Annotated in this window: 56 protein-coding genes, 2 tRNA genes and 1 pseudogene (2 of these 59 running past the window's edge); 27 read left to right on the top strand and 32 right to left on the bottom strand. The window is 71.7% G+C overall.

All coding sequences use genetic code 11. The features are described from left to right. Nucleotides 1–596: the end of a DNA repair helicase XPB gene (locus EV187_RS12175; protein ID WP_130353361.1), read on the top strand. The gene continues 1048 nt to the left of window position 1, outside the view; only the last 596 of its 1644 coding nucleotides appear in the window; its start codon lies off the left edge, out of view; its stop codon occupies nucleotides 594–596. A gap of 15 nt (nucleotides 597–611) precedes the next feature. Then, entirely contained in the window at nucleotides 612–1205 is a 594-nt protein-coding gene (locus tag EV187_RS12180; protein ID WP_130353362.1) for a dihydrofolate reductase family protein, read from the top strand. 9 nt (nucleotides 1206–1214) lie between these two features. Here EV187_RS12180 and EV187_RS12185 read toward each other — a convergent pair whose 3' ends face one another. From EV187_RS12185 to EV187_RS12195, 3 genes are read right to left on the bottom strand one after another with little or no spacing between them, the layout of a single operon-like run. Then, nucleotides 1215–1943, bottom strand: a complete 729-nt coding sequence (locus EV187_RS12185) for a pyrimidine reductase family protein (RefSeq protein ID WP_130353363.1) — start codon at nucleotides 1941–1943, stop codon at nucleotides 1215–1217. Next, nucleotides 1940–2815: a dihydropteroate synthase gene (gene folP / locus EV187_RS12190; protein ID WP_423190889.1), complete on the bottom strand. Its 876-nt coding sequence runs from the start codon at nucleotides 2813–2815 to the stop codon at nucleotides 1940–1942. Before folP ends, EV187_RS12185 begins: the two co-directional genes overlap by 4 nt. Then, on the bottom strand, nucleotides 2812–4080 hold the full coding sequence (locus EV187_RS12195; RefSeq protein WP_130353364.1) for an NAD(P)/FAD-dependent oxidoreductase: 1269 nt from the start codon (nucleotides 4078–4080) through the stop codon (nucleotides 2812–2814). Before EV187_RS12195 ends, folP begins: the two co-directional genes overlap by 4 nt. 87 nt (nucleotides 4081–4167) lie before the next feature. On the opposite strand from EV187_RS12195, the gene EV187_RS12200 reads away from it, so the two are divergent. The 3 genes from EV187_RS12200 (at nucleotide 4168) to EV187_RS12210 (ending at nucleotide 7170) form a co-directional block, all read left to right on the top strand. Beyond that, entirely contained in the window at nucleotides 4168–4860 is a 693-nt protein-coding gene (locus EV187_RS12200; protein ID WP_130353365.1) for a response regulator transcription factor, read from the top strand. 31 nt (nucleotides 4861–4891) lie between these two features. Next, nucleotides 4892–6751 carry a sensor histidine kinase gene (locus tag EV187_RS12205; RefSeq protein WP_130353366.1) on the top strand — a complete coding sequence of 620 codons (1860 nt, stop codon included), beginning with the start codon at nucleotides 4892–4894 and terminating at the stop codon, nucleotides 6749–6751. 128 nt (nucleotides 6752–6879) lie between these two features. Continuing rightward, nucleotides 6880–7170 carry a WXG100 family type VII secretion target gene (locus tag EV187_RS12210; RefSeq protein ID WP_130353367.1) on the top strand — a complete coding sequence of 97 codons (291 nt, stop codon included), beginning with the start codon at nucleotides 6880–6882 and terminating at the stop codon, nucleotides 7168–7170. 278 nt (nucleotides 7171–7448) lie between these two features. On the opposite strand, the gene EV187_RS12215 is transcribed toward EV187_RS12210, so the two are convergent. The 6 genes from EV187_RS12215 to EV187_RS12240 all read right to left on the bottom strand — a co-directional run bounded on the left by EV187_RS12215 (nucleotide 7449) and on the right by EV187_RS12240 (nucleotide 13224). Continuing rightward, nucleotides 7449–8642 (bottom strand): hypothetical protein, encoded by a 1194-nt coding sequence (locus EV187_RS12215; RefSeq protein ID WP_130353368.1) that lies wholly within the window; start codon nucleotides 8640–8642, stop codon nucleotides 7449–7451. 155 nt (nucleotides 8643–8797) lie between these two features. Beyond that, nucleotides 8798–10417 (bottom strand): chaperonin GroEL, encoded by a 1620-nt coding sequence (gene groL / locus EV187_RS12220; RefSeq protein ID WP_130353369.1) that lies wholly within the window; start codon nucleotides 10415–10417, stop codon nucleotides 8798–8800. 206 nt (nucleotides 10418–10623) lie between these two features. Then, nucleotides 10624–11682: a DUF3048 domain-containing protein gene (locus EV187_RS12225; RefSeq protein ID WP_130353370.1), complete on the bottom strand. Its 1059-nt coding sequence runs from the start codon at nucleotides 11680–11682 to the stop codon at nucleotides 10624–10626. A 258-nt stretch (nucleotides 11683–11940) separates the two neighbouring features. Beyond that, nucleotides 11941–12141: a cold-shock protein gene (locus tag EV187_RS12230; protein WP_130353371.1), complete on the bottom strand. Its 201-nt coding sequence runs from the start codon at nucleotides 12139–12141 to the stop codon at nucleotides 11941–11943. 209 nt (nucleotides 12142–12350) lie between these two features. Beyond that, nucleotides 12351–12896, bottom strand: coding sequence for a LytR C-terminal domain-containing protein (locus EV187_RS12235; protein WP_130353372.1), 546 nt, complete (start codon nucleotides 12894–12896; stop codon nucleotides 12351–12353). A 28-nt stretch (nucleotides 12897–12924) separates the two neighbouring features. Further along, nucleotides 12925–13224, bottom strand: coding sequence for a DUF3263 domain-containing protein (locus tag EV187_RS12240; RefSeq protein WP_130353373.1), 300 nt, complete (start codon nucleotides 13222–13224; stop codon nucleotides 12925–12927). A gap of 200 nt (nucleotides 13225–13424) precedes the next feature. Here EV187_RS12240 and msrB point away from each other — a divergent pair, with 200 nt between their 5' ends. Both msrB and EV187_RS12250 read left to right on the top strand, forming a co-directional pair. After that, nucleotides 13425–13826: a peptide-methionine (R)-S-oxide reductase MsrB gene (msrB, locus tag EV187_RS12245; protein ID WP_130353374.1), complete on the top strand. Its 402-nt coding sequence runs from the start codon at nucleotides 13425–13427 to the stop codon at nucleotides 13824–13826. Between the two features lie 3 nt (nucleotides 13827–13829). After that, on the top strand, nucleotides 13830–14384 hold the full coding sequence (locus EV187_RS12250) for a nitroreductase family protein (protein ID WP_130353375.1): 555 nt from the start codon (nucleotides 13830–13832) through the stop codon (nucleotides 14382–14384). Nucleotides 14385–14435: 51 nt separating this feature from the next. On the opposite strand, the gene EV187_RS12255 is transcribed toward EV187_RS12250, so the two are convergent. The 3 genes from EV187_RS12255 to EV187_RS12265 form a co-directional block, all read right to left on the bottom strand. Further along, nucleotides 14436–15521, bottom strand: a complete 1086-nt coding sequence (locus EV187_RS12255) for a DMT family transporter (protein ID WP_242609589.1) — start codon at nucleotides 15519–15521, stop codon at nucleotides 14436–14438. 1 nt (nucleotide 15522) lies between these two features. Then, nucleotides 15523–15595, bottom strand: a tRNA-Thr gene (locus EV187_RS12260). Nucleotides 15596–15681: 86 nt separating this feature from the next. After that, on the bottom strand, nucleotides 15682–16611 hold the full coding sequence (locus tag EV187_RS12265; RefSeq protein WP_130353376.1) for a DsbA family protein: 930 nt from the start codon (nucleotides 16609–16611) through the stop codon (nucleotides 15682–15684). Between the two features lie 272 nt (nucleotides 16612–16883). Between EV187_RS12265 and EV187_RS12270 the strand changes: the two genes are divergently transcribed. Beyond that, nucleotides 16884–17984: an ABC transporter ATP-binding protein gene (locus tag EV187_RS12270; protein ID WP_130353377.1), complete on the top strand. Its 1101-nt coding sequence runs from the start codon at nucleotides 16884–16886 to the stop codon at nucleotides 17982–17984. A gap of 94 nt (nucleotides 17985–18078) precedes the next feature. Next, entirely contained in the window at nucleotides 18079–19395 is a 1317-nt protein-coding gene (locus EV187_RS12275; protein WP_130353378.1) for a DUF4032 domain-containing protein, read from the top strand. A 12-nt stretch (nucleotides 19396–19407) separates the two neighbouring features. Here the strand turns inward: EV187_RS12275 and rlmB are convergent, their stop codons facing one another. The 4 genes from rlmB to EV187_RS12295 all read right to left on the bottom strand — a co-directional run bounded on the left by rlmB (nucleotide 19408) and on the right by EV187_RS12295 (nucleotide 23759). After that, on the bottom strand, nucleotides 19408–20442 hold the full coding sequence (rlmB, locus tag EV187_RS12280; RefSeq protein WP_130353379.1) for a 23S rRNA (guanosine(2251)-2'-O)-methyltransferase RlmB: 1035 nt from the start codon (nucleotides 20440–20442) through the stop codon (nucleotides 19408–19410). After that, nucleotides 20439–21866 (bottom strand): cysteine--tRNA ligase, encoded by a 1428-nt coding sequence (cysS, locus tag EV187_RS12285; RefSeq protein WP_130353380.1) that lies wholly within the window; start codon nucleotides 21864–21866, stop codon nucleotides 20439–20441. The genes rlmB and cysS overlap by 4 nt, the downstream gene beginning before the upstream one ends. Before the next feature lie 65 nt (nucleotides 21867–21931). Next, nucleotides 21932–23185: a 2-C-methyl-D-erythritol 4-phosphate cytidylyltransferase gene (ispD, locus tag EV187_RS12290; protein ID WP_130353381.1), complete on the bottom strand. Its 1254-nt coding sequence runs from the start codon at nucleotides 23183–23185 to the stop codon at nucleotides 21932–21934. 91 nt (nucleotides 23186–23276) lie between these two features. Next, nucleotides 23277–23759 (bottom strand): CarD family transcriptional regulator, encoded by a 483-nt coding sequence (locus EV187_RS12295; protein ID WP_056734541.1) that lies wholly within the window; start codon nucleotides 23757–23759, stop codon nucleotides 23277–23279. Between the two features lie 160 nt (nucleotides 23760–23919). Here EV187_RS12295 and EV187_RS12300 point away from each other — a divergent pair, with 160 nt between their 5' ends. Further along, nucleotides 23920–24402, top strand: coding sequence for a hypothetical protein (locus EV187_RS12300; RefSeq protein WP_130353382.1), 483 nt, complete (start codon nucleotides 23920–23922; stop codon nucleotides 24400–24402). Nucleotides 24403–24434: 32 nt separating this feature from the next. Here the strand turns inward: EV187_RS12300 and EV187_RS12305 are convergent, their stop codons facing one another. Next, complete coding sequence (locus EV187_RS12305; protein WP_130353383.1) at nucleotides 24435–25115, bottom strand: response regulator transcription factor; 681 nt, start codon at nucleotides 25113–25115, stop codon at nucleotides 24435–24437. After that, complete coding sequence (locus tag EV187_RS12310; protein ID WP_130353384.1) at nucleotides 25112–26419, bottom strand: sensor histidine kinase; 1308 nt, start codon at nucleotides 26417–26419, stop codon at nucleotides 25112–25114. The genes EV187_RS12305 and EV187_RS12310 overlap by 4 nt, the downstream gene beginning before the upstream one ends. Nucleotides 26420–26603: 184 nt before the next feature. Here EV187_RS12310 and phoU point away from each other — a divergent pair, with 184 nt between their 5' ends. Continuing rightward, on the top strand, nucleotides 26604–27263 hold the full coding sequence (gene phoU / locus EV187_RS12315; RefSeq protein ID WP_130353385.1) for a phosphate signaling complex protein PhoU: 660 nt from the start codon (nucleotides 26604–26606) through the stop codon (nucleotides 27261–27263). A gap of 73 nt (nucleotides 27264–27336) precedes the next feature. Here the strand turns inward: phoU and EV187_RS12320 are convergent, their stop codons facing one another. Then, on the bottom strand, nucleotides 27337–28083 hold the full coding sequence (locus EV187_RS12320) for a phosphoglyceromutase (RefSeq protein WP_130353386.1): 747 nt from the start codon (nucleotides 28081–28083) through the stop codon (nucleotides 27337–27339). Between the two features lie 75 nt (nucleotides 28084–28158). Between EV187_RS12320 and EV187_RS12325 the strand changes: the two are divergent. Beyond that, nucleotides 28159–28966, top strand: a pseudogene (locus EV187_RS12325) (class I SAM-dependent methyltransferase). 65 nt (nucleotides 28967–29031) lie between these two features. On the opposite strand, the gene EV187_RS12330 reads toward EV187_RS12325, so the two are convergent. From EV187_RS12330 to EV187_RS12345, 4 genes are all read right to left on the bottom strand, one after another. After that, nucleotides 29032–30111, bottom strand: coding sequence for an FUSC family protein (locus tag EV187_RS12330; RefSeq protein WP_130353387.1), 1080 nt, complete (start codon nucleotides 30109–30111; stop codon nucleotides 29032–29034). Beyond that, nucleotides 30108–31265 (bottom strand): CAF17-like 4Fe-4S cluster assembly/insertion protein YgfZ, encoded by a 1158-nt coding sequence (gene ygfZ / locus EV187_RS12335; RefSeq protein WP_130353388.1) that lies wholly within the window; start codon nucleotides 31263–31265, stop codon nucleotides 30108–30110. Before ygfZ ends, EV187_RS12330 begins: the two co-directional genes overlap by 4 nt. After that, entirely contained in the window at nucleotides 31265–31873 is a 609-nt protein-coding gene (locus tag EV187_RS12340) for a nitrobindin family protein (RefSeq protein ID WP_130353389.1), read from the bottom strand. Before EV187_RS12340 ends, ygfZ begins: the two co-directional genes overlap by 1 nt. A gap of 137 nt (nucleotides 31874–32010) precedes the next feature. After that, the gene (locus EV187_RS12345) at nucleotides 32011–32325 is read right to left on the bottom strand and encodes a hypothetical protein (protein ID WP_130353390.1); all 315 of its coding nucleotides are present in this window, start codon (nucleotides 32323–32325) and stop codon (nucleotides 32011–32013) included. Between the two features lie 78 nt (nucleotides 32326–32403). Here EV187_RS12345 and EV187_RS12350 point away from each other — a divergent pair, with 78 nt between their 5' ends. From EV187_RS12350 to pstB, 7 genes are all read left to right on the top strand, one after another. Further along, complete coding sequence (locus EV187_RS12350) at nucleotides 32404–33096, top strand: winged helix-turn-helix transcriptional regulator (RefSeq protein ID WP_130353391.1); 693 nt, start codon at nucleotides 32404–32406, stop codon at nucleotides 33094–33096. Nucleotides 33097–33141: 45 nt separating this feature from the next. After that, nucleotides 33142–35316, top strand: coding sequence for an RNA degradosome polyphosphate kinase (locus tag EV187_RS12355; protein ID WP_130353392.1), 2175 nt, complete (start codon nucleotides 33142–33144; stop codon nucleotides 35314–35316). Then, nucleotides 35313–36248, top strand: coding sequence for an NUDIX hydrolase (locus tag EV187_RS12360; protein WP_130353393.1), 936 nt, complete (start codon nucleotides 35313–35315; stop codon nucleotides 36246–36248). The genes EV187_RS12355 and EV187_RS12360 overlap by 4 nt, the downstream gene beginning before the upstream one ends. Before the next feature lie 198 nt (nucleotides 36249–36446). Then, a complete protein-coding gene (locus EV187_RS12365) occupies nucleotides 36447–37538 on the top strand; it encodes a phosphate ABC transporter substrate-binding protein PstS (protein ID WP_130353394.1) in 1092 nt (363 codons plus the stop codon). A 99-nt stretch (nucleotides 37539–37637) separates the two neighbouring features. Further along, nucleotides 37638–38576, top strand: coding sequence for a phosphate ABC transporter permease subunit PstC (gene pstC, locus EV187_RS12370; RefSeq protein WP_130353395.1), 939 nt, complete (start codon nucleotides 37638–37640; stop codon nucleotides 38574–38576). After that, nucleotides 38576–39676, top strand: coding sequence for a phosphate ABC transporter permease PstA (gene pstA / locus EV187_RS12375; protein ID WP_130353396.1), 1101 nt, complete (start codon nucleotides 38576–38578; stop codon nucleotides 39674–39676). Before pstC ends, pstA begins: the two co-directional genes overlap by 1 nt. A 24-nt stretch (nucleotides 39677–39700) precedes the next feature. Continuing rightward, nucleotides 39701–40480 (top strand): phosphate ABC transporter ATP-binding protein PstB, encoded by a 780-nt coding sequence (gene pstB, locus EV187_RS12380; RefSeq protein WP_130353397.1) that lies wholly within the window; start codon nucleotides 39701–39703, stop codon nucleotides 40478–40480. Nucleotides 40481–40483: 3 nt separating this feature from the next. Here pstB and EV187_RS12385 read toward each other — a convergent pair whose 3' ends face one another. Further along, complete coding sequence (locus EV187_RS12385) at nucleotides 40484–41371, bottom strand: aminodeoxychorismate lyase (RefSeq protein ID WP_130353398.1); 888 nt, start codon at nucleotides 41369–41371, stop codon at nucleotides 40484–40486. Between the two features lie 247 nt (nucleotides 41372–41618). Next, nucleotides 41619–42257, bottom strand: coding sequence for a DNA-directed RNA polymerase subunit beta (locus tag EV187_RS12390; RefSeq protein WP_130353399.1), 639 nt, complete (start codon nucleotides 42255–42257; stop codon nucleotides 41619–41621). A gap of 90 nt (nucleotides 42258–42347) precedes the next feature. On the opposite strand from EV187_RS12390, the gene EV187_RS12395 reads away from it, so the two are divergent. Together EV187_RS12395 and EV187_RS12400 are read left to right on the top strand one after the other, a co-directional pair. Beyond that, nucleotides 42348–42420 (top strand) — tRNA-Lys (locus EV187_RS12395). A gap of 280 nt (nucleotides 42421–42700) precedes the next feature. Continuing rightward, nucleotides 42701–42886 carry a hypothetical protein gene (locus EV187_RS12400; RefSeq protein WP_130353400.1) on the top strand — a complete coding sequence of 62 codons (186 nt, stop codon included), beginning with the start codon at nucleotides 42701–42703 and terminating at the stop codon, nucleotides 42884–42886. A gap of 296 nt (nucleotides 42887–43182) precedes the next feature. On the opposite strand, the gene EV187_RS12405 is transcribed toward EV187_RS12400, so the two are convergent. From EV187_RS12405 to sigK, 3 genes are all read right to left on the bottom strand, one after another. Next, entirely contained in the window at nucleotides 43183–44223 is a 1041-nt protein-coding gene (locus EV187_RS12405; RefSeq protein WP_130353401.1) for an LLM class F420-dependent oxidoreductase, read from the bottom strand. Nucleotides 44224–44325: 102 nt separating this feature from the next. Continuing rightward, nucleotides 44326–45216 (bottom strand): anti-sigma factor, encoded by an 891-nt coding sequence (locus EV187_RS12410; protein ID WP_130353402.1) that lies wholly within the window; start codon nucleotides 45214–45216, stop codon nucleotides 44326–44328. Next, nucleotides 45213–45809, bottom strand: coding sequence for an ECF RNA polymerase sigma factor SigK (gene sigK / locus EV187_RS12415; RefSeq protein WP_130353403.1), 597 nt, complete (start codon nucleotides 45807–45809; stop codon nucleotides 45213–45215). The genes EV187_RS12410 and sigK overlap by 4 nt, the downstream gene beginning before the upstream one ends. Before the next feature lie 346 nt (nucleotides 45810–46155). On the opposite strand from sigK, the gene EV187_RS12420 reads away from it, so the two are divergent. Further along, entirely contained in the window at nucleotides 46156–46824 is a 669-nt protein-coding gene (locus tag EV187_RS12420; protein WP_130353404.1) for a fasciclin domain-containing protein, read from the top strand. Nucleotides 46825–46954: 130 nt separating this feature from the next. Continuing rightward, nucleotides 46955–48130 (top strand): MarP family serine protease, encoded by a 1176-nt coding sequence (locus EV187_RS12425; protein WP_130353405.1) that lies wholly within the window; start codon nucleotides 46955–46957, stop codon nucleotides 48128–48130. Nucleotides 48131–48208: 78 nt separating this feature from the next. Here EV187_RS12425 and EV187_RS12430 read toward each other — a convergent pair whose 3' ends face one another. Beyond that, nucleotides 48209–49141: an aldose 1-epimerase family protein gene (locus tag EV187_RS12430; RefSeq protein ID WP_130353406.1), complete on the bottom strand. Its 933-nt coding sequence runs from the start codon at nucleotides 49139–49141 to the stop codon at nucleotides 48209–48211. Beyond that, nucleotides 49138–50001, bottom strand: a complete 864-nt coding sequence (locus EV187_RS12435) for a DeoR/GlpR family DNA-binding transcription regulator (protein ID WP_130353407.1) — start codon at nucleotides 49999–50001, stop codon at nucleotides 49138–49140. The genes EV187_RS12430 and EV187_RS12435 overlap by 4 nt, the downstream gene beginning before the upstream one ends. A 124-nt stretch (nucleotides 50002–50125) precedes the next feature. Between EV187_RS12435 and galT the strand changes: the two genes are divergently transcribed. Together galT and galK are read left to right on the top strand one after the other, a co-directional pair. Further along, nucleotides 50126–51247: a galactose-1-phosphate uridylyltransferase gene (galT, locus tag EV187_RS12440; RefSeq protein ID WP_423190895.1), complete on the top strand. Its 1122-nt coding sequence runs from the start codon at nucleotides 50126–50128 to the stop codon at nucleotides 51245–51247. Next, nucleotides 51244–52401: a galactokinase gene (galK, locus tag EV187_RS12445; RefSeq protein WP_130353408.1), complete on the top strand. Its 1158-nt coding sequence runs from the start codon at nucleotides 51244–51246 to the stop codon at nucleotides 52399–52401. The genes galT and galK overlap by 4 nt, the downstream gene beginning before the upstream one ends. Nucleotides 52402–52482: 81 nt before the next feature. On the opposite strand, the gene EV187_RS12450 is transcribed toward galK, so the two are convergent. Further along, nucleotides 52483–53496: a sigma-70 family RNA polymerase sigma factor gene (locus EV187_RS12450; RefSeq protein WP_242609591.1), complete on the bottom strand. Its 1014-nt coding sequence runs from the start codon at nucleotides 53494–53496 to the stop codon at nucleotides 52483–52485. A 150-nt stretch (nucleotides 53497–53646) separates the two neighbouring features. Between EV187_RS12450 and EV187_RS12455 the strand changes: the two genes are divergently transcribed. Continuing rightward, nucleotides 53647–54438: an SDR family NAD(P)-dependent oxidoreductase gene (locus EV187_RS12455; RefSeq protein ID WP_130353409.1), complete on the top strand. Its 792-nt coding sequence runs from the start codon at nucleotides 53647–53649 to the stop codon at nucleotides 54436–54438. Nucleotides 54439–54453: 15 nt separating this feature from the next. Here the strand turns inward: EV187_RS12455 and EV187_RS12460 are convergent, their stop codons facing one another. After that, nucleotides 54454–54942, bottom strand: coding sequence for a YbaK/EbsC family protein (locus EV187_RS12460; protein WP_130354055.1), 489 nt, complete (start codon nucleotides 54940–54942; stop codon nucleotides 54454–54456). 99 nt (nucleotides 54943–55041) lie between these two features. Between EV187_RS12460 and EV187_RS12465 the strand changes: the two genes are divergently transcribed. Next, nucleotides 55042–55758, top strand: the 5' portion of a protein-coding gene (locus tag EV187_RS12465; RefSeq protein ID WP_242609592.1) for an APC family permease. The gene runs 573 nt beyond the window's last position; 717 of the gene's 1290 nt are visible here — the first part of the coding sequence; its start codon is at nucleotides 55042–55044; its stop codon lies beyond the right edge, outside the window.

Consider the following 55758-nt stretch of genomic DNA (forward strand, 5'->3'; position numbering starts at 1 on the left):
AGGAGATCGAGGCGCAGGGCTTCATCTCCCCCGCGGCCTGCTTCGAGGTGCGCATCGACCTGCCGCAGTCCGAGCGGCTCACGTACGCGGCATCCGCCGACGACGAGCGCTACCGCCTCGCCGCGACCGCGCCTGCCAAGCTCGGCGTCGTGAAGGAGCTCGTGGCCAAGCACGCCGGCGAGCGCATCCTCGTGATCGGCCAGTACCTCGACCAGATCGACGAGCTGGCGGAGGCGCTCGGTGCGCCGCAGCTCACGGGTGCGACGCCCGTCGACGAGCGCGAGCGGCTCTTCCAGGAGTTCCGCGACGGCCGGACACCGGTCCTGGTGGTGTCGAAGGTCGCGAACTTCTCCGTCGACCTGCCCGAGGCGACGGTCGCGATCCAGGTGTCGGGCTCGTTCGGCTCGCGGCAGGAGGAGGCGCAGCGCCTCGGACGACTCCTGCGGCCGAAGGAGTCGGGACTCTCGGCGAACTTCTACACGCTCGTGGCGCGCGACACCGTCGACCAGGACTTCGCGCAGAACCGGCAGCGCTTCCTCGCGGAGCAGGGCTACAGTTACACGATCCTCGACGCGCACGCGCTGGAAGCCGCCTGATCGAAGGAATCCCCGATGTCCCTCGTGGTCTGCGACATCTCCGTCTCGATGGACGGCTACGCCGCCGGGACGGGCCAGACCCGTGAGCTGCCGTTCGGGACCATCGCGCACGATCACCTCCACGACTGGATGTTCGAGCGACGGGACGAGAACGAGGCGGAGGTCGCCGCGATCCTCGACTCCGGCGCGTTCATCATGGGCCGCAACATGTTCGGCCCCGACCGCGGCGAATGGGACCTCGGGTGGACGGGCTGGTGGGGCGACGATCCGCACCACGCGCCCGTGTTCGTGCTCGCGCACCGCGAGCGCGACGACGTGCCGATGGAGGGCGGCACCACGTTCCACTTCGTCACCGACGGCATCCACGCGGCGCTCGAGCGGGCCCGGGCCGCGGCCGGCGGCCGCGCCGTCTCCGTCATGGGCGGCACCGCGACGATCAACCAGTTCTTCACCGCCGGGCTCATCGACGAGCTGCGCGTGCACGTCACCCCGACGATCATCGGCGCGCGCGAGCGGCTCTTCGACAGCGTCCCTCCGCAGGCGTTCACGCAGGTCTCGTCGCGCGGCACCTCGCTCGTGACCCACATCGCCTACCGCCCCGAGCGGTAGGGGCGGCGCCTACGAGCGGCGTGCCGACGCCCGCGCGTAGCGCAGCAGGAGCAGGTCGCCCGCGGGGATCGCGTGCACGAGGCGCATCCGCCGTTCGACCTCGGGTGCGCCGCGCACGATGCGGCCGGCCTCGCCGGCGACGAGCAGGGGGCTCAGGCTCAGGCAGAGCTCGTCGACCAGATCGGCATCGATGAGCGAGCCGAACAGGTGCGGACCGCCCTCGCAGAGCACCTGCGGCAGCCCGAGGCCGGCGAACGCACCGACCATCGCACGCAGGTCGACCACGTCGTCGCCGCAGACGAGCACGTCGGCGACCTCGGCGAGCGCCGCGCGTCGATCCGACGGCGCCGACGCGCGCGTCACCACGAGCGGCCGCTCCGTGGCGGGCGCGAAGAACGGATGCTCCGGGCTCAGGTCGAGCCGCGACGAGACCACCGCGACCCGGGGCTGCCCGGGCCGGCCCTGCTCGCGCCGCCACGCGGCATCCGCATCGTCGACCCGCAACCCCCCGTAGCCCTCGATGCGCACCGTGCCCGCGCCGACGAGCACCACGTCGGCGAGGGACCGCAGCACCTGCATCGCCAGCCGGTCGCTCTCGTCGCCGAGCCCGCCGCTCCGCCCCTCCAGCGTGACCGCGCCGTCGAGGCTCATCACGAAGTTCATCCGCACGCGAGGCGTCGTGCGGTCCACGATGGCATACGCCTCGAGCAGCTCCTCGCGGTCGACGGGCGCGGTCATCGGTTGTGCTCCAGGTACGCGGGCTCGCGCCAGCCCTCGATCGCCTCGACCATGCGCATCGCATCCACGGTCTCGCGCACGTTGTGGACGCGCACGATGCGCGCGCCCTGCAGCACGCAGTACACGGCGGCCGCGATCGACCCCTCCACGCGCTGCTCTCGCGGGCGGCCGAGGCTCTCGCCCACGAAGTCCTTGTTCGAGAGCGCGACGAGCGTGGGGTAGCCGAGCGCCGTCACCTCGCGCAGGCGCCGGGTGAGCTCGAGCGAGTGCAGGGTGTGCTTGTTGAGGTCGTGGCCGGGGTCGACCACGATGCGGTCGGATGCCACTCCCCGCGACTCGGCCAGGGCGACGCGCTCCCGCAGGAACGCGACGACCTCGTCGACGACGTCGGCGTACCGCGGCGACGGGTAGGGCGTGCGCGGCGCGGCGAGGCTGTGCGTGACGATCACCGTCGCCCCCGTCTCGGCGACCACATCGGCCATCGCGGGGTCCTGGAGCCCGGTGGTGTCGTTCACGACGTGCGCCCCGGCACCGATCGCCGCGCGAGCGACGTCGGGTTGGAAGGTGTCGACCGAGATCACCGCGCCCGAGCCGGTGAGCGCGGCGATGACGGGCACCACCCGGTCGATCTCCTCGGCGACGGGGATCTCGGGACCCGGCGCGAACTTCGCGCCGCCCACGTCGATCCAGTCGGCGCCCTCGCCGATCGCCCGTTCGGCGGCGGCGACGGCGGCGTCCAGCGAGTCGGTGCGGCCCCGGTCGTAGAACGAGTCGGGCGTGCGGTTCACGATCGCCATCACGGCGACCTGGCGGGAGAAGTCGAACTCCCGGGGGCCGATGCGGCGGACCGCGGCGCCGTGGGGCAGGCTCACGCGACGTCCCCGGCGAGCGCGTCGAGCGGCACGCCCGGGTCGGCGAGCTCCTCGCGGGAAACGATGCGCTCGGAGCGGATGAGCCGCTGCACGGTCTCGTTCACGTCCCACACGTTGATGTTCATCCCGGCGACCACTCGGCCGTCGGCGAGCCAGAACGCGACGCACTCGCGAGCCGCGAGGTCGCCGCGCACCACGAGCTCGGCGCCGGCGGCGAGCTCGCCGTAGCCCGAGTACTCCATGCCGAGGTCGTACTGGTCGGTGAAGAAGTAGGGGATGTCGTCGTAGACGACCGTCTCGCCCGCGATGGCGCGACCCGCGAGCGCCCCGCCGTTCAGCGCGTTCGCCCAGTGGTCGACGCGCAGCCAGTGGCCGAGGCGGGGGTTGAACGACTTCGCGACGTCGCCGGCCGCGTAGATGTCGTCGGCGCTCGTGCCGAACGCGGCATCCGTCACGATGCCGTCGTCGACGGTGAGCCCGGCGGATGCCGCGAGCTCGACGTTCGGCGTCGCCCCGATGCCGAACAGCACCAGATCGGCGGGCACCTCCTCGCCCGTGCCGAGCACCACGCCGGCGACCCGGCCCTGCTCGCCGCTGAGCGCCGAGATCCCGGTTCCCGTGCGCACGGTGACCCCGTGCTCCTCGTGCATGCGCTGGAACAACCCTCCGAGCTCGGGCCCGATCGCCGCAGCGAGCGGGACCTCGCCGCGCACCAGCACGGTCACCTCGTTGCCGTACTCGCGAGCGGCGGCCGCCGCCTCGAGGCCGATCCAGCCGCCGCCGACCACGACGACCCGGCGATCGCCGGCGCGGAACGCGGTTCGCAGCCGGGTGGAGTCGGGCAGGCGGCGGAGCGTGTGCACGTCGCGGAGTCCGGCGCCCGGGCCGTCGAATCGGCGTGGCGACGAGCCGGTGGCGAGCAGCAGGCGGTCGTAGCGCAGGACTTCGCCCGCGGCATCCGCCCCGCTCGTGCTGCCGCTCGTGCTGACGGTGTGCGCCGAGGGGTCGATGGCGGTAGCGCGCACGCCGCGTCGCACGTCGACGTCGTGGTCGCGGTACCAGGCGGCGTCGTGGGGATAGACCACGCTCGCGGCATCGGCGCCGGTCAGGTACCCCTTCGAGAGCGGAGGACGCTCGTACGGCAGCCGGCGCTCCTCTGCGAGCACGACGACCTCGCCGTCGAAACCCGCCTGGCGGAGCGACTCGGCGGCCCGCGCCGTCGTGAGCCCACCGCCGATGAGGAGCACCCGTTCGCGTGACGCCATGTCCCCAGTGTTCCACCGGCCGGGCGGATTCGGCGACCCTCGAAGAATGTTCAGGAAAGTTCCAGCCGATGCGCAGAGAATGTCCACATGAGCGATGGACCACGCATTCTCATCGTCGACGACGAGCCCAACATCCGCGACCTCCTGACGACGAGCCTCCGGTTCGCCGGCTTCGCCGTACGTGCCGTCGGCAACGGCGCCCAGACCATCTCGGCCGTGCTCGAGGAGGAGCCCGACCTCATCATCCTCGACGTCATGCTGCCCGACATGAACGGGTTCGGCGTGACCAAGCGCCTGCGCTCCGCGGGCTACACGGCGCCGATCCTGTTCCTCACCGCGAAGGACGACACCGAGGACAAGATCACCGGCCTGACGGTGGGCGGCGACGACTACGTCACGAAGCCGTTCAGCCTCGACGAGATCGTCGCGCGCATCAAGGCGATCCTGCGCCGCACGATGCACGCCGAGGAGGACGCGGTGATCCGCACCGGCGAGCTCACCATGGACCAGGACACCCACGAGGTGCTGGTCGGCGACGTGCCCGTCGAGCTCTCCCCCACCGAGTTCAAGCTGCTCCGCTACCTCATGCTCAACCCGAACCGGGTGCTGTCGAAGGCGCAGATCCTCGACCATGTCTGGGAGTACGACTTCAACGGCGACGCGGGCATCGTCGAGAGCTACATCTCCTACCTGCGGCGCAAGCTCGACCAGCACTCCACCGAGCCGCTCATCCAGACCAAGCGAGGATTCGGGTACATGCTGAAGTCCTCCAAGCCCTGACTCAGGCTTCGCCGCCTAGACTCGCCCCGCGATGCATCAGACGATTTCCGAGCGGTGGAACCGCATCTCCCTGCGCACCAAGATCACGGGCGTGACGGTGCTGATGCTGACCCTCGGGCTCCTCGTCTCCGGCATCGGAACGGCGGCGATGCTGCGGTCGTACGTCGAGGACCAGATGGCGGCGCGGCTCGACACGATCGCGAGCGGGAACCTCGGCCGGTACTTCATGGACGAGGGCGAGGAGCCGGGGCCGCAGGCCGACCTGGACGACCTCACCTTCACCTCGTCCGATGAAGTGTTCGTGGCGGTCTACGACGCCGAGACCGGCCAGTTCGTCAAGCACAACTGGCAGGGGCGCAACTCGGCCACGTTCCCACGGTTCCCCGAGGTCGTGACGCAGGCGGACGTCAACTCCCGCAACTCGCAGACGGGCGGCAAGTACGCCGTCTACCAGCTCCCCGACGCCGACGGACAGTACACGTTCCGGGCGGTGAGCGCGCTCCTGACCGCCGATCAGCACGGCAACTACGCGCCCATCGTCATCGCGATCTCGTCGAAGGACACCGAGCGCCTGCTCGCCGTGTACCTCACGATCTTCCTCGGCTTCGGCCTCGGCGTCGTGCTCGTGGGCGCCCTCCTCACCCGCATGCTCGTGACCACCACGTTCACGCCGCTGCGCGAGGTCGAGCGCACCGCCGCCGCGATCGCCGACGGCGACTTCAGCCAGCGCCTCGGCGGCGCGACGCCGAACACCGAGGTGGGCCGGCTCAACCGCTCGCTCAACACAATGCTCAACCGCATCGACCGGGCGTTCCGCGATCGCGCCCGCACCATCGAGCAGATGCGCCGCTTCGTGGGCGACGCGTCCCACGAGCTCCGCACCCCGCTCGTCTCGGTGCGCGGCTACGCCGAGCTCTACCGCATGGGCGCCCTCCAGTCGCCCGACGAGGTCGCGCAGGCCATGGACCGCATCGAGAAGGAGGCGATCCGCATGGGCGGCCTGGTCGAGGACCTCCTCGCCCTCGCCCGGCTCGACGAGGCCAAGCCGCTCGAGCTGGCCGAGGTCGACCTCGTGCCGCTGGCCCGCGACGCGGCGCTCGATGCGATGGCCGCCAACCCCGGGCGGACCGTCACCGTGATCGCGCCCGAGGAGCTCGGGAGCACGGATGCCACGGGCAGCCCATCGCCCGACCTCGAGGTCGATCTCGAGGCCGACCGGCCGGTGACCGGCGCGATCTCCTTCGCCGGCGCCACGCTCGCGCGGCTGCGCGGACGTCGCCCGCGCGGCGAGGCGTCGGGCGCGGGTGCGCCGCGGCGCGGCTCGGGCCAGCGGTCGGGCGCCGCGACATCCGGTGCCCCGAAGCGCGGCCAGTCGGCTCGATCCCGGGTCTCGGCCGCCGACCTCGCCGCCACCGCGGTCGCCGACGACGACACGTCGACGGCGGACACCGCCGATGCGCTCACGCCGGGCGCCACGGTGATCGCGCCGGTCCGGCGCGCCGTGGTGCTCGCCGAGGAGAACAAGATCCGCCAGGTCATCACGAACCTGATGGCGAACGCGATCCGGTTCACGTCGGACGACAGCCCGATCGACATCCGCGTGTCGATCGACGACCCGTCCGAGCGGGCCATGATCGAGGTCGTCGACCACGGCGAGGGCATTCCGCCCCAGATCCGAGAGAAGATCTTCCAGCGCTTCTGGCGCGCCGACACCTCGCGCACGCGCGAGACGGGGGGCTCCGGACTCGGCCTCGCGATCGTCTCGTCGATCGTCGCGGCCCACAACGGCGTCGTGGACGTCGTGGAGACGCCCGGAGGCGGAGCCACCTTCCGCGTCTCCCTGCCGCTCGCCGGATCGGCCGCCGCGCCGCAGCGCGTCATGCAGGGCTGACCCACCCACCGCGACTCGTCCTCACCAGCGGGCGCCGGGGGAACGCCGTGCGCCGTGCGAGCGCGAACGCGGGGTCGGCGACCGGTGGAGCCGTATCGTGACCCTCGTATCGAGCGAAGGGACCTCACATGACCACCTACCACGTCGACGCCGCGCAGGTGTCCGCCGCCACCCAGACCGTGCAGGGCACGATCGGCCGCATCCAGGCCGAGGTCGCGTCCCTGCTCGGGCAGCTCACCGGGCTCCAGTCGTCGTGGTCGGGTCACGCCGCCACGGCGTTCCAGGGTGCCGTGGCCGACTGGCGCGCGACGCAACTGCACGTCGAGCAGAGCCTCGCCCAGCTCAACCACGCGCTCGGCATCGCCGCGACGCAGTACGCCGAGGCCGAGCAGGCCAATGCGCGGCTCTTCCTGCGCTGATGTGGTGCCCAGTGACGCTGGTTGAGCTGCGACCTGTCGAGAGACGGGTGAGGACCTCCCGGTCGGGAGTGGAGCTGTCTCGTTCCCGGACTCGAGACCAGCGAGGTCTTCGTGACCCACGCTGATGCTGCGTTGACACTCCGCCAACGGCTCCGGCTCCCGCAGGAAGTCGTCGACCACGAGTGGACGATGGCCGCAGCCGCGAGCGACTTCCCGGGTGTCGTGGCGAACCGCGGAACGCTGGGCGCGTCGCTACGTCGAGATGGGCGAGGCAGGCATCAGGCGGCCGCCGTCACCTGAGCCGCGACGATGGCGGCGATATCGGCCGCACTCGAGCGCGCGGACTCGTAGTAGGCGATCGGCGGACCGTACTCGGGCTCGAGCTCCGGGACCGGATACACCGTGACCCGGATCCACGCACCTGCGACTCTGAGATCGATGTTGCACTCGGCCGCCGCGTCGACGCACCTCGCGATGGCGTCTCCGTCCGCCACGCCGGGGACGGCGACCGGTGTTCCGCCCGCGGCGATCCATGCGTCGTGGTACCGGTCGTACGCCCAGGCGCCCGACGGGAGGATCCCGATCTGCCCGATCGCGGCGTCGCTGTCCGACATTCCGAGCGAGCAGCGCTGCGCGCCGGTCTGCGTGGTCGCGTACCAGTACTGCCCGACATGCGGCCCGTCCCAGTGCGGTCCGACGCTGAGCTCGGGGATCCCCGTGGTCGCCGCGATCGCGTCGGTCGGCGTCAGGACGTCGCAGGCGGCCTCGCCGATCGTGCTCGGTTTCGAGGGCGCCCACCTCTCGTGCGGCTCCATCGTGCCCACCCTCGCGACCAACGGGTCGATGACGGACCGGAATCCGGCGAGCAGGTCGATGGTGGGCGTCCCTGACTGCACCGCGATCCCATCGACGGTGAGCTCCACCCACGTCTGCCCGATCACGCCGAACAACTCGCAGTAGCCGCCGTCCATCCCATCGGCCGGACCGAGGCATCTCGGACCCTGGACGTGTTCGCCATAGGTCGGATCCGCGATCTGGTAGAGGTCGACGTAGGCGATGGCATCGTCGATGCCCTCGGGGAGGATGCTGAGCCTCACGCTCTGGCCGTCGATGTCGGGGCCGGTGAACGGATCGACCTGCAGCCCGTTCGTCCAGGTGCACGCCAGCGCGCCGAGCTGCTCCCCCGCGGCGCGGTCGGGCGTGAGGCGATCGGCCGGGGTCGCGACCGCCAGCGGGCTCGCGACCAGGCCCATGAAGTCCTGCAGCGCGGCGCTATCGAGGATGTCGTCGCACGTGGCGTCGATCCGCGGTGCAGGGCCGGGATCGACGACGGGTGCGGTAGTCGGCGCGATCGTCGTCTCGGGCGGCTGCGTCGGCTCGGGCGGCGCGGCCACGCATCCCCCCAGCGCCATCGCGAGGGTCACGAAGAGGGCTGCGGTCCAGAGCGGCTGCGACGATCGATGGCGCGACATGCGCTCACGATAGCGGCGCGAGCCGGGGTGGAGGATTCCCTCCGGATAACGGTTTCGGCACGGATCGGGCGCCGGCCCGGACACGACGATGGGCGCCTCCCGAAGGAGACGCCCATCGTGTGATCCGCTGGCCGCAGGGGCCGGATCGAGTCGGACTAGAAGTCCATGCCACCCGTCGGGTCGCCGGCCGGAACCGGGTTCTTCTCGGGCTTGTCGGCGACGACGGCCTCGGTGGTGAGGAAGAGGCCGGCGATCGACGCGGCGTTCTGCAGCGCCGAGCGCGTCACCTTGGCGGGGTCGATGATGCCCTGCGCGAGCAGGTCGCCGTACTCGCCGGTCGCGGCGTTGAGGCCGTGCCCGTCGGGGAGCTCGGCGACGCGGTTCGCGACCACGCCGGGCTCGAGGCCGGCGTTGAGGGCGATCTGCTTGAGCGGCGCCTCGATGGCGACCTTGACGATGTTCGCGCCGGTCGCCTCGTCGCCCGAGAGCTCGAGCGTCTTGAACGCCTTCGCGCCGGCCTGGATGAGGGCGACGCCACCACCGGCGACGATGCCCTCCTCGACGGCGGCCTTCGCGTTGCGGACGGCGTCCTCGATGCGGTGCTTGCGCTCCTTGAGCTCGACCTCGGTGGCCGCGCCCGCCTTGATGACGGCGACGCCGCCGGCGAGCTTGGCGAGCCGCTCCTGCAGCTTCTCGCGGTCGTAGTCCGAGTCGGTGCTCTCGATCTCGGCGCGGATCTGCGCGACGCGGCCGGCGATGGCCTCGGGGTCGCCCGCACCCTCGACGATCGTGGTCTCGTCCTTGGTGATGACGACCTTGCGAGCCTGGCCGAGCAGGTCGAGGGTGACGTTCTCGAGCTTGAGGCCGACCTCTTCGGAGATGACCTGGCCGCCGGTGAGGGTGGCGATGTCCTGGAGCTGCGCCTTGCGACGGTCGCCGAAGCCGGGGGCCTTGACGGCGACCGACTTGAAGATGCCGCGGATCTTGTTGACGATGAGGGTCGCGAGCGCCTCGCCGTCGACGTCCTCGGCGATGATCAGCAGCTGCTTGCCGGTCTGGATCACCTTGTCGACGATCGGCAGCAGGTCCTTGATGTTCGAGACCTTGCCGTTCACGATCAGGATGTACGGGTCCTCGAAGACGGCCTCCTGGCGCTCGGGGTCCGTGACGAAGTACGCCGACAGGTAGCCCTTGTCGAAGCGCATGCCCTCGGTGAGCTCGAGCTCGGTGCCGAAGGTGTTCGACTCCTCGACGGTGACGACGCCCTCCTTGCCGACCTTGTCGATCGCCTCGGCGATGATCGCACCGATCTCGGGGTCCGCGGCGGAGATCGACGCGGTGGCCGCGATCTCGTCCTTGGTCTCGATCTCCTTCGCTGCCGAGAGCAGCTCCGCGGTGACGGCCGCGACGGCCTTCTCGATGCCGCGCTTCAGGAGGATCGGGTCGGCGCCGGCGGCGACGTTGCGGAGGCCCTCGCGAACGAGTGCCTGGGCGAGCACGACGGAGGTGGTGGTGCCGTCACCCGCGACGTCGTCGGTCTTCTTGGCGACCTCCTTGACGAGCTCGGCGCCGATCTTCTCGTACGGGTCGTCGAGTTCGATCTCCTTGGCGATCGACACGCCGTCGTTCGTGATCGTGGGGGCACCCCACTTCTTCTCGAGCACGACGTTGCGGCCGCGCGGGCCGAGGGTCACCTTGACCGCGTCGGCGAGCTGGTTGAGTCCACGCTCGAGCCCGCGGCGGGCCTCCTCGTTGAAAGCAATGATCTTTGCCATGTGTGTCTCTCGTCCCTTCTCGGACGTCTCAAAGATTCGTTGGTTAGCACTCAAATCGAGTGAGTGCTAAAGACGATTCTGGCACTCGACCGTCACGAGTGCAAGCGAGCACGGATGCCGCGGCCGACCGTTCCGCCCGTGTTCGCCGAGCGCGTGACGAAGGTCGGCACCGTCGCGCGGCGGCACGCGGCGGCATCCGCCCGGGTTCATGGCGCGAACGAGGCCGACCCCTCGTTCGGCACGAGCTCAACCCAGGTGCTGCCGGGCGCCAGGCGGAGTCGGCTGCCGTCGTCGGCCGTGAGCTCGACTGGAGAGCCGGCGTCGGCCTTCGACCAGGTGCCGTGCGCCGTCCGGCCGCCGACGGAGACCCAGGCCTCGCCGGCGCCGGCCAGTACGGTGAGCGGCACCTCCTCGTACGGCCATTCGACGGCGACGCGCAGCGTGACCACGTTCGTCGCCCGCACCCGATCCCCCGACGCCTCGAGGTCGGGGAGGCCGTCCTGCGATCGCAGCCATGCGTACGTCATCGGGTCCCACTCCCACGACGGGTGACTCGACTCCGAGAACACGAGCTCGATCCGGGACGTCGGCACCGCCGAGAGCGCCGGCGCCGCGAGCGGGTCCGCCGTGCCGTACGCGAACTGCACGGGCGGCGGGGGCAGCCCGGCGTTGCGAGCGATGGCCGCGGCGGCCGCCAGGACGAGGTCGTGCGGACCCGGCCGGTCGTCCGCGCGCTCGAAGAGGGTGCCGTCGTCCTCGTCGCCCACGAGGTTCACGAGCGGCGTCGCGTGCATGAGATCCACGAAGTACTGCTGGCCGCCCGAGTAGGCGATCACGCCGCCGAACGGGCCGGCGATGTCGGGGTCCATGGGCCGCACCGAACGCACCGGTCCGACGACGTCGGGGACATCCGAATGCCAGACGGCGAGATAGCGCGTGAGGCCGCCCTCCACCAGCTCCTCGAAGACGATGTCGGCGCGGTTCAGCGCGATCTGCGGCCGTGCGTCCCAGTGATTGTCGATCTTCACGGCGATCGACGGATGCCGGAGCGCGTCCGCCTCCGCCGGGGTGCCGCGCAACGGCGCGAACGCGATCGCGATCGGCGCCTCCGGGCCTGCCGGGCGCGGCGTGGAGGTCGGCGTCGGCGTGCCGACGACGAGGTCGACGGAAGCCGCGTCGCACCCGCTCAGCAGCAGTGCCGATGCCGCGATCGCGACCAGCGGCACGCCCCTCCACCCCAGAACCGGCCGGGACCGCCCTGCCATGGCGCCATGCTAGCCACTTCCGAGTACCCAGGGGGTCCGGCGCACCGCGCGGGGGCCGGGACCGCACCCCCAGTACCGGGCACACGCGTACCGGGCGCACGCCATACCGGACACACCCGGGCACACGCGTAATGCCACACGCGTACCGGGGCGCACGCGACATCCGGTGCACACGACACCCGGCACCCACGACGCACGCGGCGACCCGGATGCACGAACGCGCCGCCGGCTGACCGGCGGCGCGTCCGAGCTCGTGACCTATGCCGGGCGGACGGCCTCGGCCTGCGGCCCCTTGGAACCCGTGCCGACCTCGAAGACGACCTGCTGGCCCTCCTCGAGCACCTTGTACCCCGCCATGTCGATGGCGGAGTAGTGGACGAAGACGTCCTGGCCCCCGTCGACGGTGATGAACCCGTAGCCCTTTTCAGCGTTGAACCACTTGACGGTTCCGTTCGCCATGCGTTGCTCCCATGTTGCCGTGTGTGTCGATCAGCACGTGCCTGTCGCCTGTACCGGGCCCCCTCGTATCGTGCTGACAGGGCACCGCTGGCGGCACCGGACGTTCACACGGGATAGAGCGACCAATTCCAGATCCTAACGACGTGACGACGGGGCACAAGGGGCCCGGCGCAAGGAAATGTCGCAGAATGGCAACGATTCGGTGGAGATCAGCCGCCAGTGGCGGCCGCGTAGTCGGAACCGACCACGAGCACGAGCGGAGTGCCGATCTGGGCGAACTGCTCCGACAGGCGCACGTCCGCCTCGGGGATCGCCCCGGCGACGCCCCGGGCCGCTCCCTCGAGGTCGGGCGTCGCGTAGTAGACGACCGTCTCGGTGAGGTCGTTCTCGCTCGCGTTGGCCGTCGTGCCCACAGGGATGCCCGCTGCCGTGAGCGCCTCGCCGGCCCTCGCGGCCAGGCCCGAGGTGGTCGTCCCGTTCAGCACCGTCACCGGGATGTCGGGCGCGACGGTCGGTGCGGCCGCGGCCACCGGCGAGGGGGTCGGCGTGTTCACGGGCGGCTCGCCGAAGTTCAGCCGGTCGTTGAACACCACCACGGCGCCGATCCCCACCGCGACGAGCACCACGGTCGCCAGGGCGGCCCATCCGAACGCCACCCAGCCGGCGCCGCGGCGCGCGGGCGCGCGATGGGCGCCGACTCGTTCGATGCCGTGAGGGATGGAGTCGAATCGATCGCGGGGGAACTTCTGCGCCATGGGTCCAGTCGTCGGGTCGGGGCCGCGCTCAGTCGAGCGGTCGGCCGATCGAGAGCGAGCGACGCGCCCGCGTCGCCGCGCGCGCCTCGCGCATCCGCTGCAGGCGCTTGACCAGCATGGGGTCGTGCCGAAGCGCTGCGGGCGAATCGATGAGGTCACCGAGGATCCGATAGTAACGGGCGGCCGAGATCCCGAACTCCTCTCGGATGGCCTCCGCCTTGAGCCCCGCGTGCTGCCACGCGCGGCCCTCGAAGGCGAGGACGCGCACGGCGCGGTCGTCGAGGCCCGGCTCGCCGTCGTCGCGGGAGGGCACTCGCTCGGCGCTCATGCGTCCTCCTGTCGGGCGGCCGGACGCCACCTGCAGCACATCCTAGGGAACCGAGCCCGTGAGGGCGCCGAGCGGCGCGGCGTGTGACGTGCCCGACCCCCGGAACACGGGGCGCCCGTCGCGCGTTGCACCGGGTGCGGGGAGACCTGCGAGCATGGTGGTGGCCCGCCGTCATGGCACCCGATCGGAAGGAGCGCCCTATGGCGTATCGCGTGAACAAGAGCGACGAGCAGTGGCGCGCGGAGCTCGACGCCGACCGGTTCGCGGTGCTTCGCGAGGCGGCGACGGAGCGGCCCTGGACCGGAGAGCTCCTCGACGAGGAGCGCGCCGGCGTCTACGCCTGCGCCGCGTGCGGTGCCGAGCTGTTCAAGAGCGGCACGAAGTTCGACTCCGGGTGCGGATGGCCGAGCTTCTACGAGTCCGTGCGTCCCGACGCCGTGGAGCTCATCGAGGACACCACGCTCGGCATGGTGCGCACCGAGGTCCGGTGTGCGAACTGCGGCTCGCACCTCGGCCACGTGTTCCCCGACGGGTTCGGCACGCCGACGGGCGACCGCTACTGCATGAACTCGATCGCCCTCGACTTCACCGCGGAGCCCTGAGGCGTGGCGTCCGCGCTCGACGCGGCCCTCGCGAGGCGCTCCGCGTCGAAGGTGACGGATGCCGCTCCCGATGACGCCGTCCTCCTCGAGCTGCTCGAGGGCGCCTCCCGCGTCGCCGACCACGCCTCGCTCCGACCGTGGCGGGTGATCGCCCTGCGCGGCGCCGCACGGGAGCGACTCGGCGAGGCGCTCGCCGCGGCCGCCGGCGCGGAGGGCGAGGCGGCGGCCAAGCTCGCGGGCAAGCCCCTGCGCGCGCCGCTGCTCCTGGCGGTCGTGGCGGTGGTCGCACCTGAGCACCCCAAGGTCCCCGAGTGGGAGCAGGAGGCGTCGGCCGCCGGCGTGGCGCACCTCATGAGCCTGCTGCTCGACGACGCCGGCTGGGGCGTCATGTGGCGCACCGGGCCGTTCACGCGGCATCCGCTCGTCGCCGCCGTGCACGGCCTCGCACCCGACGAGCGACTGCTCGGCTGGCTGTACGTCGGCGGCCTCCCTGGTGGCCGGCGGGCCGAGCGCCGCACCGACCACGTCGCGGCGAGCCGGCTGACCACGCTCTTCTGAGGCGGCGCGCGGCCGGCGCGGGCTTCGCGCCATGCTCCGGCGCTCGGGCTGCTACTCGCCAGCGGGGGGTGCGGACCCGGTGATGCGCGGCACCGACCCCGTGTGCGGCGCCGGCGGAGCCGCGTGCCGCCGCCGGGTCCACCCCACGCTGGCGATCACCACCGCGACGAGCGCCAGCACGGTGCCGCCGATCGTCGCCACGTCGACCGGTCGGTCGGCGGTCGGCAGCAGCAGGTCGAGCGAGAGGGCGGCGGTGAGCTGGCCCGCGACGCCGCAGAGGGCGAGCACGAGCACGCCGACGACGCGCACGAGGACCGCCTGTCCCGCGATGAAGATGCAGCCGATCGCGCCGCCCGCGTAGAGCCACCACTCGGTCGGCATGGCCGAGGGCCAGCCCGCGGATGCCGCGTGCACGAGCATCACCACCACGAGCGCCGTCGAGCCCACCGCGAAGTTCAGCACCGTCGCCGTCAGCGCGCTCTCGGCGGCGCTGCGGACACGGCCGTTCACGGCCTGCTGCCACGCGGCGCCGAGACCCGCGACGAACGGCAGGACCATGAGGAGGATCGGCACGTCGTGCGCCACCTGCGCCGACACGGCCCACCCGATCGCGGCGAGCGCAAGCAGCGCCCCGATCACGCGGGACGGCGTGAGCGGCCGCCGCCCGCCGGGGCCGAGGCCCACGAGGTCGAAGACGATGCCGCCCAGCGTCTGGCCCGCCACGATCGCCACCGTGAAGAGCGCCACGCCGACGACGCCCGCCGACAGCCCCTGCGTGATCACGAACCACGCGCCGGCGAGCCCGCCGAGCACCATCCACCACGCGAGGCGGCGCTCGCGCAGCGCCGTGGCCACCCGCCCCAGTCCACGACGGCCGGGCCGCCACGCGGCGAGCACGACGAGGAGGATCACGAGCCCGCTGCCGAACGAGATCGCGGCGGCCGTGTACGGGTCGTCGATGGCATGGGCGAGCTGCCCGTTGATCCGGGACTGCAGTGCGGTGAGCGCACCGCACGCGAGGGCGAAGGCGATGGCCAGCCACATCGGCATGCGGCTGCGGTCGGCGTGGGCATGGCGGTGCGGGTGCTCGGACGGAGCGGCCGGTGCCGCGGCATCCGTGCGGGGATTCTCGGTCAAGAGCCGGCTGCGGGACTCGAACCCGCAACCACCGCTTTACAAGAGCGGTGCGCTACCAATTGCGCCAAGCCGGCGTGAGGCGGAGCCTCCCCGACATCCTACCGACAGCACGAAGGCCCGGCGGGGGGCCGGGCCTTCGTGTGCGACGTCCCGGCGACCGCTACTGGGCGGGCGTCGGCGTGGGCGTCGGGGTCGATTCGGAGTCGTTGAACGTCGCGCTCGTCGCCTGCAGCACGAACGCCTGGAACTCCTGCGGGTCCTCCAGCGAGCCGCCGTACTGCTGGCCGTTCACGAGCACGGTCGGCGTGCCCGTGATCGACGGGAGCTCGGAGTTCGGCACCGGCTGGGTCAGTGCCCGGTTGGTGGCATCCTGCACCCACGACTTGAACTGCACGTCGTCGATGCACTTCTCGACGGTCGACTGGCTGTCGACGCCGACCTCCTCGGCGAGCGACTTCAGCTCGTCGTTCGTGAGGCCGGACGTGCCCTCCTCGGGCTGGTTCTCGAAGAGGATCGCGTTGAAGTCGAAGAACGAGTCGGGCGAGGAGTCCGCCACGCAGGCCGCCGCGTTGGCCGCGCGCAGCGAGTACTGCGTTCCGGCCGACTTGTTCGTGAGGATCGCGATGGGGTGGATCTCGAGGGTCGCCGCGCCCGATTCGACCATCGTGCGCAGCGACTCGGAGTTCGTCGCCTCGAACTGGCCGCAGAACGGGCAGAGGTAGTCGATGTACATCACGATGTTGGCGACCTCGCCGCTGTCGTCGGGAACGGTCGCGGTGGGCGTCGCACCCGCGGCGAGCGCCGAGGTCTCGACGGCCGTGATGCCGCCGCCCTCGCCGGCCGTGAGCACGATGCCGTCGCTGGCCATGTTCTGGGGACCGGGGCCCGCCGGCTTCACGCTCTGGAAGATGAGCGTGCCGATGAGTGCCGCGATGGCGACGACCGCCACGATGATGCCGCCCTGGATGAGGATCTTGTTGCGGCGCTCCCGCTTCTTCTGCTCCTCGCGGAGGAGTCGGGCCTTCTCTCGGGCCGCCTCCCTGCGTTCGTTACGGGATGGGCGTGGCTGATTCGATCCGCCGTAGGTCATCGATGGTCACTCCGGTCGCTGTGAGTGCGCGCGCGTATGCATGCGAACGCACCAACGATAGTAGGAAGCGTGTCTGGGAATCACCCAAGCGGATGCCGCGTGCGTGCCGCGTCCGGCATGGGAATCGGCCGTACGCGCGGAACCCGGGCCGACGGCGTCGATTCGGTCCTCCCACGCGCGCGTGCGATACTGGGCAGGCGTCGACGGCGACGCGCTTCCATTCACTACGGATCGTCCGGCACGTACCTGCCGGTGAAGGAGAACACAGAACCATGGCATCAGTCACGTTCGACAAGGCCACCCGGCTCTACCCCGGTGGCACCCGTCCCGCGGTCGACCAGCTCGACCTCGACATCGCCGACGGCGAGTTCCTCGTGCTCGTCGGCCCCTCCGGTTGCGGGAAGTCCACCTCGCTCCGCATGCTCGCGGGCCTCGAGGAGGTCAACGACGGCAACATCTTCATCGGCGACCGCAACGTCACCGACGTGCCGCCGAAGGACCGCGACATCGCCATGGTCTTCCAGAACTACGCGCTGTACCCGCACATGACGGTCGCCGAGAACATGGGCTTCGCGCTCAAGATCGCCGGCGTCGGCAAGGACGAGCGCGCCGCGCGCGTGCTTGAGGCGGCGAAGCTCCTCGACCTGGAGCCGTACCTCGCCCGCAAGCCGAAGGCGCTCTCGGGCGGCCAGCGCCAGCGCGTCGCCATGGGCCGCGCGATCGTGCGCCAGCCGCAGGTGTTCCTCATGGACGAGCCGCTGTCGAACCTCGACGCGAAGCTCCGCGTGCAGACCCGCACGCAGATCGCGTCGCTGCAGCGCCGCCTCGGCGTCACCACGGTCTACGTCACGCACGACCAGACCGAGGCCCTCACCATGGGCGACCGCATCGCGGTGCTCAAGGACGGCGTCCTGCAGCAGGTCGGCACCCCGCGCGACCTGTACGAGCAGCCGAACAACGTGTTCGTCGCGGGCTTCATCGGCTCGCCCGCGATGAACCTGTTCCACGCCGACCTCGTCGAGGGCGGCATCATGTTCGGCACCGCCAACGTGCCGGTCGAGCGCGAGGCGCTCGCCGACGCGAGCAGCAAGATCGCCACGATCGGCGTGCGCCCCGAGGACATCGTCGTGTCGCCGCACGAGGGCGAGGGCCTCGCGGTCGACGTCGACCTCGTCGAGGAGCTCGGCGCCGACGGCTACCTCTACGGGCACTCGACCGTCGAGGGCAAGCGCACCGACATCGTCGCGCGCGTCGACGGGCGCGTGCACCCGAACGCCGGTGAGCGCGTCTACCTCACCGCCACGCCGGGCCACGTGCACATCTTCGACGCCGAGTCGGGCCTCCGCCTCAGCAAGAAGCCCATCGTCGCCTGACGTCGCGCACTACACCGGGATGCCGGTCGGGCCTCGGCCCGGCCGGCATCGCCGTTTCCACGGGCGGCTTCGGCGGCGACTACGCTGAACCACGATGAGCGGCTCACTTTCGATCACCTCGGCAATGGCCGATCCGGCACTCCTCGACCTGCCGTGGGAGCTCCCGCTCGAGTCGTGGCCGAGCGACGCGATCGCGGCGCTCCCGAAGGGCATCTCGCGTCACCTCGTGCGCTTCGCCCACCTCGGCGGCCACGTGGTGGCGATCAAGGAGACCACGGCCGACATGGCCAAGGGCGAGTACGAGATGCTGCGGATGCTGCAGCGGCTCGAGATCCCGTGCGTCGAGCCGGTGGCCGTCATCACGAACCGCACGGATGTCGAGGGCGACGCCCTGAAGCCCGTGCTGGTCACCCGGCACCTGCGCTTCTCGCTGCCCTACCGCGCCCTGTTCTCGCAGACCCTGCGGCCCGATACCGCGACCCGCCTGGTCGACGCCCTCGCCGTGCTGCTCGTGCGTCTGCACATCGTGGGCTTCTTCTGGGGCGACGTCTCGTTGTCGAACACGCTCTTCCGTCGCGACGCGGGCGCCTTCGCCGCCTACCTCGTGGATGCCGAGACGGGCAAGCTCTACGAAGGCGGCCTGTCGAACGGCCAGCGCGAGAACGACCTCGAGATCGCCCGCGTGAACATCGCCGGCGAGCTCCTCGACCTCGAGGCCGGCGGGCGCGTGGCCGACGAGCTCGATCCGGTCAACATCTCCAACGGCATCGTCGAGGCCTACCGGAGCCTCTGGAAGGAACTCACGGGCTCTGAGTCGTTCTCGACCGCCGAGCGCTGGCGCATCAGCGAGCGCGTCAACCGGCTCAACGACCTCGGCTTCGACATCGAGGAGCTCGCGATCCGCACGGATGACACGGGCACCACGGTGCGCATCCAGCCGAAGGTGGTCGACGCGGGCCACCACCAGCGGCGCCTGCTCCGGCTCACGGGCCTCGACGCCGGCGAGAACCAGGCGCGCCGCCTGCTCAACGACCTCGACTCGTACCGCGCCGCCTACGGCAAGGCCGAGCTCGACGAGGAGATGGTGGCGCACGAGTGGCTGATGCGTGTGTTCGAGCCCGTCGTGCGCGCGATCCCCCTCGACCTCCGCGGCAAGCTCGAACCCGCCGAGGTGTTCCACCAGCTGCTCGAGCACCGCTGGTTCATGGCGCAGCAAGCGGGGCACGACATCCCCCTCGCCGAGGCGGTCACGTCGTACATCAACGAGGTGCTCCGCCACCGACGCGACGAGGCGACCGTGGTCGGCCCGGCGACCGGATCGACGACGGCGATCGACGTCATCGCGCCCGAAACGTCGGCGATCGCCGTCGTCGACCCCGACGACGAGAACGACTGGCGCCTCAAGGTCTGACGCCGCCCGGGGTCACGCCCCGTCCGCGGCGCGCAGCTTCGAGATCTCGTAGAGGGTGACGGATGCCGCGATGCCGGCGTTCAGCGACTCGGTCGACGACTCGATCGGGATCGAGACGATGGCGTCGCAGGTCTCGGCGACGAGGCGGGAGAGTCCCTTGCCCTCGCTGCCGACGACCACGACGATCGGGCGGTCGGCCCAGGTCAGGCCGGGCAGCGACACGTCGCCGTCACCGTCGAGGCCAAGCACGAAGACGCCGCGCTCCTTCAGCGCCTTCAGCGTCTGCGTGAGGTTGGGCGCCATCGCGACGGGGATGCGTGCGGCGGCACCGGCCGACGTCTTCCACGCGGCCGAGTTCACGCCGACGGAGCGGCGCTGCGGCACGATCACGCCCTGGCCGCCGAACGCGCCCGTCGAGCGCAGGATGGCGCCGAGGTTGCGGGGGTCGGTGATCCCGTCGAGGGCCACGAGCAGCGGCGTCTCGTCGCGGGCGAGCACCTCGTCGAGCATCTCGATCGGGTGCGCGTACTCGTACGGCGGCACCTTGAGGGCGAGGCCCTGGTGCACGCCGCCCTCGCCGGCCAGCCGGTCGAGCTCGGGCCGCATCACCTCGAGGATCGGGATGCCGCGGTTGGTGGCGATCTTCATCGCCTCCTTGACCCGATCGTCCACCTCGACCCGCGCAGCGACGTACAGCGTCGTCGCGGGGATGCGCGCGCGCAGCGCCTCGACCACGGAGTTGCGCCCGGTCACGATCTCGGACTCGTCGCCCGACTTCGCACGACGTGCGGCTCCGGATGCCCCGCGCGGGGCACCGGCGCGCTGGCCCTGTCCGGCGACCTTCCCGGGTGCCCGGCCCTTGCCGCCCGCGGCGGCGTAGCGCTCCTGCGCCGCCTTCCGCTTTCCGGCGGGGTGCCAGGCGCGGTCCTCGGCCTTCGGCGTCGGGCCCTTGCCCTCGAGCGCCTGTCGGCCCTGGCCTCCGGACCCGACCTGCTTGCCCTTCGCCTTGCGCACGGCTCCGGCGCGCGGCTTGCTGCTGCCCTTCATGATCCCAAGCTCCAATGCGTGCCGGTCTGGCTGTCTTCGATGGTGATGCCCGCGTCCGAGAGCTCGGCGCGGATCCGGTCCGCCGCGGCGAAGTCCTTGGCGGCGCGTGCGGCCTGCCGGTCCTCGATGAGGCGGGTCACGAGCGAGTCGAGCGCGGATGCCGCGGGCGCGGCATCCGGAGCCCAGTGCTCGTCGCGGGGGTCGATGCCGAGCACCTCGACCATGGCCACGACCTGGCCGTGCATGGTCGCGGCGTCGTGCAGCTCCTCGTCGTCGAGCGCCTGGTTGCCCGCACGCACGGTGTCGTGCAGGACGGCGAGCGCCTGCGGGACGCCGAGGTCGTCGTCCATGGCGGCGGCGAACGCGTCGGGGATGACCGGACTGCCCACCCCCGAGTAGCGCGTGCCGGCGAGTCGGCGCTCGACGCGCACGAGGAAGGAGCGGATGCGGTCGACGGCGGCCTCGGCCTCGGCGAGCGAGGTGGGCGCGTAGTCGAGCGTGGACCGGTAGTGCGCCGCGCCCAGCAGGTAGCGCACGGCGAGGGGCGAGGCGAGATCGAGGAGCTCGCCGGCGTACACGGAGTTGCCGAGCGACTTCGACATCTTCTGGCCGCCGACGTTCACGAGGCCGTTGTGCACCCAGTAGCGCGCGAACCCGTGGCCCGCGGCGGTCGACTGTGCGAGCTCGTTCTCGTGGTGCGGGAAGCGCAGGTCGAGTCCGCCGCCGTGGAGGTCGAACTCCTCGCCCAGGTAGCGCGACGCCATGGCCGAGCACTCGATGTGCCAACCGGGACGGCCCGGACCCCACGCGGACTCCCAGGCCGCCGACTCGGGCTCCTCGGGCTTGCGGCCCTTCCAGAGCGCGAAGTCGCGGGGGTCGCGCTTGCCGCGCGGGTCGGCGTCGGCCGCGGCCTCCATGTGCTCGCGGGACTGGCGGGTGAGCTCGCCGTACGACGGCCAGCTTCCGGTGTCGAAGTACACGTCGCCCGAGGCATCCGGCGCCGGGTAGGCGTGCCCGAGCTCGATCAGCCGCGCGATGAGCTGCTGCATCTGCTGCACGCTCGCGGTGGCTCGGGGCTCGTAGGTCGGCGCGAGGATGCCGAGCGAGGCGTAGGCCGCCGTGAACTCGAGCTCGACGCGGTAGGCCAGCGCCCACCACTCCTCCGTGCTCGTCTCGCGCTCCTCGGCGGAGGCGGCGAGGATCTTGTCGTCGATGTCGGTGACGTTGCGCACGAAGGTGACGTCGTAGCCGCGGTAGCTGAACCAGCGGCGCATGATGTCGTACACGAGCGCGCTGCGCAGGTGGCCGATGTGCGGGCTCGACTGCACCGTCGGCCCGCACACGTACATGCCGACGCGCCCCTCGCGGAGGGGCACGAAGTCACGCAGGGCCTGGGCCTTCGAGTCGTAGAGTCGCACGGTCACCCGCCAAGCCTACCGGCGCGCCCCGGCGATGACGGGCGCGCCCGGGCCGTGCGGCCGGGCATCGCTCAGGCCGGCACGACGAGCGCCGTCGCGATCGCCGCGATGCCCTCGCCCCGGCCGGTGAAGCCGAGCTCGTCGGTCGTGGTGGCGGCGACGGAGACGGGTGCGCCGAGGATGCCCGACAGGAGCGACTCCGCCTCGGCGCGCCGGGGGGCGAGCTTCGGGCGGTTGCCGATGACCTGGAGCGTGACGTTGCCCACGGCGTATCCCGCCTCCCGGATGCGACGCAGGGTCTCGTTCAGGAACACCTCGCCGTGGGCATCCTCGAATCGGGGGTCGCCGGTGCCGAACACGCCGCCCACGTCGCCGAGTCCGGCGGCGGCCAGCAGCGCGTCGCAGATCGCGTGGCACGCCGCGTCGCCGTCGCTGTGGCCCGAGAGCCCGCGCTCGCCCGGCCACTGCAGGCCGGCGAGCCAGAGGGGGGTGCGCGGGTCGTCGGCGAAGGCGTGCACGTCGACGCCCGTGCCGACGCGCGGCAGGGCGGGTGCGCCGCCGGCGCGCCCCGCGGGTTCGGCGGAGGCGGGGGTCGACGTGCCATGCGGCTCGACGCCGGCGGGGCCGGCGTGGCCGCGCGCCGCGACGAGCGACTCCGCCCGGCGCAGGTCGGAGGGCAGCGTGACCTTGAACGACCGTGCGTCGCCCGGCACGACGTCGACCGCGAAGCCGGCGGATGCCGCGAGCGCCGCGTCATCCGTGAACTCGGTCGTCGCGGCGGCGTACGCGGCCTGCAGGGCCGACCGCGGGAATCCCTGCGGCGTCTGCACGGCGGCGAGCTGCGACCGGTCGACGGTCTCCAGCACCCGGCCGTGCGGGCCGACGCGCTTGATGGTGTCGACGACGTCGAGCGCGGGGACGACGCCGTGTCCACGTGCGCGCACCGCGGCGAGGACCTCGTCGAAGACGATCGACGGCGTCAGCGGTCGGGCGGCGTCGTGCACGAGCACGGTGTCGACGACGCGCGGCACCACCGCGAGGCCGCGCGCGACGGAGGTCTGACGCGTGTCGCCGCCCGCGACCACCTCGAGGGGGGCGGATGCCGCGTCCGCGAGGGGCTGGAGGCGCGTGCGGGCCTCGTCGACGCGATCGCCGGGCACGACGACCACGAGGTGCGGCGTCTCGCGCATGCCGAGCACGGCATCCACCGCGACCCCGAGGATGGTGTCGTCGCCGAGGGGGACGAACGCCTTGGGCTCGGCGTGGCCGAGCCGCGTTCCGCTGCCCGCGGCCACGACGATGACGGCGACCCGTGACGCGCTCATGCGTCGAGCGTAGCGCGCACCGTGCGCCGCAGGGCACGCCGGCTCGACAGCGCTCGTCGGAGCGCTCCCGAGTCGGGCGTGGTGGCCGCTGCTAGGAGGCGAGGACCTCGTCGAGCACCGTCGAGGCCTGCTCCTCGTCGGTCTTCTCGGCGAGCGCGAGCTCGGAGATGAGGATCTGGCGTGCCTTCGCGAGCATGCGCTTCTCACCGGCCGAGAGGCCGCGGTCCTGATCGCGACGCCACAGGTCGCGCACGACCTCGGAGACCTTGATCACGTCGCCGGAGGCGAGCTTCTCGAGGTTCGCCTTGTAGCGGCGGGACCAGTTGGTGGGCTCCTCGGTGAACGGAGCGCGAAGCACCTCGAAGACCTTGTCGAGGCCTTCCTTTCCGATGACGTCACGAACGCCGACGAGGTCGACGTTCTCAGCCGGAACCTCGATGACGAGGTCGCCCTGCGTGACGTTCAGCTTGAGGTAGAGCTTCTCTTCACCCTTGATGATCCGTTTCTTCACCTCGGTGATCGTTGCGGCTCCGTGGTGGGGGTAAACGACGGTTTCGCCAACCTCAAAAAGCATGAATGAATGTCCTTTCGGCAACTTTCAGGATATCACATTCGGGATCATGCTAAGGTTCGCCACCCTCCCCGGGCGGGCTCCAGCCGTAGGCTACACTCGGATCGATTCACTTCGCGCGGGCACGCATCCGTTCGCGCGCACGCTCGCACTTGGAGGTTCTGTGAAGGCGCGTCTCGCGGCATCCGCTGCTCTGGCCCTCGGTCTCGCACTGGGCGCGAGCGGCTGCTCGATGCTCACCTACCAGGCGACGACCGAGCACTACGACGCGAGCGACGGCGTCTCACTCGACGTGGGCGACCTCCAACTCCGCAACGTCCTCGTGGTCAGCGAGGACGGCGAAGACGGCAACCTCATCATGACCGTCGTCAACAACGGCGACGACGACGTCGAGCTCGGCGTGCAGTTCGGCGAGGGCGGCGGCGACGTGCAGACCATCGACATCGAGGCGGGCAGCACCGTCGCGTTCGGCGTCGACGCCGCCGAGAGCGAGGAGCAGCTCGAGCCGCTGCTGCTCGAGGGCATCGATACGCAGCCCGGCGCCCTGCTCACCATGTACTTCCAGTACGGCGACGCCGAGGGCATCGACAAGCAGGTGCCGGTGCTCGACGCCCGCCTGCCCGAGTACGCCGACCTGGCACCGTAGGCCGCTCGCGGTCGAACGGATGCCGAGCGGGCTCAGGCCTCGAAGCGGTACCCGAGCCCCCGCACGGTGACGAGCTGCACCGGCTCCGACGGCTGCAGCTCGATCTTCGATCGGATGCGCTTGATGTGCACGTCGAGGGTCTTCGTGTCGCCGAAGTAGTCGGAACCCCACACGCGGTCGATCAGCTGCCCCCGTGTGAGCACCCGCCCGGGGTTGCGCATCAGCAGTTCGAGCAGCTCGAATTCCTTGAGCGGCATGGGCACGGGCTCGCCGTCGACCTCGACCGTGTGCCGATCGACGTCCATGCGCACGCGCCCGCCCTCGAGCACCGCCTCGTCGAAGTCCTCGACCTCGATCCGACGCCGCAGCACGGCGCGGATCCTGGCGAGCAGCTCGCGCGTCGAGTACGGCTTCGTGACGTAGTCGTCGGCGCCGAGCTCGAGACCCACCACGATGTCGATCTCGGAGTCCTTCGCGGTGAGCATGATGATCGGCACCGTCGAACGCGTGCGGAGCTCGCGGCACACCTCGGTGCCCGGCAGCCCCGGGAGCATCAGGTCGAGGAGCACCAGGTCGGCGCCGTCCCGGTCGAACGCCGTGATGGCCGACGGCCCGTCGGCCGCCACCTCCACCTCGTAGCCCTCGCGCTCGAGCAGGAAGCTCAGCGGATCGCTCAGGGCGATCTCGTCCTCGACGAGCAGGATGCGGGTCACCTGGGTTCTCCTCGGTCTGCGGCGGCGACGCGTGTCGCCCGTCCGGAGGCGCCGCCCTTGCGGCGACCGCTGCGGTTGGTCTTCTTCGCGGTGGTCCCGGCGGCGGCATCCGTCACCGGCCGCGCCCCGCCCTCGCCGACCGGCGGCGTGGACCCGGGCTGCTCGGATGTCGGCACCTGGAGCACCTCGGCGAGCGGGAGCCGGATCATGAACGTCGAGCCTCGGCCGGGCCGGGACCAGGCGCGCACGTCGCCGCCGTGGTTCTGCACGGTGTGCTTCACGATGCTGAGGCCCAGCCCCGAGCCGCCCGTGTTGCGCGAGCGGGCCTGGTCGACCCGGTAGAAGCGCTCGAAGATGCGCTCGAGGTCGTCGCCCTCGATGCCGACCCCCTGGTCGGTGATCGCGATCTCGACGGTGTCGCCGACGACCTTCGCCCCCACGCCGACGCGCCCGCCCTCGTTGGAATAGGCGATCGCGTTCGAGACGAGGTTGTGCACGGCGACCACCAGCAGCGCACGATCGCCGTAGACCTCCGCCTTGGTGGATGCTCGCACGGCGATCGCCACCTGCTTCGCGGCCGCCACCACGCGGTTCTGGTCGACCGCGGCGGCCACGACCTCGTCGATGGGCACGATCACGTCGGGGCGCAGGGCATCGCGCGCCTGCAGCCGGGAGAGCTCGATGACCTCGCTCGTGATGTGCGCCAGCCGGCTCGCCTCGACCGAGAGGCGGCCGGCGAATCGCCGCACCTGCTCGGGCTCGTCCGCCGCCGAGTCGAGCGCCTCCGCCAGCAGGCTCACGGAGGAGATCGGGGTCTTCAGCTCGTGACTGATGTTCGCCACGAAGTCGCGTCGCACCTCGTCGAGGCGGTGCGCCTCCGTGCGGTCCTCGGCGAGGAGGAGGACGAATCGGGTGCCCAGCCGCGCGACGAGCACGCGCAGCCGGACCGTGCCCTCGCCGTAGGGCCCGCGGGCGACGTCGATCTCGTCGGCGATGGTGTCGCCGCTGCGGCGCACCGCGGCCACCAGGTCGAGGAGTTCGGCGTGCACGAGCGCCTGCTGGCGCACCAGTCCGAGTGCCAGCGCGCCCGGCGAGGCCTTGAGCACGTTGTTCGACGGATCGAGCACGACCCCGGCGGACTCGAGCACCTCGAGCACCTGGTCGATGCCGTCGGGAATGGTGGGCGCGACCACCTTGGCGGCGCTCGAGCCACGGCGCTCGGCCACGTGCAGCACGATCATGAAGGCGGCACCGAGGAAGATGCCGAAGGCCAGTGCCGTGAGCACCACCCACATGGAGTCCATGGCTTCACCCTAACCAGTGGATTCGGGCACTCCGCCCGTTGTGTCGCCGTCCGGCGGTAGGTTAACGAGTGTTCAGGATCAGGGCACCTGCTGTTCACCCGCCGCGGGGAGGATGTCCGGGGCCGGATCGAACCGGCATGCCCGCGTGCGCTTCGGCGCGGGACCGAGCAGACAAGGATTTCACATGCGTGAGGTGTTCCAGCAGGAACTGCGCGAGGTGCAGGACCGACTCGTCGAGATCGCCGAGCTCGTCGCCATCTCGATCGAGAAGGCGACGACGGCGTTCAACGAATCGGACGTGAGCCTCGCGGAGGAGGTCATCGCCGAGGACCCCCGCATCGACCAGGCGGCGGCCGCGCTCGACGAGCTCGCGATCACGATCCTCGCCAGGCAGCAGCCCGTCGCCCGCGACCTCCGCATCGTCGTGAGCGCGCTGCGGATCAGCGCCTCGCTGGAGCGCATGGGCGATCTGTCCACGCACATCTCGCAGCTCGCGCGCTACCGCTTCCCCGACAAGGTGGTGCCGAAGTCGCTGCGCTCGACGTTCGCCGAGATGGGCGCGCTCGACGTCGAGATCGCGCGGAAGCTCACCGCGCTCCTCCGCAGTGAGGACGTGCAGATGGCCGAGGAGATCCGCAACGAGGACGACAAGATCGATGCGCTGCACCTCTCGGTCTTCGACAAGGTGCTCGGCGAGAAGTGGAAGGGCGAGGCGGTCGACACGGTCGACGCAACGCTCGCGAGCCGCTACCACGAGCGGTTCGCCGACCACGCCGTCGCGATCGCGAAGATGGTGCAGTACCTGGCGACCGGCGACTGGGTGCCCGAGAAGGCCTCGGTCTGAGGCGAGTCCGTCCGAGAAGCCGCCGAGGGCGGGGGATGCGACATCCCCCGCCCTTCGTCGTCGATCGGGACGGCTACTTCTTGCCCTGGGCGGCCACGGCGGCCGCGCCGGCCGCGGCGGCCTCCGGGTCGAGGTAGCGGCCGGGCTCGAGCGGCATGAAGTCGTCGCCCAGCTCGTAGACGAGCGGGATGCCCGTGGGGATGTTCAGCTCGGCGATGTCCTCGTCGGAGATGCCGTCGAGGTGCTTCACGAGCGCCCGCAGCGAGTTGCCGTGCGCGGTGACGAGCACCGTCTTCCCCGTCGCGAGGTCGGGGATGATGTCGGACTCCCAGTAGGGCAGCATGCGGGCGATGACGTCCTTCAGGCACTCGGTGCGCGGCAGCTCGTCGTCGGTGAGGTCGGCGTAGCGCGGGTCCCCGACCTGCGACCACTGGTCGTCGTCGGCGAGCGGCGGCGGGGGCACGTCGAATGAGCGGCGCCAGAGCTGGAACTGCTCGGGGCCGTACTTCTCGAGCGTCTCGGCCTTGTCGAGGCCCTGCAGCGCACCGTAGTGGCGCTCGTTGAGCCGCCATGACCGGCGCACGTCGATCCAGGCGCGGTCGGCGACGTCGAGCGCGATGTTCGCGGTCTGGATGGCCCGGGTGAGCACCGACGTGTGCTGCACGTCGGGCAGCACGCCGCTCTCGACGAGGAGCTCGCCGGCGCGGTTCGCCTCCTCCGTGCCGATGTCGCTGAGCCGCACGTCGACCCAACCGGTGAACAGGTTCTTCTGGTTCCATTCGCTGTTGCCGTGGCGCAGCAGCACGAGCGTGTGAGGCATGGGGAACAGCCTAGCCGCGGCGGCATCCGCGCCAGAGCCGCGGGTCGCCCGGTGACGTGCTGCGAGACTGGTGGCATGCCCGTCGGATCCATCACGCGCGGCACGACGAACACCAACCGACTGCGCCGCGTCGACCGGTGGATCGCCGAGCAGCCGGCCCTCCTCCACGCCGTCGACCCGTTCGTCGTCGACCTCGGGTACGGTGCGAGCGCCGTGACCACGTTGGAGCTGGCCACCCGCCTCCGGAAGGCGCGCCCCGACGTGCAGGTCCTGGGCCTCGAGATCGATCCCGCGCGGGTGCGCACCGCCCGGGAGCAGCTCGCCCGCACCCGCACGGGCGACGGGCACTTCCCCGCCGACCTGCCCGTCGGGTTCGGCGTCGGCGGCTTCGAGGTGCCGACGCCCGGCGGACGGGCGCCCGCGGTGATCCGGGCCTTCAACGTGCTGCGCCAGTACGGTGAATCGGAGGTCGGCCACGCGTGGCGCACCATGTCCGCGCGGCTCGCGCCCGGCGGGCTCGTCGTCGAGGGCACGTGCGACGAGCTCGGCCGCGTCTCGAGCTGGGTGGGCGTCACCGCATCCGGTCCGCGCACCTTCACCATGAGCCTCCCGATCCGGCCTCGAGACGCCGTCGATCGTGGCGGAGCGCCTGCCGAAGGCGCTGATCCACCGGAACGTGCCCGGCGAGCCCATCCACGAACTGCTGGGCACGCTCGACCGGGCGTGGCGCGTCCACGCGCCGATGTTGGTCTACGGCGGATCGCAGCGGTGGATCGCCGCCGTGGCCACGCTGCGCCACGAGGGGTGGCCCGTCATCGGCGGCCCGCGCCGCGCACGACTCGGCGAGCTCACGGTGCCCTGGGACGCGGTGGCGCCGCGCTGACACCCGGCAGCGGTCGGATGCCGCGTCGCCGCGCCCGGCGGTCGGTCTGTGGCCGCCCGGGCGTCTCAGTCCGCCGGCAGCAGCGCCCGGGCGCCGTCGAGGTCGAGCCCCGTCGAGGTGAGGAGGTCGACGAGGTACGGCCGCAGCGCGGTGATGGTGTTCCGGTCGCCGACGGGGCCGTCGGGGAGGATGGCGACGGGATCGAGGTGACGTGCGATCTCGGAGAACGCCTGCCGGGCGACCGGCTGCACCGAGACGTCGCGAAGCGAGTCCGAGAGCACGCCGAGCGCCACCGCGACGCGGGCGTGCACGTCGGCGACCTCGGGTCGCGGGCGGCCGTCGCGCAGGATCCACTCGATGCGACGGGCGATGATGCGGAGGTTCCTCGTCGCGAGGTCGAGCCCGGCGAGCATTACGCGCTGGCGTTCGAGGTCGAAGCGCGACCGGCGCACGATCGGCGAGACGCGCGCGATGGCGAGCCCCGAGTCGACCGAGGACATCCAGGCCTCGACGAGCGGCTGCGTGGCCCGGGCCCGCGAGAGCGCGGGGCCGGCGGCATCCGTGCGGCCGGAGCGCAGGGCGGCGGCGAGCTCTTCCAGCACCGCGACGTGCTCGGCGATGAGCCGGCGACCCTCGCGCATCGCCGCCCGATGCGGGTCGCGCGGGATGATCGCGGTCGCGAGGAGCGCGAACGTGCCGCCGACGATCGCGTCGAGCGTGCGCACGAACGGTCCCCCGTCGGGCGCCGGCACGAGCATGACGAGCGTGCACTGCACGGCGGCCGCGATGGCGAAGGCGGCGTTCGCCGACACGAGCCGCGCCAGCGCCAGCGTGAGGGCGAGGGCGACCGCGTACTGCAGCACGCCGGCGCCGAACGCGAGCAGGAGCACCTCGGCGAGCACGATGCCGAGCGTCATCGCGATCACCGTTTCGAGCACCCGCACCGGCCGGGCATCGCGCACGAAGCCGAGCGCCGTGATCGCCACGATCGCGGCGATGAGCGGCTGGTCGTGGCCGAGCACGAAGGAGGCGAACGCGTAGGCGGCGACCGCAGTCGCCGTGATCTGCAGGATGGCGGGCACCGAGTCGCGCAGCCGGACGGACCCGGCCGCGAGACGCGCGGCGAGTCCGCCGGCGACGCTCACTTGCGGACGCCGAGCCTTGGCAGTCTCGGCACGTCGACGGCCGCGCCGGCGTCGGCCGGAACGATCTCGACCTGTGCGGCGGCGACGTCGATGCCGTGGCTCTCGACGATGAGGGGGAGGTCGGCCGGCACGGCCCGCTTCACGACCGCCAGCGCGACGGGACCCAGCTCGTGGTGCATGGCGCTCGAGGTGATGCGGCCGACCTCGCGGCGCTCGGGCGCCTCGCCCTCGGCCGGCTCGGGACGGACCTTCTCGCCGACGACGAGGTCGCCGCGCGCCGGGAGCACGGTGTCGCTGCCGTCGAGGTGCAGCAGCACGAGCCGGCGCGGCGGACGGCCCAGGTTCAGCACCTTCGCGACCGTCTCCTGGCCCTTGTAGCAGCCCTTGCCGAGGTCGACCGCGCTGCGGAGCCAGTCGAGCTCGTGCGGGATGGACCGGTCGTCGACCTCGGTCGCGAGGCGGGGACGCCACGCGGCGATGCGCAGCGCCTCTGCGGCGAGCGCACCCGCGACGGCCACGCGCCCGGCACGCACCGCGGCCGCCGCGTCGGCCAGAGCGGCGCGCGGCACGATGCGCTCGATCCAGTGCCAGCCGGATGCCGGGTGGCCGGCGTCGGGGGCGTACCGGTGCGCGGTCGGGGCGGGCTCCGCCCAGGGGTCGACCCAGTCGAGGGCGATGCCGTTCGGGTCGTGCGCCGCCGCCGCGGCATCCAGCGCGGACGTGGTCATCGCGCCGAGGACGCCGAACTCGGGCGTGCGGTCGGCGACCTCCACCCGCAGCATGAACCGCATGCGGTCGAGGAAGGCCGCCAGCGGCGCGGCATCCGCACCCTCGACGATGAGCCAGGCGGTCTCGCCGTCGTCGACGACATGCACCACGTGCTCGATGCGGCCGGATGCGTCGAGGAAGAGCGCCTCGGCGGCGGCGCCGGGAGCGAGCCGGTCGAGCGCCTGGCTGGCCATCGAGTGCAGCCAGGTCAACCGATCGGGGCCGGCGACGGTGAGCACGCCGCGATCGGAGAGATCGACGATCGCCTCGCCGCGCTCGAGGCGCCGCTGCTCGACGATCGGGTTGCCGTAGTGGCCGGGGACCCCGGAGTCGACGCCCTCGGCGGGCACCGCCCCGTCGAGCCCCATGAACGGCGAGCCGGTCATCAGTCGACCTTCGCGAGGCGTGCCGAGGCGTGGGTGCGCAGGTCCTGCCCGAGCGCGGCGATGTCCCAGGCCCACAGCAGGTGGCCGTCGACGAGCCCGTAGAGGCGGGTGGCGGCGGCGTAGTCCTTCGCGCCGGCCGTGCGCATGACGGCGTCGGTGGCGAGGTCGATGCGCGGTCCCTTCACCTGGCCGAGGTAGAGCTCGGCGACGCCGCCCGGATGCACCAGCGAGACCTCGAGGTCGAAGCCGCCGTCGGCGTTGCGGAGGGTCTCGACCGACTCCGCGTCGGGGAATCGCGTCGCACCCACCGCGGGGAGCAGGGCCGGACCCGCATCGCCCTCGCCGAGCTCCCGCTCGATGCGCCAGTAGCCCGTCTCGGTCGCGAGCGGCTTGGGGTCGCCGTCGGGCGCCTCGGGGAACAGCCAGGTGTACGACGTGTAGTTGAGGTGCGGCAGCCCGTCGTGGCTGAAGCTCACGCGCTGCCCGAACTCGTGGGTGATCGACCCGTCGCCCACCTTGTAGTCGATCACGCCCGATCCCTCCCAGACCCCGATGAGCCAGGAGAGCGGGACGAGCTCGGCGGGCAGGCCGACGGGCAGCTCGATCATGCCCTAGCGCTGCCCCTTGAAGAGCTTGTAGACGACGACGCCGCTGATCCACGCGATCGCGAGGCTTGCGAGCCCGAGCAGGCCGATGAAGAGGAGTTCGAGGGCGAGCAGCTGCGACATGCTCCGAGTCTACCCGTTCACCCGAGGGCGACGGGCGCGACCAGGACCGCCGCGAGGGCGACCACGACGGCGGCGCCGGCGACGCTGGCGCTCGCCCTCGTCACGAAGCCGCCGGGCCGTCGCGACGCCAGTTGCGCGATGAGCGCGCCGAGCACGGATGCCGCGAGGACGATGCCCAGGGCGCCGTAGACCGCCAGGGGCGAGCCGTCGCCGATCCACTCGCCGGTGCCGGTGTACGCGAACGACACGACCACCACGGCGCCGACGATCGCGATGACCCAGACGAGCACGATCCCCGGCCAACCGTCACGCGTCTCAGAACCCGCCTGCATGCTCTCCCCGTCCGCCGCGCGAACGCCGGGGCCCGGCGTCACGTAGTATTGACCGCACCTTACTACTGGAGGGTGTGCGTGGCGCAGTTGCTGATCCTGTCGCCGGCGGCCAACGACGATGTTCTCCCGGCGCTGTCATTACTGACTCACCGAACGCGGGTCATCCCCGCTTCGCCTGAGCAGCTGGTCCGAGCGCCGGAATCCGATCTCGTGTTCCTCGATGCGCGCACCAATCTCGCCGGCGCGAAGGCCCTCTCGCAGATCCTCCGCACGACCGGGCTGTCCGTTCCGCTGCTCCTCATCGTCACCGAGGGCGGGCTCACGGCGGTGACGCCCGACTGGGGCGTCGACGACGTCGTGCTCGTCGATGCGGGCCCGGCCGAGGTCGACGCCCGCATCCGCCTCGCGCTCGGGCGTGCGCAGTCCTCGCAGCCCACCGAGCGCATCCAGACCTCCGGCGTCGTCATCGACGAGGCGAGCTACTCCGCGAAGGTGCACGGCCGCACCCTCGACCTCACCTACAAGGAGTTCGAGCTGCTGCGCTTCCTCGCGGCGCATCCGTCGCGTGTCTTCACCCGCGAGCAGCTGCTCAGCGAGGTGTGGGGATACGACTACTTCGGCGGCACCCGCACGGTCGACGTGCACGTCCGGCGGCTGCGCGCGAAGCTCGGCGACCTCGACAGCCTCATCGGCACGGTGCGCAACGTGGGCTACCGGTTCAACGTCCACGAGGAGGACGACCAGGGCGCGCCGACCGTCACCGCACGTTAACGCAGGCCTCACCGCTCGCGAGGCCCCGAATGGCATGATGAGTGGATGACCGACAGCGCCCTCGACGAAGACCGCACCGCCAGCGACTTCGACGACGACTTCGAACCGTTCGACATCGAAGGCGCGCCCGAACTCCCCGCCGAGCGCTACCTCGACCGAGAGCTGAGCTGGCTCGCATTCAACCAGCGCGTGCTCGAGCTCGCCGAGGACCCGCGGCTGCCGGTGCTCGAGCGGGCCAACTTCCTCGCGATCTTCGCCTCGAACCTCGACGAGTTCTTCATGGTCCGCGTCGCCGGCCTGAAGCGGCGCATCATCACCGGCCTCGCCGTTCCCACCAACGTCGGCCGCGCGCCGCACGACGTGCTGAGCGACATCTCGCGGAAGGCGCACGAGCTGCAGGAGCGGCATGCGGCCGTGTACCAGGAGCTCGTGAAGCCGGCGCTCGCCGAGGCGGGCATCCGCGTCGTGTCGTGGGCGGAGCTCGGCGAGCGCGAGACGGCGCACCTGCGCGGGTACTTCTCGGGGCAGATCTTCCCGGTGCTGATGCCGCTCGCGGTCGACCCGGCGCATCCGTTCCCCTACATCTCCGGCCTCTCCCTCAACCTCTCGGTGCGCGTGCGCAACAGCCGCACGGGCCGCCAGGAGTTCGCCCGCGTCAAGGTGCCGCAGATGCTGCCGCGCTTCGTGCGCGTCGACCCCGACGAGTCGATCGAGGACGCGCGGTACGTCACCCTCGAGGAGCTCATCGCGAACCACCTCGGCGACCTCTTCCCCGGCATGGAGATCGTGGAGCACCACGTGTTCCGCGTCACCCGCAACGAGGACGTCGAGATCGAGGAGGACGAGACCGAGAACCTCATCAAGGCGCTCGAGAAGGAGCTGCTGCGCCGCCGCTTCGGGCCGCCCATCCGCCTCGAGATCACTGACGACATGGACGACGTCACGCTCGGCCTGCTGGTGCGCGAGCTCGATGTCACCGAGCAGGAGGTCTTCCGCCTGCCGGCGCCGCTCGACCTCGGCGGGCTCTTCGACCTCGCCCGACTCGACCGCCCCGAGCTGCACTACCCCACGCACGTGCCGACCACGGCGCTGCAGCTGCAGCCCTCCGAGTCGAACCTCAGCGCCGACGTCTTCGCCGCGATCTCGCGCAAGGACGTGCTCCTGCACCACCCCTACGAATCGTTCGCGACGAGCGTGCAGGCGTTCCTCGAGCAGGCCGCCGCCGACCCCGACGTCCTCGCGATCAAGCAGACGCTCTACCGCACCTCGGGCGACAGCCCGATCGTCGAGGCGCTCATCGACGCGGCGGAATCGGGCAAGCAGGTGCTCGCCCTCGTCGAGATCAAGGCGCGGTTCGACGAGCAGGCCAACATCTCCTGGGCGCGCAAGCTCGAGAAGGCCGGGGTGCATGTGGTCTACGGGCTCGTCGGCCTGAAGACCCACTGCAAGCTCGCGCTCGTCATCCGCCAGGAGAAGGGCGGACTCCGCCACTACAGCCACATCGGCACGGGCAACTACAACCCCAAGACGAGCCGCATCTACGAGGACCTCGGGCTGCTCACGGCCGACGACCAGGTCGGCAAGGACCTGACGCGCCTCTTCAACGAGCTCTCGGGCTATGCCATCGAGAAGAAGTTCAAGCGCCTCCTCGTCGCGCCCCTCCACCTGCGCAAGGGACTCCTCAAGCTCATCGCGGGCGAGGTGCGCAACGCCGAGCTCGGGCGTCCGGCGGGCATCCGCTTCAAGGTGAACTCGATCGTCGACGAGGCGATCATCGACGCCCTCTACCGCGCGTCGAACGCGGGCGTGCCCGTCGAGGTGTGGGTGCGCGGCATCTGCAGCCTGCGCCCGGGCATCCCCGGCCTCAGCGAGAACATCCGCGTGCGCTCGATCCTCGGCCGCTACCTCGAGCACTCGCGGATCTTCTCCTTCGAGAACGACGGGGACCCGCAGATCTACATCGGGTCGGCCGACATGATGCACCGCAACCTCGACCGGCGCATCGAGGCGCTCGTGCGCCTCACCGACCCCGACCACCTCGCCGAGATCGGCTCCCTGTTCGACCGGGCGATGGATCCGCGGACGAGCTCGTGGCACCTCGACGGCGAGGGCGTCTGGACCCGCCGCTCGACCGACGAGTCGGGGCATCCGCTCGACGACCTGCAGGTGAAGATGATGCAGCAGATCGGGCAGCGTACCCGTTCCGGGAAGCGCCGTTGACGACCGCGGTCTACGCCGCCGGCGCCGTCTGCTGGCGCATCATCGACGGCAAGGTGCACGTGCTGGTGGTCCACCGCACGGTGTACGGCGACGTCACCATCCCCAAGGGCAAGGTCGACCCCGGCGAGTCGCTCCCCCGCACCGCCGTGCGCGAGATCGCCGAGGAGACGGGGCTCGAGGTGGCCCTCGGCGTGCCGCTCGGCGTCTCGCGCTACCCGCTGCCGAGCGGCCGCGAGAAGATCGTGCACTACTGGTCGGCCGAGGTGAGCGAGCGGGCCGTGCAGCGGTCCACGTTCAAGCCGAACGCCGAGATCGCCGCACTCGAGTGGGTCACGATCAGGCGGGCGCGCGGCTACCTCAGCTACGAGCCCGACGTCGAGATCCTCGACACCTTCGCGAAGCTCGTCGACCAGGGCGTCACCCGCACCTTCCCGCTGCTGCTGGTGCGGCACGGCAAGGCGGTCGGGCGCAACGGCTGGAAGGCGCCGGATGCCGCGAGGCCGCTCGTCGAGCGCGGCGTTCAACAGGCGGCGGGGCTCGTCGACACCGTCACGGCATGGGCGCCGAAGCGGATCGTGTCGTCGCCCGCGGTGCGGTGCGTCACCACGGTCGCCCCGCTCGCGGCGGCCACCGGCATCACGGTGAAGCGCGAGGAGGGCATCAGCCAGGACGCGTGGGAATCGGGCCACGACGAGGTGCGCCGCGTGATCGGCAAGCGGGTGCGCTCCGGGAAGTCCGCGGTGATCTGCAGCCACGGCCCCGTCCTGCCCGAGATCGTGCGCGAGATCGCCCTCGCCACCGGCACGCCCCTGGGCTCCTACGTGACGGATGCCGCCGGCCTCGAGCCGGGCGCGTTCAGCGTCGTGCACCTCTCCGCCACGAACTCGGGGTCCGGCATCATCGCGATCGAGACGCACGCGCCGAGGGCCTGAGCGGTCGCGGTCGATGGGCGCACCACTCGCGCCCGCCTCCGACCCTCGGCGGACTCCCAGCCCGCGGCATCCGAGCGACAGGGCTCGTTCACCTCCCGTTTACCGTCGTGGCGGAAGCTCGTAAGGCGCGATCGTTAGCGTCACAGGCGGGTCGGCACCGGCCCCACACCTGCAATCGAACCCCGGAAGGGAATTCACGTGAACCTCAAGCGTTTCGGCGTGCCCGCCGTCATCGCCGTCACCGCGGCGATCGCGCTCAGCTCCTGTGCTGCGAACGAGAGCGGCGCCGCCCCCTCGGAGTCGGCCTCGTCGCTCTCGGGCAACCTCGTCGGCGCCGGCGCGTCCTCGCAGGACGCCGCCCAGCAGGCGTGGATCGCCGGCTTCCAGACGGCCAACCCCGACGTCACGATCGACTACGACCCCTCGGGCTCGGGCGCAGGCCGCGAGACCTTCCTCGAGGGCGCGAGCGACTTCGCCGGCTCCGACCGTGCGTTCGACGACGAGGAGGTCGCCGCCGGCGGCTTCGCCAAGTGCGCTCCCGACACCGACATCATCGAGCTCCCGATGTACATCTCGCCGATCGCGGTGATCTTCAACGTGGAGGGCGTCGACACGCTCAACCTCGACGCCGCGACGATCGCCGGGATCTTCGCCGGCAACATCACGAAGTGGAACGACGCGGCCATCGTCGCGCTGAACCCCGACGCGACGCTGCCCGACCTGGCCATCACGCCGGTGCACCGTTCCGACGACTCGGGCACGACGGAGAACTTCACCGACTACCTCGGCGCGGCGGCTCCCGACGTGTGGACGTACGAGGCCGACGGCGTGTGGCCCTTCGAGGGCGGCGAGGCGGCCCAGGGCACGTCGGGCGTCGTCGACGCCGTCACCAACGGAACCGGCACCGTCGGCTACGCCGACGCCTCGCGTGCCGGCGACCTCGGCACGGTCGCGGTGCAGGTCGGCGACGAGTTCGTCGAGTTCTCGCCCGAGGCCGCCGCGGCCATCGTCGACGCCTCGCCCGAGGTGGAGGGTCGTTCCGAGGGTGACATCGCGATCGAGATCGACCGCACCTCCGAGGAGGCCGGCGTCTACCCGATCGTGCTCGTGAGCTACATCATCGGCTGCCAGCAGTACGCCGACTCGGAGAACGTCGAGCTCGTGAAGTCCTACTTCTCGTACATGGCGAGCCCCGAGGGCCAGGACGTCGCGGCCGAGGCCGCGGGCTCCGCGCCGATCTCGGACACGCTGCGCGAGCAGGTCACGGCTGCGATCGACTCGATCCAGTAGTAGGTTCGTGCCCGACCCCGAAGGTTCTTCGCGAACGCACCGGGGTCGGGCACGGCCGCGTCCCACATTCGAACCACCTGAACTCGAGGATCACGCCAGATGAGCACCGCATCCACCGCCATCAAGGCGAAGCAGCGACCGGGCGATCGGGTCTTCTCCGGCTCGGCCGTGTTCGCGGGCTCCATGATCCTCGTGACGCTCGCCGCCGTGGCGCTCTTCCTGATCGTGCAGAGCATCCCGGCCTTCTTCGCGTCGCATGAGGACGCCTCGATCCTCCCCGAGAGCTTCTGGTCCTACGTCGGCCCCCTCCTCTTCGGCACCATCTGGGCCGCGGCGCTCGCGCTCATCATGGCCGTGCCGATCTCGATCGGCATCGCCCTCTTCATCTCGCACTACGCGCCTCGCCGGCTGGCCTCCGTGCTCGGCTACATCGTCGACCTCCTCGCCGCGGTGCCCTCCGTGGTCTTCGGCCTGTGGGGCATCGGCGTGCTGGCCCCGGCGGTGCAGCCGATCTACGCCTGGCTGGTCGACAACGTCGGCTGGTTCCCGCTCTTCTCCGGGCCCGTCTCGGGCACGGGCCGCACGATCCTCACCGCGGGCATCGTGCTCGCCGTCATGGTGCTGCCGATCATGACGGCGATCTGCCGTGAGGTCTTCCTGCAGACGCCGGTGCTCCACGAGGAGGCGGCGCTCGCGCTGGGCGCCACCCGCTGGGAGATGATCCGCACGGCCGTGCTGCCCTTCGGCCGCTCGGGCATCGTCTCGGCGGCCGTGCTCGGCCTCGGGCGCGCGCTCGGCGAGACGATGGCCGTGGCCATGGTGCTCTCGGCGAGCGGCGCGGTGACGTTCCAGCTGCTCACCTCGGTCAATCCGTCGACGATCGCGGCGAACATCGCCCTCAGCTTCCCCGAGGCGTTCGGCATCAACGTCAACGTGCTCATCGCGACCGGCCTCATCCTCTTCATCGTGACCTTCGTGGTCAATGCCATCGCCCGCTGGATCGTCAGCCGCCGTCAGGAATTCTCGGGAGCCAACTGATGACCATGACGACCAAGCCCGAGCCCACGACGTCAGTCGCCACACCGATCCAGAACTCGCTCACGGCGGGTCGCCTGCCGACGCCCGCGCCCTGGCTCATCCTGGGGGCCGCGATCGCCGTGTCGGCGGCGATCTTCGGCGTGATGGGCCTGGCCGGCGAGGCCGGCTACAACTGGGGCGGCGCCCTCCTCGTCGGCGCCCTGCTCTACATCCCCTCGATATGGCTCTTCTCGATGCTCGTCGAGGGGCGCCGCCGTGCGATGGACCGCCTGGTCACGGCGCTCGTGACGGGCGCGTTCGTGCTGGCGATGATCCCCTTGATCTCGCTCACGATCACGGTCATCACCTTCGGCCTCAACCGGTTCGACGCCGACTTCTTCACGATGTCGATGCGCAACGTGACCGGCGAGGGCGGCGGCGTGCTGCACGCGATCGTCGGCACGCTCCTGATGACCGGCACGGCGGCGATCATCTCGATCCCGATCGGCCTCATGACCTCGATCTACCTGGTCGAGTACGGCCGCGGCCAGCTGGCGCGCGGCATCACGTTCCTCGTGGACGTCATGACCGGCATCCCGTCGATCGTGGCCGGCCTCTTCGCCTACGCACTGTTCTCGATCTTCCTCGGCCCCGGCACCCGCACCGGCATCGCCGGCGCCGTCGCCCTCGCGGTGCTCATGATCCCGGTCGTCGTGCGATCGAGCGAGGAGATGCTCCGACTCGTGCCGAACGAGCTGCGCGAGGCCTCGTACGCGCTCGGCGTGCCGAAGTGGCTCACCATCGTCAAGGTCGTGCTGCCCACCTCGATCGCCGGCATCACGACGGGCATCATGCTCTCGATCGCCCGCGTCATCGGCGAGACCGCGCCCCTGCTCATCGCGGCGGGCTTCACCCAGAGCATGAACTGGAACCTCTTCGACGGCCGGATGTCGTCGCTGCCCGTCTTCGTCTACACGCAGTACGCCAACCAGGGCAATCCGCCCGAGGCGTACCTCGACCGCGCGTGGGCGGCCGCCCTCACGCTCATCCTCATCGTCATGGCGCTGAACCTCATCGCCCGACTCGTCGCCCGCTTCTTCGCCCCCAAGTTCGGTCGCTGAACCGAACGCCCAGATAGGAAATCCGTGTCCAAGCGCATCGAAGTCCGTGACCTCAACGTCTACTACGGCAAGTTCCTCGCCGTGGAGGGCGTGAACCTCGAGATCGAGCCCCGCAGCGTCACCGCGTTCATCGGCCCGTCGGGCTGCGGCAAGTCCACGTTCCTCCGCACCCTCAACCGCATGCACGAGGTCATCCCCGGCGCACGCGTCGAGGGCGAGGTGCTCATCGACGGCAACAACCTCTACGACCCCGACGTCGATCCCGTGCTCGTGCGCCGCCAGGTGGGCATGGTGTTCCAGCGCCCGAACCCGTTCCCCACGATGTCGATCAAGGAGAACGTGCTCGCGGGCGTGAAGCTCAACAACAAGCGCATCTCGAAGTCCGACGCCGACGACCTCGTCGAGAAGTCGCTGCTCGGCGCGAACCTCTGGAACGAGGTGAAGGACCGCCTCGACCGACCGGGCTCCGGCCTTTCGGGTGGCCAGCAGCAGCGCCTCTGCATCGCCCGCGCCATCGCGGTGGCGCCCGAGGTCATCCTCATGGACGAGCCGTGCTCCGCGCTCGACCCGATCTCGACGCTCGCGATCGAGGACCTCATCGAGGAGCTGAAGCTGCAGTACACGATCGTGATCGTGACGCACAACATGCAGCAGGCGAGCCGCGTGTCCGACAAGACGGCGTTCTTCAACATCGCCGGCACCGGCAAGCCCGGCAACCTGATCGAGTACGCCGACACCACGACGATCTTCTCGAACCCGAGCGTCAAGGCGACCGAGGACTACGTCTCCGGCCGCTTCGGCTGATCGTCAGTCGCGCGGCGTGAGCAGGTAGTCGTTGAGCGCCCGCGTCTCGTCGGCGTCGTAGGGCATGGGCCGCCCGTCGAGCTCGGTGATGCCCGCGGCGAGGCGCACGCTCGACACGAGCCACGCGGCATCCGCGGTCGCGAGGTCGGCGACGGGGATGTCGCGGTACTCGGTGCGCCGGCCGGATGCCTCGAGGTGCTCGAAGAGGCTCATCTGGGTCGTGCCGTGCAGGATCGCGCCCGACGGAGCCGGCGTCGACCACACGTCGCCGCGACGCAGGATGACGCTCGACGTGGGCCCCTCCATCACGTACCCGTCGCTCGTGACGAAGATCGTGTCGTCGGCGCCGCGCCGCCTGGCCTCGCGGAGCGCGGCCATGTTCACCGCGTAGCTCAGGGTCTTCGCTCCGAGCAGCAGCCACGGCGCGCGCTCGGCCGTGCCCCGCGCGTAGCCGCGATCGAGCGTGACCACGCGGATGCCGCGCTCCCGCACCGCGCTGAAATCGGCGGCCGGCGCGACATGCAGCCACGCCGTGGGCGCCGGGCCGTGCTCGACGCCCCGGCTGAGCACGAGCTTCAGCGCGAACTCGCCCGTGGTGGGGAGGGCGGCGACCGCACGGGCGATCGCCGCCTCCCACTGCGGCAGGTTGGGCTCGGGCAGCTCGCAGATGCGTGCCGAGTTGCGCAGTCGCTCGAGGTGCGGTCGCGACTCCTGGGCGTGCCCGTCGACCACGCCGATCGTCTCGAAGATGCCGTCGCCGCGCTGGGTCGACAGCTCCCCCACGCGCAGCGCCGGGGCCGACGCGTCGACCTCGCGGAACGTCGCGTCGAGCTCCCCGACGGCGGCGTCGGCGGGCAGCGGTTCGATGAGGAGCGTGAGGGTCTCGGCCATGCTCCGATGCTACGCGGCACGGCCGGGGTCACCGTGCCGACCGCGACGGGCGCACGGCGCCGCGACGGGCGGCAGCAGCGGGCACCCCGACGGCAGCAGGGGCATCCGGGCATGAGAATACCGGGCCGCAGAACGCCTCTCGGCGCGTGGCCGCTCGGAGCGGCGAATATTGGAGCCCGGGGTTACTGCGGCCCGGCACATCAAGTGTAAACGAGGCGCGGGGGTGGTTCATTCCCACCCGGCGGCGTCAGTCGAGCGAGTCGCGCCGCCAGAGGCGCGCGCACGACGCGAACTCGTCGGCGAGCTGCGTGAGGCGCAGCGCCCGCTGCGTGAGCTCGCGGGGGCGGTCGGGGTTCACGGCGTCCGAGGCATCCGCGTCGTCGGCGAGGCTCGTGAAGCCCGCGGCCACGACGCGTGCGAAGGCGGCCGCGCGCTCGAGGGCGACGGCGAAATCGCCCGCGAACAGCCCGTGGAGGATGCGGTCGGCCAGCTCCTGCACCTCGGCGGGGCCCGCGGGGATCGGTGCGCCCGCGACCACCTGGTCGATGGTGTGCGACACCTCGGTGCCGCGCTGGAAGGCGAGGCTGATGCCGACCGGATCCTGGCGGATCAGCGTGCGCAGCAGGTACACGCGCCAGAGCGCGCCGGGGAGGCTCTTCGCCGATGCCTGCGACCAGAGCTCGGCGATCGCGTCGATGCCGTGCTCGTCGGTGTACGTGATGAGGCGGGCGACCACCGCGGGGTCGGGGTCGGCGCGCACTCGGGACAGGATCGCCGCGGCGCTGTCGTGCGCGATTCGGCTGAGCGACGCGGGATCCTCCGCGCCGAGGTACCCCTCGAACATGCCGGGCGGGAAACGCGTGGGTCGGTGGAAGTCGGAAGCCATCGCCGCACACATTACCCGCCTTCCCCGTGTGACGGCAGCCCGTCGAGGCCGCCCCGCCACCTCCCCGCGCACCGGGTAATGTGGTGGCGCGGGCCTCTAGCTCAGTTGGCAGAGCAGCGGACTTTTAATCCGCGGGTCGTGGGTTCGAGCCCCACGGGGCCCACCCTCCTTTGCATCATCGCCGCGGGGCTGTCAAGGCCTTCCCGCGACTCCGAGACCGGCGTAGAACTGTCAGCACGGGTCATCACGATCCGAACAGAGGCGGGCCGGGCCGGTCGGCGCAGCGCAGACGACCACGCGCATCCCAGGACGCGACGACCGGCTCCGGTCCACCGCCGACCGCACACGGATTCGATGGGGAATGGTGCGAGATGCTCCCCCGAAACGACACGACGACTGCCTCCCACGTGGAGTTGACACCGCTCAGCCCGACGATGTGGCGTGTGTGCGACGACCGCTTCGACGCAGGCGAACTGCGTCAGGTCGTCGGCTACCTCCACGCGATCGGCTCCGAGTTCGAGATGCTGTGGATGCGCCCGCATCCCGGCGGCGTCTACCGCTATCCCACGATGGAGGCCGCGCTGGACGCGATCTCACTCCGGCTCGAACTCACCTCAGACCTGCGCTGACCGGCGGCGCGCCTGGACGGCGACGGCCGGGCACCGCCCGACGGGGGTTCGAGCTACACGGTCAGTTCGACGAGGGCCACTGGGTCCTCGTCGAGCTCGAACGTCCCCGCCACGGCGGCTCCTCCCCAGGTTCCCCTCCCTGCACGACATCGTGCAGGTGAGACACACGCTAATCCCGCCGGGTCTCGCCCGCCATACTTGCGCCCCGTTCTGGGGGACACCGGAAACGGGGCTCCCGGTCCGATTTGTCGATCGCGGCACCGGAAATCGGTGAAGGGATGTCGCGATCCTCCGACTCAGCCGACCAGCGAACGGAACCCCGCCATCAGGGCGATGCGTTCCGCGGAGTTCCGGGCGAGGGGCGTGACCGCGAGCGTCGTGACCCCGGCGGCGCGGAACGCCGCGACGCGCTCGGCGACGTACGACGCGGGGCCGATGAGCGACACGGCGCGCACGAGCTCGTCGGGGACGGCGGCGACGGCCTCGTCACGCCGCCCATCGAGGTACAGGTCCTGGATCAGCGCCGCCTCGGCCTCGAAGCCGTAGCTCGCGATGAGGTCGTTGTAGAAGTTCTTGCCACGGGCGCCCATGCCGCCGACGTAGAGCGCGAGCTGCGGCTTCACGAGCGCGAGCACCGCCTCGGGATGCTCCGTGATGGCCAGGGCCGGGCTGGCGAACACGTCGAGGGGCGCGAGGTCGTCGGCCCGCTTGGCGGCACCGGCGGCGAGCGCCGCGCCCCAGACCTCGCCCGCACGCTCGGGATGGAAGAACATCGGCAGCCATCCATCGGCGATCTCCGCGGTCTGCTCGACCGACTTCGGGCCGAGCGAGGCGATCGTGATCGGGATGCGTTCCCGCACGGGGTGGTTGATGAGCTTCAACGGCTTGCCGAGTCCGGTGCCCTCGCCCTCGGGCAGCGGGATGCGGTACTTGGCGCCCGCGTGCACCACCGGCTCGCGCCGCCACGTCATGCGGCAGATCTCGACGATCTCGCGCGTGCGGGAGAGCGGGGCGTCGTAGCGCACGCCGTGGAAGCCCTCGATGACCTGGGGTCCGGATGCCCCGATGCCGAGCTCGAAGCGGCCGTCGGAGACGTAGTCGAGTCCCGCCGCCGTCATCGCCGTCAGCGTGGGCGTGCGGGTGTACAGCTGCAGGATGCCGGAGGCGAGCGTGATCGTCGAGGTCCGCGCCGCGAGGAAGCCGAGCTGGCTGACCGCGTCGAACGAGTACGCCTCGGGCACGGCGACCAGGTCGACGCCCGCCCGTTCGAGCTCGGCCACCTCGTCGGCCGCCTCGCGGAACCCGCCCGCGTAGTTCAGGAACATGCCGACGCGCATCCGTCACTCCTCGTCGTGTGCTGGGCCCGGCGTCGTGTCGACGGGCACCTCAGACCCTAACCGACGGTCCGCGACCGGCAGGGGTCGATTGTGCACACCCGACTACGTGGGGATGAAGACGATGGGATCGGTCGTGGGTTGCGGCGAACCGCCGGACGGCTCGACCGTGATCCCGACCGCCACTCCCGGCGTGAACGAGCCGTCGAGCACGCGCCATGTCTCGGGACCGGCCACGTCGAACGTGCCGGCCGAGTCGGCGCCGGCGTCGTCGATGTACCAGAGCTCGTAGGTCTGGTCGGCGTCGAGCGCGGGCAGCCCCTCGACGATGACACCCGAGCGCCCCGCGGCCGCCGAGGAGACGAGCGTGACCTCGCCGCCGCCCTCGACCTCGTGCGTCTGCGACTGCGCGTCGGGCGCCTCGGCGATCGCGGCCATCTCGCGCTGCGCACCCCAGCCGTTCGGTCCGGTCCACCCGATGCCGATGACGGCACCGGCGATGAGCACCACAGCGGCCGCGGCCGCCCCGATGATCGCACCGGGGCGCTGGAACCAGCGGCGGCGCGCGGCGGACTCGGCGCGGCCGACGGGGCGATCGGAGCCCCCGGCCGCCGGCGTCGGGCTCGGCGTCGGCGCGGTGGGCGCGACCGGGGGCGCCGGCGCCGCCGCCTCGGGGACGTCGGGCGCGGCATCCGCTGCGACCTGCGGGGTCGAGTCGAGCTCGGCCATCAGCCGCGCCTTGAGCGACGGCGGCGGCGCGACCGGCTCGCCCTGCTCGGCGAGGTGCGCGGCGGACTCCGCATAGGCGTCGACCTCGTCGCGCAGCTCGGGTGAGGCGGCGAGGGCGCGCTCGAACTCGGCCCGCTCGTCGTGGTCGAGTGCGTCGAGGGCGTATGCGGCGGCGAGGCCGTGGAACGCCTCGACCGAGATCGGCTCGCCCGAACGCGCGCCGGCGTCTCGGCGCCCACGCTCCAGCTCGTCGTCGTGGCCGGTCATGTCGTCACCCCCAATGCGGTCCTCAGGCGGATCATCCCGTCGCGCAACCGAGTCTTCACCGTGCCGAGCGGAACGTGGAGCCGGTCGGCGATCTCGCGCTGCGTGAGGCCGCCGTAGTACGCGAGCGCCACGCACTCGCGCTGCAGGTCGCTGAGATCGCCGAGTGCTCCGCGCACGCGGTCGTGCTCGACGCTCGTCTCGGCCGCCTCGGCGACCGTGTCGACGGGCACGTCAAGGTCGCGGGCGCCGATGCGCAGGTCTCGGTCGCGAGCGGCCTGCGCCGATCGGATGCGGTCGACCGCGCGACGGTGGGCGAGCGTGAACATCCACGCGATGGCGCTGCCCTTGGCGGCATCGAAGCGGGCCGCGGTCTGCCAGATCTCGAGGTACACGTCCTGCGTCACCTCCTCGGCCTGGGCGGCGTCGACGACGAGGCGTCGGATGAGTCCGAAGAGCCGCGGCGACGTCTCGTCGTAGAGCGCGCCGAAGGCCGCACGGTCGCCTCGACCGACCCGCCCGAGCAGTTCGTCGGGGGTCGGACGCGGCGCCGGCGCGATGGGATCGCCGTTGCCGTCTGCCACGTGTTCCAGCATGGCAGATCGGCAGGGCCTCGTCTCCGATGTCACGGCTGCGGGCAGCGCCGCGGCGAGCACGGGCGTCATGCGAGCGCCCCCGGGTCGGCGCGGCGCGGGGCCCGCGCATCCGCGCCGTCGACGCCGGCGCGCCGGACGGCGGTCGGGGCGATGCGGGCGGGGGCGGTCACGGGGTCCTGCTTCCTGGGTCTGCCAGTGATTCGCAGCGGACCTCGGATGTGATTGCCGGATGCCGCGGCGGCCCGCCGCGGCATCCGCTCCCGATCCCGTCCAATCCGATCCGCCGAGGGCGCCGAACCCCTCGCATCGGCCCGGACCGGGTCGCCATCCACGAAGGAGTACACCGATGCGATCCTCGTCACGCAGCACTCGCACCGCCCTCGCCGCCTTCTCGATCGTCGCGGTCGCGACGCTCGGGCTCGCCGGCTGCAGCATGAGCGGCGCCGCCACCGAGAGCGAAGAACCCGCCATGTCCGAATCGGCCGAGCCGACCGAGGAGGCCATGGAGATGGACCCCGCGGCCGACCTCGTCGGACCCGGGTGCGCGGCGTACGCCGAGCAGGTGCCCGACGGCGCCGGCTCCGTCGCCGGGATGTCGGCCGACCCGGTCGCGGTCGCCGCCTCGAACAACCCGCTCCTGACCACGCTCACGGCGGCGGTCTCGGGACAGCTCAACCCCGAGGTCGACCTCGTCGACACGCTGAACGGCGACGAGTTCACGGTGTTCGCACCCGTCGACGACGCGTTCGCGAAGATCGACGCGGCCACCATCGAGGCGCTGAAGACCGACTCGGCGACGCTGTCGAGCATCCTGACCTACCACGTCGTGCCCGGGCAGCTCTCGCCCGACGCGGTCGTCGGCACCCTGACGACCGTGCAGGGCGGCACCGTCGAGGTGACCGGCTCCGGCGACGAACTGATGGTCAACGACGCCGCGGTCATCTGCGGCGGCGTGCACACGGCCAATGCGACCGTGTACCTCATCGACTCGGTGCTCATGCCGCCTGCGGCGTAACCGTTCCGACGACGAACGGCCCCGACGACTTCCGGCGTCGGGGCCGTCCGTCGTGTGCGGCCCGCTTCCAGCGGTCTCCGAGGCGGATGCCGCAGGCTGGTGATCCGCGACACGAGGGAACGGAGCGAGAATGGGCTGGAGCCTGGTGCTCGACGTGCTGCTCGTGCTCGTGTTCATCGGGGCGGCGGTGAACGGCTACCGTGCGGGCCTCCTGCACACGGCGGCCGGCCTCGTGGGACTCGTCCTCGGCGGCATCGCGGCGTTCTTCGTGATGCCGTGGGTCGCCGGGCTCATCCCCGCCCCCGAGTGGCGCGCACCCGCGGCGATCGCGGCGGCGCTCGTGCTGCTCTCGCTCGGCGCGTGGCTCGGCGCCGTCGTGGGGCGCGCGCTCCGGCACGGTGCGCGGGCGGCGAAGCTCGGCGTGCTCGACCGCATCCTCGGTGCGATCGGCAACCTCCTCGTCACCGCATTCGTCGTGGCGCTCGTGGGCTCGAGCGTCTCGGCCATGGGCGTGCCCGTGCTCTCGCCCGCGCTCGCGGGATCGCGCGTGCTCACGACGCTCGACCAGGTCACGCCCGCACCCGCCCGCACGCTGCTCGCGGAACTCCGCACCGCGGCGCTCGGCCAGGGCATCCCGTGGCTCGTCGAGGTGCTCGACGGACCGACGGAGGCTCCCGAGCTGCCGACGGGCGGCGTCGACGACGCCGAGCTCGCGCGCGCCGCGGCATCCGTGGTGCGCGTGACCGGCACGGCGTTCCAGTGCGGCAGCAATCTCTCGGGCAGCGGGTTCGTGGTGGCCGAGGACCGCATCGTGACCAACGCGCACGTGGTCGCCGGGGTCACCGAGCCGATCATCGAGGCACCCGGGCAGCCGGCCCTCGGCGGGCGCGTCGTCGCGTTCGACCCCGAGAACGACCTCGCGCTCATCGCCGTCTCGGGGCTCCTGACCCCGCCCCTCGCCATCGCCGACGCCGGCGCGGGCTCGGACGTGGCCGTCGCCGGCTACCCGTTCGGCGGACCGCTCGAACTGCGCCCGGCACGCGTGATGTCGATCGAGCCGATCACGATCGAGGAGTCGGGGCGCACCTCGACGCGCGAGATCATGACCCTCGCCGCCGACGTCGACCACGGCAACTCGGGCGGACCCGTGCTCGGCGGCGACGGCTCGGTGAGCGGCGTCGTGTTCGCGAAGTCGGACTCCGTCGAGAACGTGGGGTACGCGATCCCCGTCTCGACGCTCTCGCCGCTCGCCGAGCAGGCGCCCGCCCTCGAGGCGCAGGTGGACTCGGGGTCGTGCGTCGGATGACGACGCCCTCGCGGCCTGCGTTCCGCGCGTCGCATCCCGGCGGGCAGGGCGGCGCCGCCCGGCACGCCCGGCGGCGCGTCAGTCGGCGCTGAAGCCGTCGAACCGGATGCCCCAGGTGAGCTGCCACTCCTCGCCCGGGTCGAGCCAGCGCAGGCCGCGACCCGAGTTGAACGCCTCGGCGGGTGCGGTCATCGGCTCCACCGCGATGGCGACGTCGCCGTCCTCTCCGGGGAAGCTCCTCGTCGTGAACACCTGCACGTAGTCGAACTCGTCGTCGGCCCGGATCGAGACGCTGCGCCCGTCGGGGGCCGTGAGCGTGTGCAGCACCTGGCCGCCGTCGCTCGCCAGCTCGCCGAACGCGTCGTCGAGCTCGACGTCGCCGACCCTGCGTCCCTCGCGGAAGTCCCACTCGGTGCCGTCGACGGGCACCTCGCCCGTGGGCAGCAGGCGGTCGTCGACCTCGATGTGGCTCGCCGCGTCGAGGCGGAGCGTGAGGTCGGCCGTCGGCACGCCGCCGATCTTCAGGTACGGGTGCGTGCCGATGGCCACGGGCGCGGCCTCGGCGCCGAGGTTCTCGACGAAGTGCGTGACCTGCAGCCCGTCGGCGACGAGCTCGTAGTGCACCGCGGTGCCGAGCAGGAACGGATAGCCGAGCTGGGGGTAGATCGTCGCGGCGAGGGTGACCGAGTCGCGTTCGCGGGCGATCGGCTTGTACTCGGTGTAGCGGAGCAGTCCGTGGATCGCGTTGTTGCGCGCGGGCTCGGTGATCGCGAGGCGGTGCTCGACGCCGTCGTTGGTCCACACGCCGTCGCGGATCCGGTTCGGCCACGGTGCGAGCACGATGCCCGCCCCCATGGGCTGGGGCTGGTCCTCCGCGTACGGCGGCACGAGGTCGATGTCGTTGATGGTCAGGGTGCGGATGCCGGCGGCCACTGCGGTGATCGTGGCGCGCAGGTCGCCGCTGGCCGTCGACGTCTCGAGCACGAACTGCTCGCCCGTGGGAAGGGTCATGGATCCACTTTAGGGTCTCGTGCGAGCTGCACGGCGAGCCCCGCTGCCTCGAGCTCGGCGACGAGCGGCAGCGGCGCGGCGGCATCCGTCACGAGCACGTCGAACGCGTCGATCGGGGCGATGCGGCCCAGGTGCACCTCGCCGAGCTTCGAGCCGTCGGCGACGACGATCGACCGGGCCGCCGCGCGCAGCATGAGCGACTTCACCGCCGCCTCGGGTAGGTTCGAGTTGGTGACCCCGTGCATCGGGTCGATGCCGTTGCAGCCGATGAACGCGAGGTCGACGTGCACCTCGTCGAGCATCGAGCCGGCGAGCGGATGCACGAGCGAGTGCTGCTTCGGGCGCAGCGTGCCGCCCGTGACGACGACCGTGAACCGCGGGATCTCGTCCTCGAGCTCCAGGGCGATCGAGAGGCCGTTCGTGAAGACCACGAGATCGTCCAGGTCGGCGCGGGCGCGCAGGGCGCGGGCGATCTGCAGCGTCGTGGTGCCGACGTCGAGGATCACGCTCTGGCCGCTGCGCACGAGCGAGGCGGCGTGCTCGCCGATCAGCCGCTTGGGCTCCACGGATGCGGCGAGCGCCTCCTCGAACGTCGGCTCGCGATCGGGCCGCTCGGCCTCGAGCAGCGAGGAGGCCGGGACCGCGCCGCCGTGCACGCGGCGGATCGATCCCTCGCGTTCGAGCGCGTCGAGGTCGGCGCGCGCGGTGACGGTGGTGACGCCGAACGCCGCGCTGAGCTCCGCGACCCGCACGAATCCGCGCTCGGCGACGAGCGCCATGGCCAGCTGGCGGCGGCGGGGCGCATCGAGCGGCGGAGCGGCCGCCCCGGCCGAGACATCCGTCGGTGCGGCATCCGTCATACGTGCATTGTGCGCGTCCCGCATGTTCTTTGCAATACGAAACCCGGTTGTTTGCGAAACGAAAGTCGCGTAGGGTGGCGGCGTGCACCACACCGAACAGAGCGGATCACCGGCATCCGGCGCCATCGTGGACCCCCGAATCGCGGTGCGTCCTTCGACACTCGCCGACGGTCGGGAGCTCATCTACTTCGACGACGCCGACACGACGCTGCCGGCCGAACGCGCGATCGACGAACGCACGCTCGACCCGCGACCCGCCACCGCGCACATGCGACAGGACCCGCTCACCGGCGAGTGGATCTCGATCGCGGCCGCGCGGCAGAACCGGGTCTTCCTCCCGCCGGCCGACCTCGACCCGCTGGCCCCGCAGAAGCCGGGCAACCCGTCGGAGATCCCGAGCACCTACGACGTCGCGGTGTTCGAGAACCGGTCGCCCTCGTTCGGGCCGGAGCTCGCCGCGGCGGATGCCGCCAGCAGCGAGGCCCTGGCCGCACTGCGTCGGGTCGGCCTCGAGCGCACGTCGACCTCGGTGGGCCGGTGCGAGGTGGTGTGCTTCAGCCCCGAGCACGAGGGTTCCTTCGGCACGCTCAGCGTCTCGCGCGCCCGCACGGTGATCGAGGCGTGGGCGCAGCGCACGGCCGTCCTCTCGGCCCTGCACGGCGTCGAGGAGGTCTTCCCCTTCGAGAACCGCGGGCGCGAGATCGGCGTCACGCTCCCCCACCCGCACGGCCAGATCTACGCCTACCCCTACGTCACACCGCGCACCGAGCGCCTGCTCGCGGCGATCGACGACTACGGGCCGACCCTCATGGGCGACATCCTCGAGCGCGAGCGCAACGGCCCGCGCGTGCTCCTCGCCGGCGAGCACTGGACGGCGTTCGTGCCGTTCGCGGCGCGCTGGCCGATCGAGGTGCACCTGCTGCCCCACCGCCACGTGCCCGACTTCGCCGAGACGACGCTCGCCGAGCGCGACGAGCTGGCCTCGCTCTACCTGCGGCTGCTGCGCGGCGTCGACCGCCTCTACGACACGCCCACGCCCTACATCGCGGCGTGGCACCAGGCCCCCGTGCACGAGCATCGCGGCGACGTGCGGCTCATGCTGCAGCTGACGAGCCCGCGTCGGGCCGCCGACAAGCTGAAGTACCTCGCGGGCTCCGAGGCCGCGATGGGAGCATGGATCGGGGACGTGGCCCCCGAGGCGCAGGCCGACGCGCTGCGACGGGCGATCGGAGGGGTCGAGGCATGAACGAGGTCGCCGACGCGATGCACGGGTTCGCCGAGTGGTACGGGCGCGCGCCCATCGGCGCATGGTCCGCGCCCGGCCGGGTCAACCTCATCGGGGAGCACACCGACTACAACGACGGATTCGTGTTCCCGTTCGCCATCGACCACCGCACCGCGGTGGCGCTCGGCGACCGCGACGACCGCGTCGTGCGCGTGGCGTCGAGCTTCGCGCCCGAGGCGGTGGAGATCCACCTCGACGAGCTCACGCCCGACGCCGTCGACGGCTGGGCAGCCTACCCGCTCGGGGTGGCGTGGGCCCTCGGCGAGCACGGCGCCGACCTCCCGCATGTGCGCGGCGTCGACCTGTACATCACGAGCTCGGTGCCGATCGGCGCCGGCCTGTCCTCGTCGGCGGCCATCGAGTGCGCCGTCGCCGTCGCGCTCGACGAGCACTGGGGCCTCGGCTTCGATCGCCCCACCCTCGCGAAGGTCGGCCAGCTCGCCGAGAACCGCGTGGTGGGCGCCCCGACCGGGATCATGGACCAATCGGCGTCGCTGCTCGGCGAGGCCGACGCCGGCGTCTTCCTCGACTGCCGCAGCCTCGACGCCGACGTGATCCCGCTCGGATTCTCGGCCGACGGCCTGACGCTGCTCGTCATCGACACGAAGGTCGAGCACGCGCACGCCTCCGGGGGCTACGCCGCGCGTCGCGCCTCCTGTGAGGCGGGCGCCGCGGCCCTCGGCGCCGACTCGCTGCGCGACCTGCGACCCGACGACCTCGAGCGGGCCGCCGGACTGCTCGACGACGAGACGTTCCGCCGCGTCCGCCACGTGGTCACCGAGGACCAGCGGGTGCTCGACACCGTGCGCACGCTGCGCGAGCAGGGACCCGGGGCGATCGGTCCGTTCCTCGACGCGTCGCACGTCTCGATGCGCGACGACTTCGAGATCTCGGTGCCCGAGCTCGACCTCGCCGTCGCGACGGCGCAGGCGAACGGCGCGATCGGCGCCCGCATGACCGGCGGGGGCTTCGGCGGTTCCGCCATCGCCCTCGTGATCGACGGGTTGGTGCCCGTGATCACCCGGGAGGTGCTGGCGGCGTTCGCCGAGCACGGCTACCGCGAGCCGTCCATCTTCGCCGTGCACCCGAGCCAGGGCGCCCGGCGCGACGCCTAACGCGTGTCGGTGCCCGCACTCGAGCGGCGACGGACGATCTCGTCGATCCAGGTCGGCGCGTAGCCGCGCGTGGGCACCCGGTCAGCCCGGGAGCGATGGCGGCAGCCCGAACGAGGGCAGCACACTGCGCTCGAACCGGGTCATGGCGCAGACGCGGTCGCCGCTGAGGTCGAGGACGAGAAGGCCGGTGCCCTGCCGGAGGCCGTCGTCGGCGACGCGCACGTACAGCGCGAAAGCCGGTTGGCCGTTCGCCCGCGTCGGCACGAGGTCGTAGGTGCGTCCCGGCCGGATGATGGCGGCGCAGAACCGGGCGACGGCGTCGCGGCCGGCGTACTCGAACGGGATCGGCGGCATCGAAACCGTGACGTCCTCCGTGAGCAGGTCGACGAGTGCCGCGATGTCGGCGGACTCGTAGGCGCGGACGAACCTCGCGACGAGCGCGCGCTCCGCCGGCGAATCGGGAGCGGGAGCCGGTTCGCGCTCGCCGCTCGACGGGAGGCGGCCCCGCAGGCCGGCGCGAGCCCGCTTCAGGGCGCTGTCGACCGATCCGACGGTCGAGTCGAGCATGCCGGCCACCTCGCGCGCGTGGTAGCCGAGCACGTCGCGCAGGATGAGCACGGCGAGCTGGCGAGGCGGCAGGAGCTGGAGGGCGGTCACGAACGCCAGCGAGATCGCCTCGGCCTGCTCGGTGCGGGCCTCCGGCCCGGGCGATGCGGTCGCAGCACCCGCGAGGAGCGCGTCGGGGTACGGCTCGAGCCAGGGGAGCTCCCCCATTCCCGTCGGCTCCGGCGGCTCGACGTCGGGGATGTCCCACTCCTTGGCCCGCCGGCGCCGGGCGGCGCGGCGCGCGTTGAGGCACCGGTTGGTGGCGATCCGGTAGAGCCAGGTGCGGAGCGACGCCCGCTCCTCGAAGCTGTCGAGGCCCTGCCACGCGCTCAGCAGCGTGTCCTGGAGCGCGTCCTCGGCGTCCTGGAACGATCCGAGCATCCGGTAGCAGTGCACCTGCAACTCCCGACGGTGCGGCTCCACGAGCACCCCGAACGCGTCGCCGTCGCCGGCGCGCGCCCTGGCGACCAGGTCCGTCTCGTCGATCACCGTCTGATCGCCTCCGTCCGCACGTATCCGCCCCTGCCGGTATGGACACCGGCCGGGTCGCGAACCGGGCGGTCGATGTGCGCCCGGTTCCAGGCCGTCGCGGTGTCTGCATCATCGACGGATCCACGTCACGACGCAAGGAGGAAGCCCATGCTGTTGCACGACAAGGTCGCGGTCGTCTACGGGGCGGGGGGCGCCATCGGCGCCGCCGTCGCGCGGGCCTTCGCCTCCGAGGGGGCCCGCGTCGTCCTGACCGGACGCTCCCTCGGACCCGTCGACGCGGTGGCCGAGCAGATCATCGCCGCCGGCGGTTCCGCCGACGCCGCACAGGTGGACGCGCTCGACGAGCCGGCGATCGACCGCCACCTGCAATCGGTGATCGACGCGGCCGGCCGCGTCGACATCTCGTTCAACGCGGTCGGCATCCCGAACGCGGAGATCCTGGGCGTCCCCCTGGTCGACCTGGAGGCAGGCCTGTTCGCGCTGCCCGTCACGACCTACGCGATGTCGTACTTCCTGACGGCCCGCCTCGCGGCCCGTCGGATGGTCGCGAGGGCGTCGGGGGTGATCATGACCGTCACGGCCTCGCACGCGCGCACGGGCATCCCGTCGGTGGGCGGCTACGGACCCGCGATGGCCGCCAAGGAGGCGCTCACCCGAGCGTTGTCGGCCGAGCTCGCACCACGGGGCATCCGAGTGGTCGGCCTGCGGCCGCAGGCCATGCCCGAGAGCCGCACGATCAGGGACGCCTACGAACCTCGCGCCGAGGCCCTGGGGATGACCTGGGACCAGTGGCTGGAGGTGCTCGCCGGCCGCACCCACCCCCGACGCCTCATGACGCTCGCGGAGCTGGCCGACATGGCGGCGTTCCTGGCATCCGACCGAGCGAGCGGGGTCACCGGCACGACGCTCAACCTGACGATGGGAAGCCTCGACGACTAGGCGCCGCCGCGCTCGTCAGGGCTCGACCGGGCTGGGCGTTCCGCCGGTGATCCGGACGAGCTCGTCGAAGGTGGTGGGGAACACCGTCTTCGCGTGCCCCGCGGCCGCCCACACCTCGGCATACTCGGCCAATTGCACGTCGACGATCGTGCGCACAGGCGCGGGGTGCCCGACGGGGGCGACGCCGCCGATCACCTGGCCGGTCGCCGACTTCACCGTCTCCTTCGACGCGCGACGGATCGTGCCGCCGAGGCGGTCGCCGAGCCAGTCGGTGTCGACCCGGTGCGCGCCCGAAGTGAGCACGAGGATCGGCTCGTCGTCGATCGTGAAGACGAGCGAGTTGGCGATCTGCCCCACCTCGACGCCGAGCGCGTCCGCGGCGAGTTGCGCCGTGGTCACGGCGTCGTCGAACCAGACGATGCTCGGTTCGAGTCCCTCGGCGGCGAGCACGCTCGCGACGCGGTCGACGGCAGGGTGCGATGGCCCGCGCCCGCGCACTGGCATCGGCTCGGCTGCGGGCTGGTTCGTCGGCTGCGACTCGGCTGGCATGCGTCGATCCTACGATTCCGGCGTCACCGCTTCACGCTGGAGTAGGGTTCCCGCGTGACCGCAGCCCAACCTCCCGCCGATGATCGCCTCGCCCGCCGCCTCGGCCTCCGCGATGCCGTGGTCATCGGACTCGCGTCGATGATCGGTGCGGGGGTCTTCGCCGTCTGGGGCCCGGCCGCCCAGGCGAGCGGCGCCTGGCTCCTGGCGGGCCTCGCGATCGCCGGGTTCGTGGCCTTCGCGAACGCGGGCTCGACGGGCCAACTCGCGGCGCGGTATCCGGAATCGGGCGGCGCCTACCGGTACGGCCGGGAGCGGCTCGGCGAGTGGCCGGGGTTCCTCGCGGGCTGGGGATTCGTGGTCGGCAAGACGGCCAGCTGCGCGGCGATGGCGATGACCGCGGCCGACTACCTCCTGCCCGGTCCGTGGGAGAAGCCCGTCGCGGTGCTCGCCGTCGTCGCGCTCTCGGCCGTGAACCTCCGCGGCATCACCCGCACCGCGCGTGCGGCCGCGATCATCGTGGTCGTGGTGCTCGGGGTGCTCGCCCTCGTGCTGGCCTCGGGCGTGGCGGACCTGGTCCAGGTCGGCGTCCGGTCGCAGCAGGAGCAGGGCGTGCCCGACGCGGGCTGGTACGGGGTGCTGCAGTCCGCGGGCCTGCTGTTCTTCGCGTTCGCCGGCTACGCGCGCATCGCGACGCTCGGCGAGGAGGTGCGCGATCCGGCGCGCACCATCCCCCGCGCGATCGCGATCGCCCTGGGCGTGGTCGTCGCCGTG

The sequence above is a fragment of the Agromyces ramosus genome, from assembly GCF_004216665.1.
Taxonomy (GTDB): domain Bacteria; phylum Actinomycetota; class Actinomycetes; order Actinomycetales; family Microbacteriaceae; genus Agromyces; species Agromyces ramosus.

Coding starts and splice junctions, on each gene's coding strand:
- EV187_RS12430 (WP_130353406.1), bottom strand. CDS start 49,141: ATGACCCTTCCCACGGGCGAGCAGTTCGTGCTCGAGACGTCGACGGCC.
- EV187_RS12460 (WP_130354055.1), bottom strand. CDS start 54,942: ATGCCAGTGCGCGGGCGCGGGCCATCGCACCCTGCCGTCGACCGCGTC.
- EV187_RS12390 (WP_130353399.1), bottom strand. CDS start 42,257: ATGGCTTCCGACTTCCACCGACCCACGCGTTTCCCGCCCGGCATGTTC.
- EV187_RS12295 (WP_056734541.1), bottom strand. CDS start 23,759: ATGCTTTTTGAGGTTGGCGAAACCGTCGTTTACCCCCACCACGGAGCC.
- EV187_RS12200 (WP_130353365.1), top strand. CDS start 4,168: ATGAGCGATGGACCACGCATTCTCATCGTCGACGACGAGCCCAACATC.
- pstC (WP_130353395.1), top strand. CDS start 37,638: ATGAGCACCGCATCCACCGCCATCAAGGCGAAGCAGCGACCGGGCGAT.
- ygfZ (WP_130353388.1), bottom strand. CDS start 31,265: ATGACCGGCTCGCCGTTCATGGGGCTCGACGGGGCGGTGCCCGCCGAG.
- EV187_RS12405 (WP_130353401.1), bottom strand. CDS start 44,223: ATGCGCGTCGGCATGTTCCTGAACTACGCGGGCGGGTTCCGCGAGGCG.
- EV187_RS12225 (WP_130353370.1), bottom strand. CDS start 11,682: ATGGCAGGGCGGTCCCGGCCGGTTCTGGGGTGGAGGGGCGTGCCGCTG.
- EV187_RS12425 (WP_130353405.1), top strand. CDS start 46,955: ATGGGCTGGAGCCTGGTGCTCGACGTGCTGCTCGTGCTCGTGTTCATC.
- EV187_RS12180 (WP_130353362.1), top strand. CDS start 612: ATGTCCCTCGTGGTCTGCGACATCTCCGTCTCGATGGACGGCTACGCC.
- galK (WP_130353408.1), top strand. CDS start 51,244: ATGAACGAGGTCGCCGACGCGATGCACGGGTTCGCCGAGTGGTACGGG.
- phoU (WP_130353385.1), top strand. CDS start 26,604: ATGCGTGAGGTGTTCCAGCAGGAACTGCGCGAGGTGCAGGACCGACTC.
- EV187_RS12215 (WP_130353368.1), bottom strand. CDS start 8,642: ATGTCGCGCCATCGATCGTCGCAGCCGCTCTGGACCGCAGCCCTCTTC.
- EV187_RS12355 (WP_130353392.1), top strand. CDS start 33,142: ATGACCGACAGCGCCCTCGACGAAGACCGCACCGCCAGCGACTTCGAC.
- pstA (WP_130353396.1), top strand. CDS start 38,576: ATGACCATGACGACCAAGCCCGAGCCCACGACGTCAGTCGCCACACCG.
- EV187_RS12420 (WP_130353404.1), top strand. CDS start 46,156: ATGCGATCCTCGTCACGCAGCACTCGCACCGCCCTCGCCGCCTTCTCG.
- EV187_RS12340 (WP_130353389.1), bottom strand. CDS start 31,873: ATGATCGAGCTGCCCGTCGGCCTGCCCGCCGAGCTCGTCCCGCTCTCC.
- rlmB (WP_130353379.1), bottom strand. CDS start 20,442: ATGAAGGGCAGCAGCAAGCCGCGCGCCGGAGCCGTGCGCAAGGCGAAG.
- EV187_RS12455 (WP_130353409.1), top strand. CDS start 53,647: ATGCTGTTGCACGACAAGGTCGCGGTCGTCTACGGGGCGGGGGGCGCC.
- EV187_RS12230 (WP_130353371.1), bottom strand. CDS start 12,141: ATGGCGAACGGAACCGTCAAGTGGTTCAACGCTGAAAAGGGCTACGGG.
- EV187_RS12205 (WP_130353366.1), top strand. CDS start 4,892: ATGCATCAGACGATTTCCGAGCGGTGGAACCGCATCTCCCTGCGCACC.
- EV187_RS12310 (WP_130353384.1), bottom strand. CDS start 26,419: ATGGACTCCATGTGGGTGGTGCTCACGGCACTGGCCTTCGGCATCTTC.
- EV187_RS12385 (WP_130353398.1), bottom strand. CDS start 41,371: ATGGCCGAGACCCTCACGCTCCTCATCGAACCGCTGCCCGCCGACGCC.
- EV187_RS12320 (WP_130353386.1), bottom strand. CDS start 28,083: ATGCCTCACACGCTCGTGCTGCTGCGCCACGGCAACAGCGAATGGAAC.
- EV187_RS12235 (WP_130353372.1), bottom strand. CDS start 12,896: ATGGCGCAGAAGTTCCCCCGCGATCGATTCGACTCCATCCCTCACGGC.
- ispD (WP_130353381.1), bottom strand. CDS start 23,185: ATGAGCGCGTCACGGGTCGCCGTCATCGTCGTGGCCGCGGGCAGCGGA.
- sigK (WP_130353403.1), bottom strand. CDS start 45,809: ATGCTGGAACACGTGGCAGACGGCAACGGCGATCCCATCGCGCCGGCG.
- EV187_RS12275 (WP_130353378.1), top strand. CDS start 18,079: ATGAGCGGCTCACTTTCGATCACCTCGGCAATGGCCGATCCGGCACTC.
- EV187_RS12240 (WP_130353373.1), bottom strand. CDS start 13,224: ATGAGCGCCGAGCGAGTGCCCTCCCGCGACGACGGCGAGCCGGGCCTC.
- EV187_RS12270 (WP_130353377.1), top strand. CDS start 16,884: ATGGCATCAGTCACGTTCGACAAGGCCACCCGGCTCTACCCCGGTGGC.
- EV187_RS12410 (WP_130353402.1), bottom strand. CDS start 45,216: ATGACCGGCCACGACGACGAGCTGGAGCGTGGGCGCCGAGACGCCGGC.
- EV187_RS12265 (WP_130353376.1), bottom strand. CDS start 16,611: ATGACCTACGGCGGATCGAATCAGCCACGCCCATCCCGTAACGAACGC.
- groL (WP_130353369.1), bottom strand. CDS start 10,417: ATGGCAAAGATCATTGCTTTCAACGAGGAGGCCCGCCGCGGGCTCGAG.
- EV187_RS12345 (WP_130353390.1), bottom strand. CDS start 32,325: ATGCAGGCGGGTTCTGAGACGCGTGACGGTTGGCCGGGGATCGTGCTC.
- EV187_RS12435 (WP_130353407.1), bottom strand. CDS start 50,001: ATGACGGATGCCGCACCGACGGATGTCTCGGCCGGGGCGGCCGCTCCG.
- EV187_RS12210 (WP_130353367.1), top strand. CDS start 6,880: ATGACCACCTACCACGTCGACGCCGCGCAGGTGTCCGCCGCCACCCAG.
- EV187_RS12185 (WP_130353363.1), bottom strand. CDS start 1,943: ATGACCGCGCCCGTCGACCGCGAGGAGCTGCTCGAGGCGTATGCCATC.
- msrB (WP_130353374.1), top strand. CDS start 13,425: ATGGCGTATCGCGTGAACAAGAGCGACGAGCAGTGGCGCGCGGAGCTC.
- EV187_RS12195 (WP_130353364.1), bottom strand. CDS start 4,080: ATGGCGTCACGCGAACGGGTGCTCCTCATCGGCGGTGGGCTCACGACG.